We start from the raw sequence: 57,671 nt of genomic DNA, 5'->3' as shown, positions 1-57,671 counted from the left end.
AATAAACACAGAGGTACAGACAAATGGATGAAAAATACATGAAACGGGCATTGGAATTAGCCCAAAAAGGTATCGGATATACCAGACCAAATCCTCTGGTAGGAGCAGTCATAGTAAAAGACGGGAGGATCATCGGAGAAGGATATCATGAATTTTTTGGCGGTCCTCATGCAGAGATAAATGCATTTAATCAGGGGACAGAAGATGTAACAGGGGCCAAGATGTATGTTACCCTGGAACCCTGCTCCCATTACGGTAAGACACCTCCCTGCGCGGAGGCGATAATAAAAAAAGGAATCAAAAAAGTTGTGGTAGCATTAAAAGATCCCAATCCCAAAGTCTCAGGAAGGGGAATACAACTGTTACGGGAGGCAGGAATCGAAGTAATCACCGGAGTGCTGGAGGAAGAAAGCAGAAAGCTGAATGAAATATTTATTAAGTACATCACTACTAATACGCCTTTTTGCATTCTAAAAGCTGCCATGACCCTGGATGGAAAAACAGCAGCAGTGACGGGAGATTCCAAATGGATTACCGGGGAAGCCTCCAGGCAGTATGTCCACGGTTTAAGACACCGGGTTTCCGGGATTATGGCTGGAATTGGTACGGTATTAAAAGACGACCCTTATCTGACCACACGTTTAAAGGACAGAGAAGGCAGGGACCCTCACCGTATTATCGTAGACAGCAGTGCCAGACTCCCTCTTACTGCTAATGTGATAAAGGTAGCCTCCAAAGCAGAAACCATCCTGGCAGTAACAGAAAAGGCCAAAGAGGACAAATTAAATAAGCTCAGGGAAAAAGGAGTCAGAATTATAAAGACTCCCACCAAAGACGGCAGAGTCGATCTTACATTTCTTATGAAAGCCCTTGGAGAAATGGAGATTGACAGCATTTTGTTAGAGGGCGGCAGTGAGCTGAATTATTCAGCCCTTGAAGCAGGACTTGTAGATAAAGTAAATATCTTTATAGCACCCAAGCTAATTGGAGGCAGCCAGGCAAAAACCCCTGTAGGCGGAGCCGGCTGGCAGCTTATGAAGGAGGCAGTTGTTTTAAAAGATATAATGACGTATTCCTTTGGTGAAGACCTCATGATAGAAGGATATATAGATAAGGAGGGGTAGGAATGTTTACCGGTCTGATCGAAGAAATCGGTGAAATACAAAACATAGTAAAGTCGGTTAAATCAGCTAAAATTATAATCAAAGCACAGGGAATACTAGGTGAGGTAAAATTGGGTGACAGTATCAGCACCAATGGGGTATGCCTTACGGTTACCGGATATACGACCGGAAGCTTTACGGTGGATGCCATGGCAGAAACCTTAAGAAGAAGCAATCTAGGGCATTTAACTGCCGGAGATAAGGTCAATTTAGAAAGAGCTTTGCGGGTTGGAGACCGGTTAGGTGGTCATATGGTAAGCGGTCATATCGACGGAACGGGTATCATTACCGGATATGAACGGGAAGACAATGCGGTCTGGATTACCATCTCGGCAGAGCCTGGAATATTAAAATACATTGTCCATAAAGGATCCATTGCCATAGATGGTGTCAGCTTAACGGTAGCCTATATCGATGAACAGGTATTGAAAGTCTCCATCATTCCCCACACCAGGGACTTAACCACACTGCTTAAAAAGAAAGCAGGAGATGAGGTTAATTTAGAATGTGATATGATTGGGAAATATATAGAAAAATTACTAGCCGTAAAGGAACCGGATAAAAAATCAGGAATAGATACAGAGTTTTTAAGCCGGAATGGTTTTCTTTAGGAGCTGCTGAAGGAAAATAAAATAAGAAAGGAATGCCACACTTAACTCTTTCAGTACGAATCGTGGCAGTGGAGCTGTTAAATAATTTCATCACATAGATAACTTGGGAATTTTAACTAAGGATTATGTTTTATAACAGCCATACAGGAATTAAATTATGTATATCTTTAACACCATAGAAGAAGCAATCAGTGACATAAAAGCAGGAAAGATGATTATAGTAGTAGATGATGAAGACAGGGAAAATGAAGGGGACCTCTTAATGGCGGCTGAAAAAGTAACCCCAGAGGATATTAACTTTATGGCTAAGTACGGCAGAGGACTGATTTGCATGCCGGTGGTGGAAGAACGGTTAAAGGAACTTAACTTACAGCTTATGGTTTCAAAGAACACGGAATCCCACCAGACCGCCTTTACCGTATCCGTAGATGCCAAAGAAACCACCACAGGAATTTCCGCTAAAGAAAGAGCCGAAACCATTCAAAAATTCTTAGACCCATCCGCGAAGGAAGATGACTTTAAACGGCCCGGTCACGTCTTTCCGTTAGAAGCCAAAAAAGGCGGTGTATTAAAGCGAGCAGGCCATACGGAGGCAGCAGTAGACTTAGCAGTGTTGTCCGGGCTTTATCCGGCAGGTGTCATCTGTGAGATTATGAGTGAAGACGGAACCATGGCAAGAGTCCCCGAACTTATGGAATATGCAAAAGAACATAATTTAAAAATCATAACCATAGCCGATTTAATTCAATACCGCCGGAACACGGAAATCTATATAAAACGGGCCGCAGAGGCAAAACTTCCTACCAAATACGGAGAGTTTAAAATGGTGGGCTATGAAAATATCTTAAACGGAGAACACCATGTTGCACTGGTAAAGGGAAACGTAGAAGACGGTGAGCCGGTACTGGTAAGAGTACATTCAGAATGCCTGACCGGAGATGCTTTCGGCTCTATGCGCTGCGACTGCGGAGAACAGCTGGCAGAGGCTTTAAAGGAAATCAATGAAGAAGGCAGGGGAATACTCCTATATATGAGACAGGAAGGCAGAGGAATCGGCCTCATTAATAAAATCAGAGCTTATGCCCTTCAGGATCAGGGCATGGATACGGTGGAAGCCAATCTTGCCTTAGGGTTTCCGGAGGATATGAGGGATTATGGCATCGGAGCCCAGATACTGGCGGACCTTGGAGCAAAAAAGGTAAAACTGCTGACCAATAATCCCAGAAAGATCAAAGGATTATCCGGTTACGGCATAGAAATCATAGAACGGAAACCAATCCAGATGAATCACAATGAAAGAAATGAATACTATTTGCGTACGAAAAAAATAAAAATGGGACACATGTTAAATTTTAAGGAGGAACAATAAGATGAGAACAATGGAAGGAAATTTAATCGGACAGGGCTTGAAATTTGGAATAATAGCAGGAAGGTTTAACGAGTTTATCAGTGGGAAACTGGTAAGCGGTGCCCTGGATGCCTTAAAGCGTCACGGTGTGGAGGAAAAAGAAATTGACATAACCTGGGTGCCGGGAGCTTTTGAGATACCCTTGATTGCGAAAAAGATGGCGAAGTCTAACAAGTATGACGGAGTCATCTGCCTTGGCGCTGTAATCCGCGGAGCAACCCCCCATTTTGACTATGTATCCAACGAAGTAACAAAAGGAATTGCACATGTTTCCCTGGAAACCGAAGTACCCGTCATATTCGGCGTCCTCACAACAGATAATATTGAACAGGCCATAGAGCGGGCAGGCACCAAAGCAGGCAATAAAGGCTATGATGCAGCCGTTACTGCCATTGAAATGGCTAATTTAATCAGGCAGTTATAAGTTATATGGAATACTATAATACCATACCCATTGCACAAATCAGAACCATTTTTTTAGATTATGACGGGACGCTCCATGACAGTTTGAAAATATATGCCCATGCCTTTAAAAAAGCCTACGGTTATCTTGTAAAAGAAGGCCTGGCCGAAGACCGGGAATGGACAGATAAAGAAATCAGCTACTGGCTGGGGTTTAATGCAAAAGATATGTGGAGGAAGTTTAAACCGGATCTGGGTCCGGAACTCCAGCAGTATTGCAGTAATTTAATCGGAATTGAAATGAGACGGTTAATCGAGGAGGGGAAACCGGTTTTATATGAAGATGCCCTAAAAACCCTGAACTATTTAAAGGAAAAGAGCTATCATCTGGTTTTTATCAGCAACTGTAATATCTATTACCTGGAGAATCATCGGAAATTATTCCGGTTAGACCGGTACTTTGATGATTTTATCTGCTCGGAAGAATATAATTTTCTGCCAAAACATGAAATTCTAAAATCGATAAAGCACCGCTATGAAGAGAAAATGGTCATAATCGGTGACAGGAAGCAGGATATGGAAGCCGGTCAGTACAACGGAATCTATACCATTGGATGTAAATATGGGTTTGCTTTAAAAGATGAATTAAAGGATGCCGATATTTTAATTGACCGGATCAGTGATCTGATTAATATATTTTAATGATTCAAGTGTCAAAAGATCAATTTAGTGTTTGGAATGAATACATGTTGAGAGATCTTTTGACACTCAAATCTTTTAATTGGATTACTATATTTTAATTTTTCATAATTATTCATAAATTCCCTCTTTTTATTTAAAATTCGTACGGTAAGATGTATGATAGAAAGAATGAAAAGAGGGATTTTTTTATGTGGATGAAAAAGTTAAGACAGAGAAAATTACAGTCGGCAATTATCTTTATTATCGTCTTTGTCTGTTCCATATTAATGACTAGTTCCATGGTGATTATGACTTCCTTACAAAAACCATATAAAGAATTAAGTAAGGCCTGTGACGCTCCAAAGGTGAAGGTATATCCCTTTGAAATGCCGCAAACGGAACTGGAACAGGTAAGGGAACGCTTTAAAGCACTGGATTTGTGTGAAAAAGCATCGATTGTAACGTATCATTACCTGACAGAAAAGGTTATAAGTAACACGAAATTAGTAAGCGGATTTTCTGATCTGGTGGAATACCAGGAAGATCTACACGGGCATTACCGGGTGATAAGCGGGGAGTTAAGAAAGCCTGGGGATAAGGAATGCATTATATCCGCGGTCTTTGCCAATGAAAATAATCTTAAAACAGGTGACTATCTTGATATTACCGGTACAAACCTGCATATGAAATATAAAGTAATCGGTATCTATACGGATCCCTATAATATGAGTCTGGCCTATAATAATGAAATTCTTACCGGCAGTCTGCCAGAGGAATTTCCGGTAGAACAATACATTGCTGTCTATGGCGGCGACGATGTCAGGGGCAGCAGCATTATAGACGAATACCGGGAAAAGTATGCCGGAGTGTTAGAAGGCAGAGGGATAACCTTAGAAGATAGGACAAATAACAATGCCATTATGGAAAAAATACTGGGAGGCATCCTCCTTGGAATCAGTATTCTAATCCTCCTGGTAAGCTGTATCATGATTCGTTATATGATAAGGAATGCTCTGCTATATGATAAGAAAACCATAGCCATCTATAAAGCCATAGGTTACAGTAATAAGGAGTTAACCGGAATCTATTTAAAGCTCTATCTGTTTATTGTGGCAGTCGGTAGTATAGCCGGTGCGGCGGCTTCCTTTCTCATATCGGACAGTTTTATGGTTCAGGCGTTTAAAAATCTGGGGGAGGTAAAATCAAACGGTACATTAATTCCCGGCATAACCTGCGTCTTAGTTATCTTAGGATTTGTACTCCTTCAGGTTTATAGTGTCCTGAGAAAGTTAAAGAGTATGAAGCCGGTGGTGATTTTAAACGGCAAAGAAGCCGAGCTGGGGAAAAAGAAACATAAGCACTATTTATTTTCCGATAAGCTAAACTTTTCCGCAGCCGGAATCGGAATAAGGATGCTGCAGCGTGACAGGAAGAATACCGGCTATATTATTTTAACCTGTATCGTATCAATATACTGTTTTAATTTTGCCTTATCCAGTTTTAACATTATTAAAGATATGAAAACCAACAATTATTACTGGATCGGTTTTGATAAACATGATGTAGCGGTTAGTTCCCTGTCCCCGAAGCAGTTCCTGCCTGTAATGGAGGAACTGAAAAAAGAACCGGAAACAGACCGGGCGATCCTGACTGCAAATGATGTTAATGTCATGGTGCCCTGGAAGAAAGGCATGGGGGAACCTATTATTATGGCAATGGTTTATGAGACCTATGAAAATATTGATATGCCCTTAATTGAAGGCCGGAATCCCAGATACAGCAATGAAATCGTCATATCCAGCCTGGCTGCCAAAGAATTTAAGAAAGAAATCGGTGATTACCTCGAGGTATATCTGGATGTAGATAAGAAAGTCAGCCTGTTAATTACCGGAATCTATCAAAGCTATTATAACATGGGAAGAGGCTGCAGGCTGCTCGGCGCAACCTTTGAGGAAAACGGTGTGGCATTTCAATATACCGAAGCTTCCGTGTACTTAAAGCCAGATACCGATATAAATCAATATATTAAAAAGTATGGCAGCAAATATAAGGACAGTCTGGATATCTTACCGCGGAAAGACAAATATAGCAGTATTATGGCCACGATTTGTGATCCTCAGATTAAGGCTATCACACCGTTTATGATTCTGTCCCTATTGCTTGGAGCCCTTAATATAACAGCCATTGTATATTTAAAAAACAATGATAACAGAAAAGTAAACAGTATTTATAAATGTATCGGCTATTCGTCTTCCCACCTGATTAAAGCTAACTTATACTACACAGGAATTATAGCTGTAATATCCATGATAATTACCATACCATCCTTCATTTTGCTTTACCCGAAAATCATGGTGCTATGCTTATCCTTCTTCGGCTTTAAAAAGTACCTGGTGAATTATAGCCTGCCCTATATGCTAATTGGCAATCTACTGATATTGCTTATGTTTATGTCAAGTACAGTACTTTCTTCCTGGACCTTAAACGGTAATCATATGGATGAACTGAACCAGGAATAATGAAATTTTGTATTTAATCCGGGAGGAAATGAATATGGAATTACCAAGAAATAGGCTTTGAAATAACATGAAATAAGCATAAAAAAGCGTGAAATAAACTTGTGATAAACCCGAAATAATTATGAAAAAACATGAAATGAGCATAACTAAATGAGAATAAAACAAACCTGAAAAAAACAGGAATAGCTTAGAATACCATGAAATAGCTTGAAATACCTTATATAAGCCTGTAAAAAGCAAAAAGTGCAACGAAATATGGATTGATTAAATTAGAATTTTAAAAGAAATAAAAGAAATAATTTAAAGTCATAACTTAAAAGATGAGGTAAATAAATATGAATCATGTTATAATAAAAACAAATTTAGTATGTAAAAGTTACCTGACCGATGGAGAAGTCAATAATGTAATTAAAAATATGAACCTGGAACTCTATAAGGAGGATTTTACCGTTATTATGGGAAGTTCGGGTTCCGGCAAATCCACTCTTTTGTATCTCCTAAGCGGAATGGATCAGGTAACCAGCGGTGAAGTCTGTTTAGGTGAAAAAAATATAACAAACAGCCGGGAAAAGGAACTGGCAGCCATCCGAAAAGATAAAATCGGCTTTGTATTCCAGGGAATTAACTTAATACCTGATCTGACCATACGGGAGAATATTAAAAGTCCCTCCTATAAAGCGAATAGGGATAAACAAAACTTAAATTCTGCTGACCGTAAAATCAGCTTGGAAAGGCGGATCGATCGTTTGTTAGAACAAATGGAGCTTACAAAACACCAGAAGAAATATCCGGGACAGTTATCCGGGGGACAAAGGCAGAGAGCGGCGATCTGCCGGGCCTTAATGAATGAACCGGAAATTCTGTTTGCAGATGAACCCACCGGGGCGCTTAATTCCCAGGCAGGAGAAGAGGTTCTTAATATCTTTACTGAAATCCACAGTAAGAATCAGGCGGTGGTTATGGTTACCCATGACCTGAAAGCCGCTGTACGGGGAAACCGTATCATATACTTACGGGACGGCAGGGTAGACGGTGAACTAAGGCTGGATGAATATGATAAAAAGACAGAACCCCAAAGAGAAGCCGTTCTGTATGATTTTTTAAAAAATCGCGGCTGGTAGGAAAGAGGTTTGGTATGATGCAGACGGTGTTAATAATCGAGGATGAAGTGGAACTGGCGGAAATTCTGGGAGATTATCTGGAAGTGGAAGGTTACGCCGTACAAATCGCATTTGACGGAGAAAAGGGTTTGGAACTTTTTGAAATCTGCAAGCCGGATATGGTTCTTCTTGATATTATGCTTCCAAAACTGGACGGAATGGCGGTATGCAAAAAGATACGTGCAACATCGGAGATTCCCATATTAATGCTGTCTGCAAAAAGCGGGGAGATGGATAAAGTCATATCCTTAGGAATCGGTGCCGACGATTACGTAACCAAGCCTTTTAGCCCATTGGAACTGGTGGCAAGAGTGAAAGCCCATTTAAGACGGTATCATAAGTCAGCTCCTGTTATAAAGGAAGATGGGCTTACGGTGGGGAAGCTGATTTTACATAAGGAAAGTTATACGGCTAAAGTCGGTGAAGAAGAACTGGAACTGACTACGAAAGAGTATGAGGTATTATATTTCTTTGCCAGCCACTTAAACCAGGTATTTACCAAAGAACAGATTTATGAAAATGTGTGGGGAATGAATGAGTATGGCGACATCAGCAGTGTGGCTGTTTACATAAAGCGGATACGGGAAAAGTTAAATCTTTACCGGCTGGATTATATTAAAACAGTATGGGGTGTGGGATATAAGCTGTCGGTTACTTAATAGTAATAGTTAATTTGGGAGTTTGAAATTCAATTCTGCACATCGTTTGGATTTCCAGCCCAGCGATGCATTTCGGTGCGGCTTGCTTCAGGTCTGTTTGAAATATGCTGGTGTTAAGGTATATTTAGTTTAGTGTATGATTCGAGAGTCAAAAGCCCAATTTAGTGTTATGAATGAATACAGATTATAGTTTAACCTTATGACTTTGAGTTTAACTATAAATGGAGAAGGTATGAAGAACCGGACGATTTTAAGAAAAGAAATAGTAATTCATGCTGTTGTCATATTTTCGCTGATTATCTCTGTCTTTATAAGCATAAAACGCTTTTATGCTTATAAAGAATTATCCTTTTATAATCAGGCTAGAATTCTGGCAGCAGATGAATTAAGGGTTATAGAAGAAGAGGTTAATATATCGGCTGGGAATTTTGGAGCCAATAAGGCATCGGAGAAACTCAATAACAGTAAAGAGCAGTCAGCAGATTCAACAGGTTTGACTGCAATAAAATTTTATCCCTATGTTATTCTGGATTTAGAAGGAAAAGTCTTAACGGATTCCAAAGAATTTAAGTTAAAGAAGGGTGATTATGTTAACTTAAAAGAAGTAGTTCAATTTGATAATAGCTTTTACCAGCAGAATAAAAAAGATATCCGTGCAGCCTTTTTACTGGAAGGCGATAAAAAAGGGATAAGCCAAGGTTCCTTAGAGGGAAGGCGGGTTTCAGGGTTTGTCCTGTTTTTAATTCCAAGAGATGATATAATCGGGAAAAGCGAAGCAGATTTACTTATTTCAATCTATCTACCGGTACTGACTGCAGTCTTTTTGGCTGTTCTTTTATTCCTTTACCATGCGGTTTATATGAAGAAACATATAGTAACCCCCATGAAGGAAATCAGCGACTCTGCCCAGGCGATTCTTTTAGGAAATTATGATATTCCCGTTGTTAACATCCATGGAAATAACTTAAATCATAATGAAGTGGATGAATTGACCTATGGCTTTGAATTAATGAGGGATAAATTAAAAGAGAATAAAGAGAAGGAAGATCAGCTAAAACGTTCTCAAAAAGAGCTTATTTCCTGCATCTCCCACGATTTAAAAACTCCAATTTCAACAATAAAAGCGTATACCGAGGGGTTAAGGGACGGTTTGGCAGATACACCCGATAAGAAAAAGAAGTATTATGATATTCTGATCAAAAAAGCGGAACTTTTAAATCATATGATAAGTGATTTACTGGAACACTCCAATGCGGAACTAAACGAATTAAAGATAACAAAAACGGAGCATTACTTTCTGGAATATATTGGTAAGCTTGAAAAAGACGTAAAAGAGCTGGTGGAACAAAGAGGTTTTATCTTTGACTGGGAAAACAAGGTGCCGGATATATTAGTATCCATGGATGAAAACCGTATTACCCAGGTTATCACCAACCTGATTGATAACAGTATGAAATACACAAAGCCCAAGGGTGGATTTATACGGATTAAGACGGAATATGACAGTGCAAATCATGAGGTTATCATCTCGGTGAAAGATAACGGAAACGGTATCAGTACCGAGGATGCCCCTTATGTATTTGATTTGTTTTACCGTGCTGAAAAATCAAGGACTATGAGTATTCCAGGCTCCGGTCTTGGACTATCCATCTGCAAATATATTATTGAACAGCATGGCGGAACCATAAGTTTAAACAGCAAGTCAGGTGAAGGAACGGAATTTGTATTTTGTATAAAAGAATAAAAGTTAAAGGGTTTAATACTATTTCAAATTCTTAATTTTTCCTATATAATTAAGTTGTGTTTAGATAGTTAAGGTTAAAGGGTGTAACATTCATTTATAATATATTAAGAATAACTTGTATACTTATGATAATCGACCGACGTATTGATAATCGACCGGCATATTGATGATTGGTATACGAATTATATTGATATAAGTAGGATAATTGGTCTACATATTGATAATTGGTACACGAATCATAAGTGATATACATAGGATAATTAGTCTGTATATTGATAATTGGTATACAAATTATAATTGATATACATAGGATAATTAGTCTACATATTGATAATTGGTATACGAATTATAATTGATAAGTAGGATAATTGGTCTACATATTGATAATTGATATACGAATTATAATTGATAAGTGAGAGAATCGGTATACTTAGGAAAATTGAAAGGAAGCAGATTCATGAAATTAGAAAAATACCTTATGCCCTTTGGCATGATAGGAACAGTTACTTATTTTATACATACAACGCTGGGCAGAATCCTTTGGAAGGAATATAATCCGATTACAACGGATATCAGTTCCCTTACGGCAGATGGAGCACCGAATGCAGAACTGCTGCGGGTATTTACTTTTATATATGGAATCTGCTCCCTGCTTTTTGTATTGGGAATGGTCATAAAAGCATTCCGCCGTTATAACCGATTATTAAAAATTGGTTTTATCATTATGCTTATTATGCAGTTTACCTCTGTTATAGGCTACAGCAGTTTTCCATTGACCAAAGATAAGACCGTTATGAACTTTCAGAATAGGATGCATATTATTATAACAGTAATTGTTATATTTACAACAATTGCTTCCGCCTTCTTCCTTGCATTCGGCTATCTGAAAGAAGAGGGAATGAAAAAGTTTGGAACCTTCACTCTTGTTACAGCTATACTCATAACCTTATTCGGAAGCCTGAATCCCATAACCATGTCGATGAAATTAAATGTTTTGGGATTAACAGAAAGACTGGTTATCTATACCTTGCAGATATTCATATTTACCCTGTCTTATCTTAATACCTTAATTTACCCAACAGATAACTACTACTAGTAAATAATTTCATCAGTAAGAGCTAAGGCACAACGAAACATCTGTAATTGTTAGTAAATAAACAAAATCTTGGGTTTTATAAAGCTTTAAAGATAATAATTATTAATTAGCCGGATGTCGAAACGAGGCAGAATTTAAAGTGGGTACGATATTTGCTATTTACTTCAAAGAAAAATGGGTGTATAATTGGAATAGAAAGTTGTTAATAAAATAACAAAGCCTGCTGAGTAGTAATGAAAAATTATCAATAGATAATAGTTAAGAATAGATAGCTGATAATTAATTATTAAAAACTACCAGCCAATAACTAATAACAAAGCATATAATAACAAAACATATAACAACAAAATAACTAATAACAAACAACAAAGAAACCACTAACAATTATTAAAAATTAATACATTAAATAATGTCGTGCTGAGCACAAGGGTACGTCCCGAGTGAAAAGGCGAGAGAATAGTATGATAGACCAGATATGATTTATATTATGGTTTGTTTTTCTGTCCTTGTACCTTTAACCGGGTGCAGGGATTTTTTTATTTCACAGGTAGTGTAATGAATCACCTATGTAAGTTCAACATCAGACCGGCCCCTTGTTAAGCCCATAAGAAAGTGAGTAATCCAGATGCCAAACATGAAATCATTGATTGACACCTTAGAAATCAAAGGAACCCTATCCAAAGAAGAATTTGTAGAACTGTTATCCGGGTATACAGAGGAAGATACAGAATATGCCAGGGAAAAAGCAGCGAAAACAGCAAACCAATATTTTGATAATAAAGTCTATACCAGAGGCTTAATCGAATTCACAAATTACTGTAAAAATGACTGTTACTACTGCGGAATCCGCCGCAGCAATACCAATGTAGTGCGATACAGACTATCAGATGAAGATATCCTATCCTGCTGTGAACAGGGTTATGAATTGGGGTTCCGGACCTTTGTCTTACAGGGAGGGGAAGACCTGCGCTATTCCGATGAGGATATGATTCGTATTATTTCTTCTATAAAGAAGAATTATCCGGATTGTGCCCTGACCTTATCCATCGGTGAAAAAAGCTATGATTCCTATCTTGCCTTTTATAAGGCAGGGGCAGACCGTTATCTGCTGCGCCATGAAACTGCTAATGAAGAGCATTACAGAAAACTTCATCCGGCAAGTCTAAGCTTACAGGTAAGGAAGCAGTGCCTAAGAGACTTAAAAGCCATTGGCTATCAGGTAGGTACCGGGTTTATGGTGGGGTCACCTTATCAGACGGCAGATAATCTGGCAGAGGATCTTTTATTTATTAAGGAATTATCACCGGCAATGGTAGGAATCGGACCATATCTGCCCCATCACGACACACCTTTTGCAGAGGAAAAGCAAGGTTCTATGGAACTGACGCTATTTTTAATCAGCATTTTACGGCTAATGATACCCAATGCCTTGATTCCGGCAACAACCGCCCTCGGAACAATTCATCCACTTGGAAGGGAAAAAGGTATTATGTCCGGTGCCAACGTAGTAATGCCCAATTTATCCCCTGTATCGGTTAGAAAACAGTATGAACTCTACGACAATAAAATCTGTACCGGAGAAGAAGCCGCCGAATGCCGGTTTTGCCTCCAGAACAGAATGCATCAAATCGGCTATGAAATCGTAACCGCCAGAGGAGATTTTGTACCTCTGCAATAGGAATAAACACACTAATTATGAGACGAATACCGGTTGAGAACGAAATCCGCGTTGCCTCGATTTTTCAATAGAAAGGATAAGAAAAATGTATAATATATTATCAAAGAAAGCAGAAGAATTTATTGACGATGGAGAAATACTGGAAACCATAAACTATGCCAGGGAAAATAAAAGCAATCGTACCCTGATCTCTGAAATTATCGAAAAAGCAAGGGCTATGAAAGGTATTACCCACCGTGAAGCAGCAGTTTTGCTGGAATGTGATTTGGATGAAGAGAATCAGAAGTTATACCAGCTCGCCAAAGAAATCAAGGATAAATTTTATGGTAACCGTATTGTTATGTTTGCGCCTTTATATCTCTCCAATCATTGTGTAAACGGCTGTGTATACTGTCCATACCATTATAAAAATAAACATATATCCAGAAAGAAATTAACCCAGGAGGAGATTCAGGAAGAGGTAATCGCACTGCAGGATATGGGTCATAAGCGGCTGGCCTTAGAAACAGGGGAAGACCCGGTCAACAATCCCATTGAGTATGTTCTGGAGAGTATTAAGACCATCTACTCTATTAAACATAAAAACGGTGCGATCCGCCGTGTCAATGTCAACATAGCCGCTACAACGGTGGAAAATTACAGAAAGTTAAAAGAAGCGGGTATCGGTACTTATATTTTATTCCAGGAGACTTATCACAAGGAAAATTATGAGAAGCTCCATCCCACCGGACCGAAGCACAACTATGCTTATCATACAGAAGCCATGGACCGTGCCATGGAGGGTGGAATTGATGATGTAGGAATCGGTGTATTATTTGGTCTGAATCTGTACCGTTATGATTTTGTAGGCCTTTTAATGCACGCAGAGCATTTAGAAGCAGCCATGGGTGTGGGTCCCCATACCGTAAGTGTTCCAAGAATCCGTCCGGCAGATGATATTGATACCGATGATTTTAAGAATGCCATTTCTGATGATATATTTGCTAAAATAGTAACAGTTCTTCGAATTGCGGTACCCTATACCGGAATGATTATATCTACCCGTGAATCCCAGAAAACCAGAGAAAGGGTGCTGGAACTTGGAGTTACCCAGCTAAGCGGAGGTTCCAGAACCAGTGTAGGCGGGTATGCCGAGGAGGAAACAGAAGATGATAACTCCAAGCAATTTGACGTAGAAGATAAACGAACCCTTGATCAAGTGGTTAATTGGTTATTGAATTTGGGCTTTATTCCTAGTTTTTGTACGGCCTGTTACCGTGAAGGCAGAACGGGCGACCGTTTTATGACCCTAGTAAAATCCGGGCAGATAGCTAATTGTTGTCAACCTAATGCGTTAATGACCTTAAAGGAATATCTCGAAGATTATGCAAAACCTGATACAAAACAAAAAGGAGAAGCAGTAATCCAAAAAGAAATGGAACATATAACGAATGAAAAAGTCCGTGGCATTGCCAAGGGATATCTTACCCAGGTAGAGGAAGGAAAACGGGATTTCAGGTTCTAAGTACTTGCCGCTAAGGTTCTTTAAAGTATTTGATTTTATGAACGAAGTTAGTTGCCTGATTTTTATTATTTGGGATTGGGATAGTAAAACTGCACTATCAACGATTTGGATATAGTCTTTATAAATATAGATAATGGAGTTATGAAAGCGGATATGGAGCTTTTGTAACTCCGTTTTCTTTTTTTTATTTAATTGCATTCTAGTTTTTCAAATAATAAATGACTCGGGTAATGGCAGAAGCAGTGAAAGATGTCTTAATTGAAAAAGGATCCTAAAGAACTATGATACATTAACTCAAAAAAGAGTTTGGTAATAAAAAAATAAAACATTTTAAGATTGCAAGAAAGTATGTTAAAATAATTAATGTGACAATTGGATACGTGAATAACATAATTGGAATCCTGTTGATTTATCATCAAAAGACGATAAATATTTATTTTTTACAATACATATTATTACGTGGCGGTGGATGGGGACGGTCCCGTCCGCCATGGAGGTTATGAATCAGGGAATTAATAAAAACTAAGGGGAGGTAAAAAAATTGAATATTAAGAAACTCCTGGTCTTTGGAACCATAGCGGGTCTGTTTCTGACCGGCTGCACAGCAGAAAAAATGAAAGAAGATGAAAAGTTGAAAGGGAAAGATAAGCAGGTAAATTCACAGCAAACAGCAGAAAAAGGACCCTTAGCAACAAAAGACTTTATAAGAAAGACATTTCAACTTACGGAGGAAGAGGTTGATAACTATGAGGTGGAGGATCTGATCTCTTATTATCAACTGACAGAAGAATATTTCCTGGAAGAAAAACATAATCTAAAGAATTTATCAAGTATAACCATCGTGTTAAAGTTTTTACAGAAACAAATGCGGAAAGCGAAGGAAGAGAATGAGTATGACTTTACTTATTTATTAAAAGGGGAAGAAGTTAAGGGAGATTTACCAGATATGGAAACAATACAGTATTTAACAGTTTCTGATCAGACTGGTACCGGAGGAACCTCTTTTTTAATCGACTTTGATGAAAATATGATTTATGACTCCTACTATAGTGCCAATTTGTACAGCGATATACGAAAAGCAGATAAGGAAACTGCGTTATCAGAGAAACAAAAAGCTGATATTATTAAGGCTTTGCAGGATGCCAAAATCTGGAAATGGAAATCTATGTATTCAGCTAAAAGTGATGTTGGGTTAGAAAGCTGGTGGCACCTGGGAGTAGAGTTTAAAGACGGTACAATTGCATCTTTTAGCGGTGCCGGAAAAGTACCGGACAATTATGATACGTTGGAGGAAGTTTTGTATAAGCGTTAAATTTTTTATTAAACTGTGTTTTGAAGAGGCTGTAAGCTAAGTTTTAGTAGTAACAGCCTCTACTTTTATGTAAAAAATATTTTCTTCACGTAAAAATATTTATTTCATGTAAAAATAGTTACTGTTTCACCTTATGGAGAGAATTGTTATTCTTATCCTTATTTTCTGATATTCCTACCCATTTAATAATAATTATCATTAGAATAAAAAAAGCTTGCCTAAAAATCCAGGTATGTGGTATTCTATAATCAATAAATGAGAATGAAAGTCAATCGCAATAAGAAAGAGGTGAAATATGAGTATTGTTATAGTCGGAGGACATGACAGAATGGTCTGTACATATAAGGAGATATGCAAACAGCATAAGTGTAAGGCAAAAGTATTTACACATATGCCCGCCAACTTTAAGACCATGGTAGGAAAACCGGATTTGCTGATTTTATTTACGAATACAGTATCCCATAAAATGGTCGTATCCGCCCTGCAAGCAGTGGAAAAGGAAAATACAATTATTGAAAGATGCCATACCAGCAGTGCGTGTGCCTTGAAAGATATACTATGTGAATATTGTAAAGCAGTTTGACTTTCATTTAACAACTGACAGTAATAGATTAAATTTTTAAGGAGGTTTCATATGAGCAAGATAATGATTGTATACTGGAGTGGTACCGGTAATACCAAAATGATGGCAGAACAAATCGGGAAAGGTGTCCTTTCAGAAGGCGGAGAAGCTGAGGTTTTAGAGGTATCAGGAGTTAAAGCAGAAGCACTAAAAGAGGTACCGGTATTTGCCTTAGGCTGCCCTTCCATGGGAGATGAAGTATTAGAAGAAGGAGATATGGAACCATTTGTAGAAGAACTGGAGAGGTTTGTGTCCGGTAAAAAGATTGGTTTGTTTGGTTCCTATGGCTGGGGTAATTGTGAATGGATGAGAGACTGGGAAGAGCGTCTTAAGAAAGCAGGTGCACAAATAGTAAATGGTGAAGGGATTACCGTACTTGGTGAACCGGATGCTGAGACACTAGAGAACTGCATGATACTTGGGAAAAGCCTGGCAATGTCCTGAATTGATAAGGTCTAACGGCAGATAAGCTGATCGCATTGGGACTGCCATAGTCTGAAGGATTCGAAGTGAGGGTTTACATATAATATACCATATAGCAGAGGCTGGTTGGGAAATCTTGATTGAGATAGCAATAACATGTCAGCCAAGCTAAAGTATATAGATTAGCCGGCAGAACCAAAGGGGGTTCGCTGTCTGAGGGAAAACAGGGATTACCAGAATGAATTGGTAATCCCTGTTTTCAGTCTATTTATCTGCATATTGCCTTCTCGTAGTAACAGTAAATAAATAGTACTACCCAGTTATTTCACCTGGATTAAAAATCGGGTTTCCTATCTGAGTGCCTGAAATGATTGAAGCGAATAAAAATGTGATTTGAATCATAGTTTAGAAAACCCTAAATTGGTATACTATAAGCAAATAAAGTTTGGAGGTAATCAGTATGGCAAAGAAATTAACGGATAAAGTAACCTGGGTAGGTAAGGTAGATTGGGAATTAAAAAAATTTCATGGTGAAGAATATTCGACCCAAAAGGGATCGTCTTATAATTCTTATCTGATCAGAGATAAAAAAACAGTATTAATCGACACAGTATGGCAGCCTTTTGATAAGGAATTTGTATCCAGGCTGAAACAGGAAATAGACTTAAAAGAAATCGATTATATTATAGCAAACCATGGAGAAATTGACCACAGCGGAGCACTTACAGAACTCTTAAGGGAAATACCAAATACTCCGGTGTATTGTACTGTCAAAGGCGCTCAGATATTAAAAGGACATTACCATGAAGACTGGAATTTTGTAACGGTAAAAACCGGGGATACCTTAGACATCGGAGAAAATAAACTTATTTTCATAGAAGCTCCTATGCTTCACTGGCCTGACAGTATGTTTACTTATATGACCGGCGAAAATATCTTATTCAGCAACGATGCCTTCGGTCAGCACTTTGCCACCGAATCCCTATACAATGACAAAATAGATAATGGTGAGCTTTATGCAGAAGCCCTGAAATACTATGCTAATATCCTAACCCCTTTTAGTGCTCTGGTAATTAAGAAAATACAGGAGATCCTAAAATTTAACCTGCCGGTAGACTTAATCTGTCCCAGTCACGGTATTATATGGAAGGACAATCCGCTCCAAATCGTTGAACAGTATATGAAATGGGCAGATGCTTACCAGGAGAATCAGATAACTATCATTTATGATACCATGTGGAATGCTACAAGAAAAATGGCGGAAGCCATTGCAGCAGGAATCAGGGAAGCGGATAAATCTATAACAGTTAAAATTTTTAATTCCTCAAAGGAAGATAAAAATGATGTTATAACCGAGATATTTTGTTCCAAAGCAATCCTTATAGGTTCCCCTACTGTAAATAATGGCTATCTGCACTCCTTAGGCGGTCTTCTAGAAATGGTAAAAGGACTTAAGTTTAAGAAGAAAAGCGCGGCAGCCTTTGGCAGCTATGGCTGGAGTGGTGAGGCAGTAAAACAGCTTAACGAAGAACTTAATAAATGCGGATTTCAGGTTATAGATGAAGGACACCGTGCTCTTTGGGTACCGGACGAGGAAGAACTGACACAATGCAGGGAATATGGGAAAAAATTTGTTGAGAGTTTATAGACGGTTAAATGAACGATTTGCAATATGTTATTTCAATTGATTTCTTATAGAGTGTGAATGAACTTCATAGGTATTCCCTAAGAAAATATATTTCCGTATAAAAGACTTATATGGCGGGGAATACCTTTTTACAGGATATGCAAAGAGAAAGATATATCAAACCAGAAAATTGGAGTTTTTATACGTGAATTCTGTTTTTGCTTGTATTAATGTTCTATTGGGGGTACAAACAGTAACAATAAACTTAATAATTCAAAATATAAGAACAATATATATTACAAAATATAAGAACAATATATTTGACAGGTTATTATGGAAATAATAAAATGTAAATAAAAAAGGAGCTTCCACTTTTATGACAGAAACAAGCCAATGTATCCATTGTTCCAATAAGTTATGCATTCATAAAGTCCCAATATTCTCAGGCTTGAACCATGAGGATATGGTTAATATATCGAAATGGATTGAACATGTGGAATTTAAAAAGGGAGAAGCAGTCTTTCAGATTGGTGATAAACTGGATTCCATCATTATTATCAATGAGGGAAGTGTGAAGGCTTATAAGTATACGGCAGAGGGACGTGAACAGATCTTGTATGTATTTTCGGAAGGGGACTTTTTCGGGGAACAGTATTTATTAAGCAGCCAGACAGCGGCGTATACGGTGGAAGCCCTATCTAAAGTTAAGGTATGCATGCTTACAAAATCACGTTTTACCCAACTGCTTCATCACGATCCGGACATTGCTATAAAACTCATTGAGGAACTTGGAACCCGGATGGCTAGACTGGAAAATACCATGCAAAGCATGGGAGTTCGAAGTGTGGATGCAAGGATTAGTACACTTTTACTGGATTTCTCTGCAAAATACGGAAAAGCTGTGCCCGAAGGAATCCTGGTACGCCTGCCCTTAAGCCGTGAGGGCATGGCAAATTATCTTGGAATAGCAAGAGAAACCGTAAGCCGCAAGCTAGGACAGATGGAGAGCGATGGTATTATCCGTTCCGTCACGAATAAGGCACTTTTGATTTTAAAGGAACCAGCTTTGCAAGAAATGGCTGATTGATGGTATTGACCTGACATAAACCTAGTATAAGTCATATAAATAAATGGAAACGTAAAACCAGAGAGGGGAGTACAGGTAGATATGAATGATTATAAAGTACATACAATAACAGACTTAGAACAGTTGGAGGAATGCGAGAAGTTCTGTATCGACCAATACCAGTGGGTAGATGGGGAAAAACCAGAAGCTTATGGAAGAATGGGACTGTTAGAGGGCTATGGTCTGGTCATCTTAATGACTGCGGCAGAGAGTAACCCTTTAAGAACCTTCACTAAGGATAATGACCCTGTTTATGAGGACAGTGCGATGGAAGCATTTATTAACCTTTCTGCGGATGGTACAGGACAAAGTTACTTGAATTTTGAGATGAACGCAAATGGAGCCATGTTAAGCCAGTTTGGCACATCAAAAGATCGGGAATTTATTACTTATAATAAGGAACTAAAAGCTGTATGTGAAGTAAACCTAAAAGAAAATTCCTGGAGTGTCCTGCTTAAGATTCCTATGGGATTGATTGTAGGATTCTTTGGCAGAGGACCCTTAAAAGCCGGTGACAGCTTTACCTGTAATTTCTATAAGGTATGCCAAAAACCGGGGTTTGAGCATTATGGCAGCTTTGCTCCAATTGACAGCGAAAAGCCGAATTTTCATCTGCCGGAGTTCTTTCAAAGGGCAGTAATTATATAATCCTGTATCAGTTCGGGGAAATGTTATTGGTTTAGGGGAGGTATCAGGCATAAGGCATTGATACCGATCCGCCAACGTTCTTGCATAATGTCCATTATTCAAGTTCGAAGAAAAAACGAATTGAAAAGCCAACCTTACTTTAGAAAACAAATAGTTGGCAAAAGTGATTTAGTTATTTTCCTCTTCACATCTTTGATGTCTTCAAGTATATAGTTGTCTTCAAGTATATTATTGTCTTCAAGTATATTATTCTCTTTTACTGATGTTAGCATATCTATTATTTTTTATAACTATATTTAATTCTGGATTTTGAAATAAGTATAGATAACTCTGTTTATCCACGATACCTATTCTTAATATTCTTCTACATTTTTCGTTATATTACTCTCGAATAGTTTTAATAAAATTTCAACAGCCGCAGATTTAACCCGAAAGCTCTCTGGCTCTTTCAAACAAAAGTTTGACGAACATCGTTTATATATAAATTTTGTCCCCCTCATTCGAAAAACAAAATTAATCTTTTAGTACTTGAATCCTGTCATTCAAAAAACCATATTTTTACTTTGGACTAGATATAGGTCTCCAATAATTTGATTTGAATCACAGAAATCTCATTCGTTTAAAGTTATACTGATTATAACAAAAACAAATGCAAAAACAAAATCAAATAACATCAACCAGGGAGGAATTAATATGAATTTATTGGATAAAAATATAAGTATTGGTCAAGTGGTAACGGCAGTTCCAAAAGCGGCACAGATATTTCAAGAATTTGGAATTGATTATTGCTGCGGTGGTCACAGACCTCTTATAGAAGTAGTAGTAAATCATAAAATAAATAAATCAGAACTTTTTGAATGTCTGGATCAGGCAATAGCCGACAGACAATCAGAATATGAAGTTTATAATAACCATTTTGATAAAATGAGTCCTGCAGTCCTATCAACTTATATTGAGGACACCCACCACAGCTATTTGAGAAGAGAATTACCGGAGATAGCGGACTTATTAAGTACCATTGTCAGGGTCCATGGCAGGAACCACAGGGAACTGTATGAAGTGAATCAATTATTTGGCAGATTGAAAACGGAGTTAGAACAGCATTTATTAAAAGAAGAGACACTTCTATTTCCCATATTGGATACCACTAAGGACAATATGGAGGAAATCAAATCCTTAACGTCCGAAATTATTACAGAACATGAAGCAGCAGGTGAAATTTTACGCAGCTTAAGAGAAGTTTCAGGAGATTATACCTTACCGGAGGATGCCTGCAATACTTTTAAGAAGGCTTATTCCTCCCTGGTGGAATTAGAACAGGACCTCCATCAGCATATTCATCTTGAAAATAATATTCTGCTTAAAAGTTATTCTGATCGGGGAACAATTTAAGTAGCTGGCAAAAAGTTAACCCTGAACCCAAAGTGGCAGGAAAGGAAGGATTATTATGCAGGAGAAAGTAATCAATCTGAAACAATCCGTGTATGAAATATGCAGTACCAATTCCGAGGCAGCAGAAATACTATCAGAAATAGGTTTTGTAGACATTACAAAGCCAGGGATGCTTAAAACTGCAGGAAGGTTTATGACCATTCCAAAGGGTGCGGAAATGAAAAAAATTGATATGGATACTGTCAGGCAGGCATTTCTAAGGAGAGGATATAAAATAACAGAGTAATTTCATAAAAGTGGCAATGAAACGTTGTAATACCAAATGGATAGCATCAAACCAGAAATAGTCCAAACCAGAAAAATACAAAAACGAATTAGTAAACAACAAAGCAATATAAAAAAGAATGCAAGACAAAGCAATAATCCTTAATAGAATAAATTCAGGAGGAATTAGTGTGAAATAAAACATTTCACACTTCTTATTTGGGCAGTATCGCAAGCAAGCTTGCGATATGCATGGGAATTAGGTTGAAAAATAAATTTTTCAACCGCAAGTTTGTGCTTGCGCACCACAAACTTGGTATGCGCAAAGAGCGTGCGCAAGAAAAGAGGTTACTATGAGTGAAAGTATCAATAACAGGGAATATCGCCAAAAGGTAATTAAGCAGGTAATAGCCAAACTTCATGAAGGAAAAACCGTAGATGAAGTAAAACAGGAATTTGAAGAAGCCTTTAACGGAGTTTCTGCTTCTGAAATATCCGAAGCAGAAGCAGCATTAATTTCAGAAGGGTTACCCGTGGAAGAAATCCAGCGTCTTTGTGATGTCCATGCGGCTGTGTTTAAAGGCTCCATCGAAGAGATTCACCAGCCCACAGATCAAACCCAGATACCGGGACATCCGGCCAATACCTTAATACGGGAAAACAGAGCCATTGAAAGAATCATAGAAAAACAGGTAAAACCCTATGTGGAAAAGATGAAAGACACAGAAGATCTTTTAGCACTTAAGGAGGGACTTAATAAGTTATCTCAGATTGATTTGCATTATCTTAAAAAAGAAAACCTGCTGTTTCCCTATATGGAGCAGTATGGTATTACTGCTCCCCCTAAAGTAATGTGGGGGGTGGATGATGAAATCAGAGATGCACTAAAAGAAGTTAAGACTGCCTTAATTAAGTTAGAACAAGCTAAGGACTCAGGAAAACAAGACAGGGAGGCTTTAAAGGAAAACCTCGAAGCTTTACTGGAAAAAGTAAAAGAAATGATTTTTAAAGAAGAAAATATACTGCTCCCAATGTTACTCGAAACCCTTACCCAGGATGAATGGAAAAGGATTGCACAGGAGGGCGGGGAAATCGGATTTCTGGTTGAAAAAGTACCGGAATGGAATCCGACCGCTGAGTACCAGGAAGAAATAAAAGAAGAAAAAAAGGAACCTGGGATTATTACGTTCCCTACGGGGGTATTAAGAACCGAGGAACTTATCCGGTTACTCGATACCCTGCCCTTTGATATTACCTTTGTCGATAAAGATGACGTGGTAAAATATTTCTCCCAAAGTGCGGAGAGAATCTTCCCCCGGACCAAAGCAGTAATCGGACGGAATGTTTCCAACTGTCATCCACCGGCAAGTGTCCATATCGTAGAACAGATTGTAGCAGATTTTAAGAGCGGCAAGAAAGACCATGAAGATTTTTGGATCAGAATGGGAGATAAATTTATCCTCATCAGGTATTATGCCGTACGAAGTGAAGCGGGTGAGTACCTGGGAGTATTGGAAGTAACCCAGGATATTAAGCCAATTCAAGAGATAACTGGGGAGAAGAGACTGGTATCACAGGAATAGTATATTAATAGTATTCATACCTTGGTTAAAATATCCAGTAAGTTAATGTAAGCATGTACAAAATTCAAAAAACAGAGTATAATCATCGTTAGAAAGTATATAAATAACATCATGAAAATGCCTTATGAAAGTACCTTATAAAAATCCTATGCAAATACCTTATGAAAATACCTTATGAAAATACCTTATGATATATTTACAGATACAATAAATCAGTAAGTTTATAGGATTGATATAACCTTAGATTTTTAGTAAGGAAAAATAATTACTTTCAAGGAATTTAAAAGATAGTTCAAAGAATTTAAAAGATAGTACAAAGAATTTGTGATATGGTAAGTATTTATCTTAAAGAGTTTTTGCTGTAACTAAAATTTACGCAACACTTATTTTATCTGCCATAAGGAAAAGGTATAACGATGATATCACTTGAATTTGATTATGTTCATTTTTTGTGCATGAATCTTATTGCAACCAATGAGAGATTCGCTAAGGCATATAGCTTGAAATTACAGAATATATCTCAAAAGCGTGAGATTGAGTTTTATTACGAGGAAGAGCTTGTTAGTTTTATGATTAAGGCACTTAGGCAAGGAAATAAAATTAATTATTTGGACTACAATAAATTTGATAAACTATATGCTTATATAAGTGATATATTTTATCTGCAGGACAAATATATGCTATTAATCAGAAAAGCCAGAAATAAAAGGATATCTCTTTATGAAGATAAGAACGAACCTCCGGAACTATCGGATTATGTTTTTGAAGATAGTTACTTCCTAAAATTTGAAGTAAATCATAAAAAAGAAATCTGTAGATGTTTTTTTCATAATGTTTTACTGTATGGAGACAGGTGGAAAAAAGGGATTTACGATGTTGAAGCAGTTGACCTTGTTTTAAACTTCACAGGCGTAAAGCATATTGAATTAAAAGGTTCCTTTGATTTCGAATTTCTTAGAGGTAATAGAGTTTACTCCAGTAACAGGGTTAGACTAGCTGATAACAGCTACAGCTTAGCTTTATTATGTATTGCCTATTATGAACATTTTATCATAGAAATAACTTTCTCAAGGGTTAATGCAGAAGAATTCAGTTACGATTCCTGTAAAATTATCCAATAAATTAAAAATTAAATGAATAGGCAGAACATTAAGTTAACTCTGCTATATCATAATAAAAAAAAGATTTGAGGCACTGATTGTTAAAGGTCAATTCGTGCCTCGAATCTTTTTCCAAGCCCGGACATATCATAAGCTAGCCACATACAGTATGACCTCCAAGCCTGTTTAATCTGTAAAATCAATAAAAATAACATGTCTCCTAAAAAAATAAAAGATTTTTTTATAAATATGTGGTAAAATAGATTAGATTACCAAATAATATAAGAAAGTAGTTTTAAATTAATTACTTTTAGGAGGATTTATTAATGAAAGGAATTATCCTGGCCGGGGGCTCCGGAACAAGGCTTTATCCGGTTACCAAGGCGGTATCAAAACAAATACTTCCGATTTATGATAAACCAATGATTTATTATCCGCTTTCAATCCTTATGTTAGCAGGCATCAGAGAAGTTCTTATTATCTCCACACCGAGGGATTTACCGGTATTTGAAGAATTATTAGGAGACGGAAGCAGACTAGGAATGTCTTTTACTTATGAAGTTCAGGCCAAACCAAAGGGACTTGCAGAAGCCTTTCTTATCGGTGAGAAGTTTATTGGCAAGGACAGGGTTGCTTTAATTTTAGGAGATAATATATTTTACGGAAGAAGCTTTACGGCAACGTTGCAAAAAGCTACAGAGAGAGAGCATGGAGCGACTATCTTCGGATATTATGTAAGAGATCCGGCAGCCTATGGTGTTGTTGAATTTGATGAAGCAGGCAAGGCAATATCCATTGAAGAGAAACCGGTAAAACCAAAGTCAAACTTTGCCGTACCAGGTCTCTATTTTTATGATAACCAGGTAATTGAAATTGCCAAGAGTATAAAACCATCGGCACGCGGTGAACTTGAGATTACGGCCGTAAATAATGCATATCTGGAAGCCGGTAACTTAAACGTTGAAACCTTAGGCAGGGGTATGGCATGGCTTGATACGGGAAACCATGATTCCCTTTTAGATGCCTCCAATTATGTGGCTTCCATTCAAAAAAGACAGGGACTTTATATATCCTGTATTGAAGAAATTGCCTTCAAAAAAGGATATATTAATAAAGAACAATTGTTAGAACTTGCAGAACCTATGTTAAAAACCGAGTACGGAAAATATATGGCAGATGTTGCTAATGGCCTGTAAACCTTGACCCTGGCCATCACGCGACATAAAAAGATACACCCTGGATAATCGTAGTGGTAGATTTTTAATATACAACAGGAGAAATTATGGGACAATTCAATTTTATAAAATGTGATATCGAAGGTTTATATATTATTGAACCGAAGTGTTTTGGGGACGATCGGGGATATTTTATGGAAACCTATAATTATGAGGATTTTAAATCAGCAGGTCTTGATCAGATATTCGTACAGGATAATCAGTCCAAGTCAAGAAAAGGTGTATTAAGGGGACTTCATTTTCAAAAGAATAATCCTCAGGGAAAACTGGTCCGGGTAATAAGTGGTCAGGTTTTTGACGTTGCGGTAGATTTGCGTATGGATTCTAAGACTTACGGAAAGTGGCAAGGGGTTGTCCTATCGGATGAAAATAAGAAACAATTTTATATTCCGGTAGGATTTGCCCATGGCTTTTTGGTATTGTCCGAAGAAGCTGAGTTTGCATATAAATGTACGGATTTTTATCATCCGGAGGATGAAGGCGGAATTCTGTGGAATGATCCGGATATAGATATAAAATGGCCCTTAGAAGAAGACATGGAGTTAATGTTGTCAGAAAAAGATAAGAAGCAACTCAGATTTTGTGAATTAAACGACTAAAGGCTGCATATGATTAGGAATATTTCATATAGGGGCGGGGATAAAAGAGAAGGAACCCTTATTGTGCAGAAAAGAGGTTAAGATGGATCGAAGAATAGTAATTACAGGTGCTTGCGGCCAGTTGGGGCGGGCCTTAAATCAAGTGCTGAAAGACAGGACGGATCTGACAATTATTAATACTACTACAAGAGAACCAACCGCATATTGTCCGATTATATTAGACATCACCAATTCTGTGGCGGTAATGAATTTAATTCAGGAGTTAAAACCAGAGGTAATAATTAACTGCGCAGCTCATACTGGAGTAGATTTATGTGAAAGCGATCAGGAAAGGGCATACCGGATTAATGCCATAGGACCTAAGAATCTGGCAGTGGCAGCGGAAGCCTTAGAAGCTAAATTAATCCATGTTTCAACGGATTATGTATTTGACGGTGAGTCAGAGGTACCCTACAGGGAAGAGGATAAAACAAATCCCCAAAGTGTATATGGGTCAACTAAACTTGCCGGAGAAGAATTCGTTCGGACATTGTGTGAAAATTATAACATTATACGTACTGCCTGGCTGTATGGTGAAGGTAAGAATTTTGTAAAGACCATGCTTGCCCTGTCAGAAAAGAACAATGAAATCAGAGTGGTGAACGATCAGTATGGTTCCCCTACCAGTGCGCTCTCGCTCGCCCGGGCGATTACATTTTTAATGGATACGGACGGACCTGGTATCTATCATGGAACCTGCGAAGGCAGCGCCACCTGGTATGAATTTGCGGTGGAGATTTTTCGTCTGGCAGGCAAAGAAGTTACCGTATTGCCAATAACGACGGAAGAATATAAAACCCCGGCGAAACGCCCGAAATACTCAGTCCTTAAGAATAATAACTTAAAAGAAGCAGGGTATACTTTGCCGTTTTGGAAAGATGCCCTTAAGGAATATATGGAGCAATATAATATTGGAGGTAAATGATTTGAAGACCTATTTAGTAACCGGAGGAGCCGGCTTTATTGGTTCCAATTATATACAGTATATGTTTGAGAAGTATAAAGATTCTATTCGTATCATTAATTTAGACAGTTTAACTTATGCCGGAAATCTGGAGAACTTAGTTTCTATAAAAGATTATACGAATTATATTTTTATTAAGGAAGACATATGCAATAAAGAAGCAATTCATAAAATTTTTAAGGATTATGATATAGACCGGGTAGTACATTTTGCAGCGGAAAGTCATGTGGACCGTAGTATAAGAGATCCTCAGATTTTTGTTAATACCAATGTAATGGGAACTTTAAATCTGCTGGATGCCGCCAAATGTGCCTGGGAAACAGAAGACGGTTATAAAGCGGACAAAAAGTATCTTCAGGTTTCCACTGATGAAGTGTATGGATCCTTAGAAGAAGAATCCGGTTATTTTTATGAGACTACGCCCATTGATCCTCACAGCCCTTATTCTGCAAGTAAAGCATCAGCGGATATGTTAGTGAAAGCTTACATAGATACCTTTCATTTCCCTGCCAATATTACCAGATGCAGTAACAATTACGGACCTTACCAATTCCCTGAAAAATTAATTCCCCTCATGATAAATAATGCATTAACCGGCAAAAAGCTTCCTGTATATGGTGATGGTAAGAATGTCAGAGACTGGCTTTATGTAAGAGATCATGCCAAAGCCATCGATATGGTTATGGAAATGGGAAAACTTGGTCAGGTGTATAATGTAGGCGGACACAATGAAAAGCAGAATATCGAAATTATTCATTTAATCATAGATACGCTGTCAGAGCTGCTTCCGTCAGGTGATGAGGCAAAAGCCCATCTGAATAAGGATCTGATTCATTATGTGGAAGACAGAAAAGGTCATGACAGAAGATATGCCATTGCGCCGGATAAAATAAAAGCTGAAATTGGCTGGGAACCGGAGACAATGTTTGCAGAGGGAATCCGCTTAACAATAGAATGGTATCTGAACAACAAAGAGTGGATGACCCACGTTACCAGCGGGGATTACCAGAAATATTATCAGGAGATGTACCGGTAAATAAATTAAAACTTCAATAGTAATTAGTTTATCATCTAGGAAGCTAAGATGAAACATTTAAATAGCAGATAAGTAAAAGGGAAGCAGACAGGTTAAGTGCCACTGCTTCCCTTTATCATAACTACTAGTTATTGTAACTACTAGTCCATTATAACCTTCATAATAATGATGGAGTTACATTTCATTATTAAATCTTATCGTATAAAAGACCTGTATGCTAAAGCCAAGAAGATAGATACCTATAACCGAAAATATCATCCATAAAGGAGATTTAAAGAATATAAGTAAAAATGGAAAAACAATTAATAGCCTTATCGTCCAATCAAAAGCCTTTGCTTTAGCTCTATTGGTAATTGTGGTATTACGTTCATCTTTTGAATTAATCTCATTTTGTCTTTTGAGTACAGGACGCTTTTGATAATAGTTGTTGATTACCAGATTTGAAAAACTCATAGCCATCAGCCCGATACCGATTCCTATGCACAGCCCGGATATATTACTATAGTCTTCTGAGATTATAAGAAACCCGGAAACTAGTAAAATTACACCTAGTACAAATAGAGTAATATAAAGATTCTTTTGTTGTTTCTTCATGTCAATGCCTCCCTTAATAAAATATTTTATTTATAGATAGTAATGAATGGATCTTAGGATTATTAGTATGAAAGTAATTATTGATTAGATGAAACAAATGGAAAGCTAGCTTTCCGTTCAAGAATAGCACATACCATTAATATTGTCAAGCGAACTTTCCGTTTTTAAATATATTTCTTAATTTCTGTAATATATTTAAAAAGAATTGCAATTTTTTTAATTTTGTTATACCCATTTTTTTATACTTATTACCCCTGTTTTGGTGAAGTTTGTCTGTTTTTAGGCTGATTTATCAAATTTTTTATGGATAATTTATGCTGGAATGGGTTTTAATAGCTTGCTTTTTGGTTTAGACTATGTTATAATTGTTACATAATTATTAAATGATTATTACCTTATCTTAATACATGTTCGTAATTTGTAATAATTAAGTAGTTATAATTAGGAATGACTTATAAGTTATTAAGCCGTTAAAAGGAGACTATTATGAAATTCAGAAAGTTACTATTGTGTTTACTAATGGGAATTGCGTTAACAGGTTTCGCGAATGTATACACATATGCAGCAGAAGAAGATAATATTGTTACAGAAGATGCTACAGTTAGCGCAGAGGGTGCAGTTGTTAATGATAACAATGGAGTTACAGATAATACAACCAATTTAGATTCTTCTATAGGAACTAACGAGGATACTAATGCTGTATCAGAGGATGACACAGCAGTTCCGGCAGAAGAAGTTAAGAATAATGATGCTACGGAAGAAAAAGCTGTAGCTGATAAAAAGGCAGCAGAGAAGAAGGCAGCGGAAGAAAAGAAAGCAGCCGCAGAAAAGAAGGCGGCAGCAGAGAAAAAAGCGGCAGCAGAGAAAAAAGCGGCAGCGGAGAAAAAAGCAGCCGAAGCCAAGAAAGCAGAAGAAGACAGCTATTCCAAAGCAGATTTAAGATTATTATCCGCATTAATCTATTGTGAAGCCAATGGGGAATCTTATAACGGCAAACTTGCTGTGGCTATCGTAGTAATGAACCGAGTAAGATCGGGAGCCTATCCTGATTCCGTAAAAGGAGTTATATACCAGAGGTATCAGTTTGGACCTGTAACGAACGGCTCGTTAAATAATGCATTGAGTCAGTATGATAATGGTAAATTCAATTCAGATTCTGAGCAGGAATGCGTTAAAGCTGCGAAAGAAGCTTTAAGTGGAACTACTGATATCACCGTAAGTGGTGATAAGAAAAACTTCAGTAAGTATCTATACTTCAGCGGTAGTTTAAGAGGTAAAACATTTAGTTTAGGAAATCATGAATTTAAATAAGAGATATAAAGCTGTTGATGCAAGTTTTCAACAGCTTTTTTATTGCATAGGAAACTTCTTCGAACTTACCTGTGCAATAAAAAAGCCTTCCAGGCAGGAGGCGCATGACGCACTTAAGGAAGATTGTCACTGTCGTGACAGTGCGTCAGCGCTAGAGTCTGGCGAGCCAGACTCTTTGTTCTTTTAAAGGAAAATTCTCTGAATTATCCACAAAATACATTTGGGAATTCAGAAATATTTGGGAATTCAGGAATTTCTAATTGACTATTTAATAATGCTATGTTAGTATAGACATAGATTTTAAAAGATTTTCGGATATAGTTGATTATATATACCGGTAGGAAAAGAGGCGGATAAAATGATGATTTTAAAGAATAAAAACAACAAGTTAAATACTTCATTTAAAATAGAAAGCTTTATTCGCATAAACAGTACGGATGGAAATCTTCTTTGCAGGGTATTAAGATAATCAGAATAACTTTGTCATATGACTTCTTTCGTAAAATTTTATTTATTTAGGGTAAGTAATGATCTGCTTAACAGATCCCCTACATTAATTGGTTTATCAGGATAACACTTTCTTAGGGAAGTGTTTTTTTATTGCATAGGAAACTTCTTCGAACTTACCTATGCAATAAAAAAGCCTTCCAGGCAGGATGCGCATGACGCACTTAAGAAGATTGTCACTGTCGTGACAGTGCGTCAGCGCTAGAGTCTGGCGAGCCAGACTCTTTGTTCTGCCACGAGAATATTTTTACTTAACTGGAGGTGGGAGAATGGATACAAAGATATTAAATTAGCGGATATAATTGAAAAGAGAAAGAAGGAATCTAATGTTAGATATTAAGAATGTGACTATATCAAAAAAAGAAGATAGCCGTTTATTAATAAAGGACTTTAATTTTACACTGAATCAAGGAGACAAGGCTGTAATTATAGGGGAAGAAGGAAACGGCAAGAGTACGCTGCTTAAATTTATTTATAGTAAAGAATTATTAGAAAACTATTGTGATTATTCAGGGCAGATACTGGGTCATAATAAAATGGGTTATCTGGAACAGGAAATGGAGGAAAAGTGGTTAAACTGTACTGTCCAGGAGTTTTTGGCAGAGGTGGATCTATACAGTTGTTCCGATCCTGGTATCTGGACTATGAATCTCGAACCGTCAATCTTTAACAGCAGCCAGTTAATAAAAACACTATCCGGCGGGGAAAAGGTAAAACTTCGGCTAATTAAATTGCTGGCGGAGGAACCAGATGTTCTTTTAATGGATGAACCGACCAATGATTTGGATATCAGTACCCTGTTATGGCTAGAGGAATTTATCAATAACACAAAATGCCCCATTATATATGTATCCCATGATGAAGCCATGATTGAAAATACTGCTAATATCATTATTCATCTGGAACAGGTAAAGCGGAAAACAGAGCCCCACTATACCGTTGCCTATATGAGTTATGAGGAATATGCGCAGAAACGATTAAGCGGTCTGAAAAAACAGGAGATGGTTGCCAGAAAGCAAAGAGAAGATTATAAAAGCAAGATGCAGCGCTGGCAGCAGATTTACAACAAAGTGGACAGTCAGCAGGATAATATTTCAAGAGGTAATCCGGCCGGTGGCAGGTTGTTAAAAAAGAAGATGAAGAACCTATTATCTCAGGAGAAACGTATCGAGAAAAAGGCTGAGGAGTTTTTGGAGATACCCGATGTGGAGGAAGCAATACTCTTTGATTTTCCCGAAGGAACTCAGATACCCAATGGTAAAAAAATCCTGGAGTATTCCTTGGAGGTCTTAAAGGTCAGGAATGAAGGGGAAGATAGGGTATTAGCTGAAAATCTCTTCCTTCGGGTTATTGGACCTGAACATGTTGCCATAATTGGAGATAACGGCACTGGTAAAACGACCTTCCTTCATGGAATTGTAAAGGAATTATTAAGCCGAAGAGATATAAAAGCGGGTTACATGCCTCAAAATTATGAGGAGATTCTTGATTATACCATGAACCCGGTGGATTTTTTAGTTAGCAGCGGCAGGAAAGAAGATATAACAAAAGCATTTACTTTTATGGGCGGAATGAAGTTTACCAGGGAAGAGATGGAGCATAAAATCGGTGAATTAAGCGGTGGTCAGAAAGCAAAACTAATATTGCTGAAACTGATTCTGGATGGCTGTAATGTACTGATATTAGACGAACCAACAAGAAATTTAAGCCCGTTATCCAATCCGGTCATCCGGGGTGTTTTATCGGAGTACAAAGGTACTATTATTAGTATTACTCATGATAGAAAGTATATTGAAGAGGTGGCAACCACTGTATATGAATTAACCAGGCAGGGGTTAAAACGGATAGATTTCGATTAATAACAGCGGTTTTGTATTTAGATAAAACAGCATTGGACATTATGCAGAAAGTAGCTTTTCTCATAAAGCCCAATGCTGTTTTTGTCAAAAGCCTGATTCGATTATTTGTTGAAATATTTATTAGAAAAGGTATTGCGATATTGCGTTGGAGTTATCCCTTCGATTTTTTTAAATACCTTCATAAATAGTTTTTCATCCCCGTAACCGCATAATTTTCCTATGGTGCCTATCTTCAGTGTTATATCATTGGTCAGAAGGTTCTTGGAGATGGCTATTCTGGTATGGTTTATATAGCTGATTAAGGGATAGCCGGTGTATTTTTTGAAGAGGCTGGAAAGATAAGTAGGATTATAACCAAAGAGTTCGGACAGACCCTGTACAGACAGGGATTCATTATAATTAAGGCGGATCCATTCGATTATGTTTACAATGGCAGCCGGAATGTTATGCATGGTGAGATCCGGTATAAAAAGAGCTTCTGTACTTAATTCCAACAGTAAAAAGCTAAGAATATAGTGACAGCGGTATGTTGGAGCGTAATTTTCCCTTTTTGCAGTATCTAGTAACTGTACGAAATAAAGGGAGGAACGGTTATTCTCTGCAAGAGAACCATATTCTGGCAGGATATATTTTGTCATGGCTAACGGAGTCTGGGCTGGACCGGCATTCCAAATTTCCAGGTCCCTTTTTAAGCTGGAGGGACTGTAATAGTTAAAATCCGGGTCCTGTATCGAAAAATGAGTCCAATAATATGACAGAGGACCATTACTGGGTTTATATCCATAGTGGTGTTTGCCTGCAAACAGGACAATAAACTGGTTTGGTCCCACCTCGTAATTGTTACCGTCCTGATGGATATGCAGAATGCCTTTACGAACGATAATTAAGACATGGGAATCCAGGATTCGGTCAGGATGAACAAAATGATTATTGTTTGTAAGATTACCGCTGGTATGATATTGAATGGGATATTTTACATTGCTTACTAAGTACAACATATGGGATATGACCACCTTTTTAATAATATGGGGAGTTGTATCGATATAATAATTATTATATTATTTATCTATAACAAAGGAATATCAGCGTTTCTATAGTCTTCTTATTCATCTGTTACAGCACTCTCTCAATTACTGTAGCATGGAAGTAGAGAGAGGTCAATATTTTTTAAAAGCACTAAAAGAATTATAGTAAAATTGAGTCTATATGGGAAATGGAAACTTTGTATTTCTAAAATGGGTGGTGTTATTTCAGCAGCATTGCAAACAAATAGGTTAAATGCCTGAATATGGCAGAGTACAAAGATAGGAGTTGGGTTGAAAGAAAATATTATGAATGAGAGGATGCCACTTATTGATTCTTGCAACCTTTTATATGTGGCAGTAACACATCTGCTCGCCGATGTGTTATGCAATGGGAGTTAGGTTAAAAAATAAATTTTTCAACTGCAAGTTTATGCTTGTGAACCACAAACATAGTATGCGCAAAGAGCGTGCGCAAGAATAGAGGTTAATATGAAATTATTATCTATGAAAGAAATAGAAATAAAAGACAGGTTTTTCAGCGGCTATATGGATTTGATACGGGATTATGTGATACCTTATCAGTGGGAAGCCTTAAATGACCGTATAGAAGGAGCCGAGCCCAGTTATTGTATGCAGAACTTTAGGATTGCGGCTGGTAAAATTACAGGTGACTTTAAGGGCTATGTATTCCAGGACAGTGATGTATACAAATGGCTGGAGGCGGTAGGTTATTCCCTGATGTGGCATCCCGACTCAGAGCTTGAAAAAACTGCGGATGGTGCTATAGACGATATTTGTGGGGCTCAACAAACCGACGGATATTTAAATACCTACTATATTATCAATGGGTTGGATAAACGGTTTACTAATTTAAAAGATAATCATGAATTATATTGCCTTGGACACATGACAGAAGCAGCAGTCGTGTATTACCAGGCAACGGGCAAGACAAAACTGCTAGAGGCAGCAATCCGCTACATAGACTGTGTTGACCGGATATTTGGAACTGAACAGGGCAAGTTAAGAGGCTATCCGGGACATGAAGTAATTGAGATGGCTTTAGTAAGGCTTTATGAAGTGACAAAGGATGAAAAACATCTGGCTTTGGCAAAATATTTTATTGAAGAACGCGGCAAAGAACCGCTTTACTTTGAGATAGAAAATCAAAAGAATCAAAATAATTTCTATTGGAAAGACAGTAATGTAAAGTATCAGTATTACCAGGCCGGCAAAGAAGTAAGATTTCAGGATAAAGCCGAAGGTCACGCGGTAAGAGCGGTGTATCTCTATAGTGGTATGGCAGCGGTGGCAAAGGAAACAAATGATCAGGAACTGATGCAGGTATGTGAACGTCTGTGGAATAATATTACCGCAAAGCAAATGTACGTGACCGGTGCCATTGGTGCTACGTATTACGGAGAGGCCTTTACCTTTGATTATGATCTGCCGAATGATACGGTATATGGGGAAACCTGTGCGTCAATCGGTCTCATTTTCTTTGCCAGAAGAATGTTTGAATTGACGAAAGACAGTAAATATACCAACGTGATGGAAAGGGTTTTATTTAACGGAGCCATCAGCGGAATGTCGTTGGATGGAACAAAATTTTTCTATGTCAATCCTTTAGAAGTTCTGCCGGAAGCCTCGGAGAAAGATCAGAATAAGAAACACGTAAAAGTGGAACGTCAGAAATGGTTTGGCTGTGCCTGCTGCCCGCCTAATATAGCCAGGTTATTATCTTCAATTGGAAGTTATGCCTATACTCTTACAGACGATATATTTTTCATGAATCTGTATATAGGAGGTGAAATCAATACAGCTATCCATGGAAATAAGTTGTCGGTTAATGTGGAAACGGAATATCCGTGGAAGGGTACCGTTAAAATCACATTTAATACAGATACGGAATCGGCCTTTGACTTTGCCGTCCGGATTCCCGACTGGTGCAGAGACTATGAAATTTCGGTTAATGGCGAAAGAATTCATAAGGCACCGATAAAAGGATATCTCTATCTGAACCGAAAGTGGAGCAGGGCAGACGAAATCATCTGCAAGTTTAAGATGGAGACATTACTGATTCAGGCTAACCCCAAAGTACGTGAAGACCTGGGTAAAACAGCAGTATCCAGAGGTCCTGTCATCTACTGTCTGGAAGAAGCTGATAACGGGAATGAATTACACCGGATTCACATAAGCAAAGATACGGTATTTAAAGAACAATATGAGCCGGAGTTATTAAAAGGTATTATCACCTTAACCTGTGAAGGGAAAAAGCTTACAGATACCGGCTGGAATGAGGATACCTTATATCAACCTTATTCGGAGCCGGTTTACGAAAAGAAGATATTAAAATGGATTCCATACTATGCCTGGGCAAACAGAAAGCCTGGAGAAATGATGGTATGGGTAAAGCTGGAAGGAACTAATATAGAATAAACTGTGCCTTGTCATTGATAACATATACTAAGCTAAGTTTAAACTTCAGAAAATCGGTAACAAGGATTTTCTGAAGTTTTTTTTATTGCATAGGAAACATCTTCGAACTTACCTATGCAATAAAAAAGCCTTCCAGGCAGGATGCGCATGACGCACTTAAGGAAGATTGTCACTGTCGTGACAGTGCGTCAGCGCTAGAGTCTGGCGAGCCAGACTCTTTGTTCTTTTACAGAAAGTTCTCAGAACTACCCTGTAAAATAAAAGCACTCCCTGCAGGTTAAGCACGATGATTAAAAGGAAGGTATCATCGCTGATATATAAAGATGAGACTTGATTGAGTTTGCCGCTAATGTTATAATCCTTATAGTGGTCCGAATTGCATTGATATCTCCTACAACTTATGAAATAGATAAGTCAATAGGTGTTAAGAGGAAGTTAGGATCATATGCCTTGAAATGAACTTATTTGCATTATAAGAATTACATTAAAAATAAAATAGAGAGAAGCATATATATAAGAATAACAAAAAATTACATAGTAAGAACCATAGAAAGAAATTAACATAGAAAGAACCATAGAAAAAAATTTATAGAAAGAAATTAACATAGTAGAGCCATAGAAAGAAATTACATAGAAAGAGTCATAGAAAAGAAATACATAGAAAGAAATTAACATAGAAAGAACAGAACCATAGAAAAAAATTATAGAAAGAAATTACATAGAAATAATCTAGAAAGAGTCATAGGAAGAAATTACATAATGAGAATATTATCGACATTAATTATATATTAGGAGGATGCTATGATAAAAACAATAGTACTTGATATCGGTCAGGTGTTAGCCAATTTTGATTGGAAGGGTTACCTGAATGGATGCGGATATGATGAAGAAACATTACGCCGGTTAAGCAATGCCACTGTTCTTAGTAAGACCTGGAATGAGTTTGACAGAGGGGCATTAAGTGATGAGGAAATAACTAAAATATGCTGTGGATATGACCCTGAACTGACCGAAGAGATAACTTCTTTTTTTAAAAACAGTTACAAGACAGTTACAGAATACTCTTATTCAGAAGAGTTTGTAAAGAATCTAAAGAAAAACGGATATAACGTTTATCTGTTATCAAACTACGGAAGAACCAATTTCGAATATGCCAAAGAACACTTTAAATTCATTCCACATGCAGACGGCGGTGTAATTTCATATGAAGTCAATTATATAAAACCTGAACCGGAAATCTATCAGGCATTGATTGATAAATACGGTATAAACCCGAAAGAAGCCGTATTCTTAGATGACAATGGGAATAATTTAGAAGCTGCAAAGGTTTTTGGTTTTCATACAATTCAGGTTACGGAATTTAACAAGGCAGTGGAGGATTTAAGAGCTTTAGGTGTAACCATATAAGAGAGAACGGCGCTAGACCTTAGGATTAAATATATAACGAAACAGTTTTCTTTAGAATTGGAGAGATTATGATTAAAAAACGAATGATAATAACCTGTATTTGCTTACTGGCTGTCTGCATGCTTTTTACAGCCTGCCGGAAAAAAGAGGAAGATAAAACGGATAATACAACCGAAGCAACAGTAACCCCTACCATAACCCCGGTTCAGCCGACTGAGGATACAAAGGATACCATAACTGATGGTGAAACAACAGATCAGACGGATACCACCTCCGATAATGATTTTCTAAGTGAAAACGAAGCCATAAATAAAATTCAGGACATTATAGGAGAACGGGGATATTACTTTGAACTGGTTAAAGATGATATAAAGATTGATAATACCGATTATTATGAATATCAGATCAGTGACAGTGATGGTCCCATAAAGCCTGACGTACTTGTCAGCAAAGGAAGCGGTGAGTTATTGTGTCTGAATACAGACGGAAGTACGGCGCCTTTCTCTGACCACCCGCTTTATACGGAACCAAAATCAGAAGAGGAAAACCAAAATACGGCAGACATGGGTTTTAGTAAAGAAGATGCACTGGCTCAGTTGAGTAAAGTATCTTCAAAAGACTTAGGGCTTTCTGCAGATTTAATAGAGTATAAAATAATATATGATGATTGGAATACAAATATAAAGGGTAAGGATTGTTATGGTATTAATGTTTATACAGACGACGGAGAAAAATCAAGAAGCGTAGGGCTGTTTTATGTAGCCATTGACGGAAGTGCTATGTATAAATTCGATGCTCTGCTGGATGATTTTGTGGAACTTAAGAGTAAATAAAAAAGATGCCGCCAAAATATACTGTTGTTGAACTTGTGCATTCCTCACAAGTAATTTACAGTTAATATTTAGGCGGCACTTTTTTAGAAGGTATTATAAAAAGCTGGTAAATGGCTGGTTAATTAATTAATGCCTTATTACGACTTGATCCTGATTTACTATTTAGTCAGAGCCTGATTTAAATCATAGATAATATCATCGATATGCTCAATGCCAATTGATAAACGGATGGTATTCGGTTTAATACCAGAAGCAAGTAATTCTTCTGTGGTCATCTGGGAATGGGTAGTACTTGCAGGATGTATTACTAAAGATTTCACATCGGCAACATTAGCAAGTAAGGAGAAAATCTCTAATTTATCAATGAATTCCTGGGCCTCTTTTGCGCCTCCCTTAATTTCGAAGGTGAAGATAGAGCTGCCGCCATTAGGAAAATATCTGTTATACAAATCGTGATATGGATTATCCGGTAAGGAGGGATGATTTACACTTTCAACCTGAGGATGGGATTTTAAGAATTCTACTACTTTTATGGTGTTTTCTACATGGCGTTCCACACGAAGAGATAAAGTCTCCAAACCTTGTAAAAATAAGAAAGAATTAAACGGGCTTAAAGTAGCTCCGGTATCTCTTAATAAAGTAACCCGGGCTTTTACAATATAAGCGGCAGCACCGATGGCACTGGTAAAACTGATGCCGTGATAGCTGGGATTAGGTTCGGTAAGGTAAGGGAATTTGCCGGAAGCAGCCCAGTCAAATTTACCGGAGTCGATAATAACACCGCCGATGGAAGTTCCATGTCCGCCAATAAACTTGGTAGCAGAATGAACAATAATATCGGCACCGTATTCAATCGGACGAAGCAGATAAGGGGTTGCAAAGGTATTGTCTACAATAAGAGGAATACCGTTCTTATGTGCAATATCAGCTACTGCTGCAATGTCAATAATACTAGAGTTGGGATTTCCGAGGCTTTCAATAAAAATAGCTTTTGTATTAGGTTTGATGGCACTCTCAAAACTGCCTTCTTCATCTGCATTCACAAAAGTGGTGGTGATTCCATATTCTTTAAAAGTATGAGCAAATAAATTATAAGTTCCGCCATAAATCGTATTGGCAGAAACAATGTGGTCCCCGGCATGTGCAATGTTTTGAATGGCATAAGTAATGGCAGCAGAACCAGAAGCGGTAGCCAAAGCAGCCACACCGCCTTCTAAAGCAGCAATACGCTGTTCAAAAACATCCGTGGTTGGATTCATAATGCGCGTATATATATTTCCGCCTTCCGATAAACCAAAACGAGCAGCTGCCTGGGCAGAATTTGCAAATACATAGGAGGAAGTCTGGTAAATAGGCACACAGCGTGCGTCCGTAGCCGAATCAGGCTGTTCCTGACCTACATGAAGTTGAAGAGTTTCAAATTTTAGAGTATGTTTCTCCATAAAATGATACCACCTTTCTAATGAAATGAATAACCTACTAAATGACTATGAATACTATGAAATGAGTATATTAGAAAAAATTACAAATGTCAAGAAAAATTTACCAATAATAAATTTCCCTGACATTTGTAATTGCTCCGACATAATAACTATTAAAAAAGATTATATCACATAATCATTACCGGTAATACTGTTTTGTTTATCCACCAGATCTGCCAGGGTAATATTATCTACAACATTGTTGATAGCATCGTTAAGCTGCTGCCATACATCAAGAGTTGCACATTGGCTGCTTCGGTGACATTGGTTCGTTTCGTCTTCCAGGCAGGCAACAGGTGCAAGACTGCCTTCAATTAAACGCAGAATCATACCAACAGTATATTCCTCAGGGGCTTTTGCAAGACGATAACCTCCCTGAGCACCGCGGATACTTTTGACATATCCGGCTTTGCTAAGCTGAGTGATGATCTGTTCCAAATATTTATCGGATATTTCCTGTCTGGCTGAAATACTTTTAATGGTTATATATTCACCGGTATTATGAAGCGCCAGATCCAGCATTAAACGCAGTGCATAACGTCCTTTGGTTGAAATCTTCATAGAGACCTCCTTATTGTTTCGTATAATAATTTTTATATTACCATAGGAATACTATGTTTACAAGTCCTAAAGCTTGATTATATGAATTATATGAATATTATTATAGAACTTTTTTATGAGAAAATATATGCATGGTTTATTGTAACTTGCCTTTTTGTATGGTAAAATAGTCCCATGCTAATTAGAACGTAGCAGGGAATAATGATAAAGATAGATTATTATTGGTTGTAATGGGGGTAGGTATGAAAGAACTAATAAAGAGCATTCTGATTCTATTATGTGTATTTTCCCTTCAGGGCTGCAGCAATAAAGAGATGGAACCGGCGAAAAGTGAGACTGTGTCCGTTGATGATATAGAGAATTCGAAAGAGAACATACAAAGTCAGGATGAAAATGCCCCCCAAAGTACAGAAGAAGTGGAAAGTTATGAGCCGGTTACCGGTGATAATCTTTTTGTGGCACAGGAGTTTGCAGGTGACTTATTGGAGGAGAACTTTACAAAGCTTAGCCAGGCTTACCAGTATGACGAAGTGATGAAAGCAGAAATTGCTTCTGAGGACACAATAAAGACTATATTATTCTATAATGCCGAATATGGTAAATTAGAAAAGTATCATGAACCGTATGCATATACCATCGGAGCTTACCAGTATGTTATAATACCCATAGAATGCTCCTTAAACAATTATAATCTCCAGATAGCTTTTGACGGAAATCATAATATAACAGGTTTTACCTATAGTGAATATCTGACCAGGACCACAGCGAAACTGGGTACTATACCGGAGGGAGTCACAGAAACGGAATACACCTTTACCAGTGATGGCTATGTAATACCAGGTACTTTTACGGCGCCGAAAGCAGGAAGTAACGTTCCGGTTGTAATCTTGGTTCAAGGGTTTGGTGCCTCGGACAGGGATGAGAGTATATATGAGAATAAACCTTTTCGAGATATTGCCTGGGCACTTGCTAAAGAGGGAATAGCTTCTTACCGGTATGACAAACGGAATTATCTCTATGAGTTCCAGATGAAAAATGATACGTCACTAACAATTAAGGATGAAACGACAGATGATATCCTTGCCGCCGCAGGCATGGTCAAAAACCTTGAGGGTATCGATTCAGCAAGGATCTATATACTCGGACACAGTCTGGGAGGCTATGTGTTGCCAGGAATTGACAAAGAGCTGTCAGGAATAGCGGGTTACATTATGATGTCTGCTCCGGCACAGCATATGAAGAAGTATATTTATCAGGAATATGAGTATATAGCAGGTGTAGATGAAACGGTTACAAAAGAGGAACAGAGTCAGCTTGAGGCACTTAAGAATCAGCTAAAACAGTTGGAAGAGCCTGAGAAAATCCCGGATAACGTCACTATCTTAGGAGCGTATAGGGATTACTGGGTCGACCTGGATTCCTATTATCCGGTAAAACAGGCTAAAAATATAAAGAAACCGGTACTGGTACTACAAGGTGAAAGAGATTATCAGGTCACTATGAAGCAGTTTGCTATATGGAAGAAGAATTTTAACAAATCAGAGAACTGGACCTTTATATCATACCCTTCCCTGAATCATTTCATGATGGCGGGATATGGGAACCCTACCTTAGGGGAATACAAAACCAGGTCACATGTTGATAATAAAGTAACACAGGATATTATTCAATTCATTATGGGTACCAGCCAGTAATTACAACTAAATAAGCATGTCCGAAATAACATAATATGGGGTTTTTAAATTCATATATGTACTCTGTTCTCCTACAAACGCAGTAAATAATCTATTTTATACCGCATATGTTAAAAGTTTTAGGCAGGCTTTTTTAGCATATACTATTTATTATTGAAAAAGCTGCTGCAATAACGTAACCTTGGTTATTGCAGCAGCTTTTTCATAAAAAATCTCATTATGAGATGTTTTTACACTGCAGAGCTTAATGGAAAAACTTCTTGCAGGTTAAAGACGAATTCTAGTCCATTTTCCATTGCAAAACCGCAGGAAATTAAGGCTAAAACGTAAAAACTGATCACCGCATAAAGCAATCCATGCACCATATAAGCCAAAGGCAAGAGGAAAACATAAAAACCAGGTCAGTGCCGGACGGATAACGGCTACACTAATCAGAGAGGTGATTGCTACAAAAACAGTGTCACCGGCACCCCGCAGGCATCCGGATATGACAACCTGTGAAGTTTGAGCATGGGTAGTAAAAGCAAGAATAATCATTATGCCTGCACCTAAGGCGGTAACAGTAGGATCATCTTTGAAGATGGATACTAAAAATCTTCCCTGAGTCATAAATAATATAAACAGCATAGTGGAGACCAAAAAGGCCAGACGCTGTCCCACTTTTCCATATAGGATAGCCATATCCGGACGCTTTGCTCCCAGGCTCTGTCCAACCAAAGCAGAGGCAGCTACGGAAAAACCATCTCCGAAGCAAAAAGAAAGATTCAGAATGTTCATGCAAATCAGATGGGTTTCATAGGCGGTAGTTCCTAACCTTGCAACGATAATGGCATAAGCAAAAAAGCCAATCCGCATAAATACCTGTTCTATAAAAGCACTGCCGCTGACTCTGGTAATAGGATCCAGAACAGAACGTCCCAGCTTCCAGCTGGCTTTAAAACGCAGACTTAAGAAAGCATCTTTTCTGAGTAAAGTAGTGACCGATATAATACAGGCAATAATGGCACCGATACAGGTGGCAGTAGCAGAGCCCTTTACGCCTAGCTTTGGAAAAAAACCGATACCATTAATTAACAGTATATTAAAGATGATATTGATAACATTGGAAACGATGTTGGTACGCATAGAGATCCTGGAATTACCGCAGCCTCTCTGGGCTGCATTAATGGTTAAATTAAGGGAAGTAAAGAATATACTTATCATCAGAATCCGGAAGTAACTAAGGGCCTGATCGATGTAACCGGCTTCTGCCCCGGCAAATTTTAAGATAGGTACAGCAAAAATATACCCCAGTACCGACATACTGACAGAAATCAGTGTAGTTAAGATAATACCTGCCCTTAAGGTGTGATTTGCCCCTTCCCTGTCCTTTTGTCCTTTTCTCCTGGCAACGATGGCAGTGATTCCTACATTCAGAGAAAATATCATGGACAACAAAATGAATTTTGGCTGGCTGGTAATACCGACGGCGGCAATGGCACCATCCCCAAGGGTTCCAACCATGAACGTATCAACGAAGCCGATTAAGGCAACTAATAAAGACTCAACTGCCGACGGCCAGGCCACATTAATGAAATTCCGATATACGTCTTTGGTAGGAGGTAATTCGCCGGTGACTAAACCCGGATTAAGCATACCTCTTACTGTGAAAAAATGAATGGTTCGATTCATAAGCCTCATAATAAACCTTCTGTCCTATGTAGTAATATAATATAAAACGCATAAATACCAGTATACCATTATTTACCTGATAAACAATGTATTTACTTATACTCTTCAAATTTATAGCTTTTTGTGATAAAATAATGATGTGAAACCATAATAAGGTGTAACAAATAATAATTAAGGAGTTGAGTATATGAAGCAGGAGAATGATCATGTAGAAACTAGTGAGCTGGTTTGCAGAGAGCAGGGAGAGTTAATTCAGAATACTGGCGGTGATAAACCAATACAGGCTCTGAAAAAGGATACTTGCAGGCAGTTGATACGAGAAGCGATTCATAGTCTTAAGTATTCTTATTCTCCTTACTCCGGTTTTAAGGTAGGTGCGGCACTGCTAACGAAAGATATGAAAATATATACAGGGTGTAATATTGAAAATGCAACATTTACACCGACTAACTGCGCAGAACGTACGGCATTCTTTAAAGCAGTAAGTGAAGGAAAAAAAGATTTTCAGGCTATTGCAATTGTCGGAGGGAGGGATGGAGTATTGGCAGACTATTGCCCGCCCTGCGGAGTATGCCGCCAGGTTATGATGGAATTTTGCAGTCCATCTGATTTCTTCGTCATATTAGCCAGATCAGAAGACGATTATTGGATATATACGTTAGAGGATTTATTGCCAATGGGATTTGTGCCGGTTAATATAAAACATAATAAATAAAAAATAATTACTAACGAATAAATACGGCCTGTCGGTCAATTTCGTAAGAACAGCATCAAAGGCGATCTGTCTGTTTTGATTCTGTATTGCGGGAATTGGATCTGACAGGCTTTTCTATTGCCGGACAAGAACTAATAAAATCATACAATTTTTGACTTGACTTATAAATAATCATATCTTACAATGAGCAATGTTAAGGGCAGCAAAATCATTTAGTACATAGCAGAAAGCGGGATTTTATGAAAAGGGACAAAACAAAGGATAAAGGAAGCGTACGGAAAAGAAGCATTAAAGCAAAATTAATATTGATAGTAATACCTATTAGTATTCTTTCAATTATAGCGTTACTGACAGTAACATTTCAGGCTTCAAGAAATATTATTTTAAACTATGGAAATCAAATTGTAGAATCTATATCAGTTTCCAATGCAAATGAAATAGAAACCTGGTCACAAGATATTATATCTTCCTTGAATCAGGTTCAAAATACCCTGGAACAGGTTGATTTTACAGATGTAGAGTTATTGAAATACTTAGGTTCCACAATGGATAAGAACGTTAGTTATCCTTATGGTGTATATATTGGTACAAATCAGGGAGCTGTTATTAACGCATTTGATTTTGTACCTCCGGCAGATTACGTCGTGACGGACAGGGATTGGTATAAGGAAGGTTTAAACCGTGACAGTTTCGGTTTCGGAGCAGCTTACATAGATGCCAATACCGGAGAGAGTGTATTAAGCGCCTCTGTTAAATTACATAAAAGCAGTACTGTGACAGAAGTAGCTTCAGCGGATATTTTTCTGAATGAAATATCCACTATGGTAGCAGATATGAAACTGATGAATACCGGAACGGTATTTTTAATCGATAAAACCAATAAAACGATAATTGCTCATAAAAATAAGGATTTGATAGCCAAAAAGCTGGAAGAAGTTACGGATGATCCATTAATAAATGGGATAACCAGGCAGCTTAATTCGGATAATAAGGAAGTTTTTAAATTACAGGGTGAATCCGGTGCTTATTTGGCTTATCTGGATAACATCGATAATACCAGCTGGGTACTGGCCTCATATGTACCGGAAAAGGAAGTTTTAAAGAAGTTAAGTAATCTGCAGGTATTTATTATTATAGCTGCAATTATCTGTAGTATCCTCCTGACAGTAATTATGGAAAGAATTATCCATATACTTATCCATCCAATTAAGAAACTTACCGGTGCCATTGAGCAAATCACAAAAGGTGATTTTACCATTAATGTGGAAACGACAGGCAATGACGAAGTCGGAGCGATGAGTAACAGTATGCAGACATTTATAGAAACCATGCGTGGAATTATGTCTGAAGTAGGCACAACAGCAAGACAATTAACCGATCAGGCAGAGAAAAGCAGCAAAGTCTCCGAAACGTTATATGGTTCTGCCGAAGTCCAGTCCGCTTCTATGCAGGAGTTAAATACCACAGTAGATGAGCTTGCCAAATCAGTTAATGAAGTGGCAGAGAATGCAACAACCCTGGCAGTCTTTGTTTCGGAGGCAGATGCCCTGGGACAAAAGGCAAGTATAAAGATGCAGGATACTGTTCAGATTTCGGAAAAAGGTCGCAAGGATATGGTACAGGTCAATGCTGCCATGAATACGGTGGAAGAAGCAATTCATTCCCTGGAAACAGTAGTTGGTGAAGTCGGAGAATCTACGATAAAGATTAATGAAATTATTACCTTAATCGGAGAAATAGCTTCTGAAACGAACCTATTGTCCCTAAATGCTGCAATTGAAGCAGCCCGGGCAGGAGAATCCGGAAGAGGTTTTGCGGTTGTTGCAGATGAGATAAGAAAACTTGCGGAAACCAGTGCCGGTGCAGTTCAAAATATATCAGGTCTGATAAACAATATTAGCAGCCTGGTTGAAAGTACAGCAGTTAAAACAAAAGAAAGTGTGGAGAGCATAAAGACCAGTACAAGCCTGGTCGCTACCACGAGTGAAACCTTTGACACAATCTATTCTTCCGTTAGCGAAACCAATGAAATAGTCCATGACATGATTGTTAAAGTGAAAAATGTTGATGAGGTTGCTGCTTCGGTTGCTGCCATAACAGAAGAACAGTCCGCAGGAGCCCAGGAAATACTTGCTACTTCGGAAGGACTCCTAGAACATGCAAAACAGGTAACGGCAAATAGTGAAATTGTCGGAAAAGATGCCCTGGAGCTGGCGGTGACGGCGGAAAATCTAGATAAAAAGATAGAATTATTTAAAATTTAGTATTTCGGTGATAAATACCTGATTTAAAGCTTATCGGTTTAAAATAATATTTTTGAGATTGATTTTTGAACCGATAAGCTTTTTATTGACTATTTGCAGCTTTATAATAGATTATTTGCAGCTGAAGAAGGATTTGAGTGTAATATTGTGCCTTTTCGATAACTAAAAAAACTCTTGTCAATGATTTTATTTAATTATTTAAATTATTTTAGGAATTATCATAAAATTTTTGGGATTAACATAAAAAGTACTTGACAAAGATGGGCTTCGTAAATATAATAATAAAGTACCTGTTGAAAAGCAGGACAAACATGGGATCTTAGCTCAGCTGGGAGAGCATCTGCCTTACAAGCAGAGGGTCATAGGTTCGAGCCCTATAGGTCCCATTTTTACGGCAAAAATAGATAGCCTTTTGGCTGTTTATCATATATGGCGAAGTAGCTCAGTTGGCTAGAGCATGCGGTTCATACCCGCAGTGTCGGCGGTTCAAATCCGTCCTTCGCTATTCAAAAGAGATTGTCTTTTGACAATCTCTTTTGCTTTATACTTAAGATTAATAATTTCCAGTATAAAAAGTACCTTGACTGGCTTAAAAACCTATCTTAAAGGGTAGTCTATTGAAAAAAATTATTAATAATTAAGTAGATTATAATAGGTTATTTAGTATATAATAGGCTTAACCCATTACAATGGTTTGCCATTTAATGAGTTTTATCTGATAATAATAATTAAGAACTATCAAGGTTTAAAGGAGTGGTAGTTCTAAAATCTTTCGCAAGATAGGAGCAGAAGATGAGAATAGGATCTGGATATGATGTGCACCGCCTGGTAGAAGGTCGTGCTTTAATAGTAGGCGGGGTGACAATCCCGTATGATAAAGGGTTATTAGGGCACTCCGATGCGGATGTGCTTCTCCATGCAATAATGGATGGACTGTTAGGTGCAGCGGGACTGGGCGATATTGGAAAGCATTTTCCGGATACGGAGGAAGCTTATAAAGGTATTTCAAGTATTGAACTACTAAAGAAGGTCAGAGCATTAATTGAGGATAAACTATATGTAATTGAGAATATAGATGCCACCATTATAGCCCAAAAACCAAAGATGGCACCACACATACCCTTCATGGTGAAAAATATAGCCAGCGCTTTGTGTATTGAGGAAGATCAGGTTAATATCAAAGCCACGACAGAAGAGGGTCTGGGATTTACCGGAGAGGGTTTGGGTATATCCTCAAATGCGGTGTGCTTACTGACTTCTGTAACGAATTACCGATATGATAACGGAATAGAAGAAAATGGACAAAGCTGCGGAGGTTGTTCAGGCTGCACCGGATGCCCTAAAATCTAAAGCTTTAGAATGGAGGCAGTATGGAATATAAATTATATAATACCATTGATGAGATACAGTCTGCCGGAAAAAGTGACAGTGAAGCAAGGGAAGATATTTATGAATTGTGGCAGGAATGCTTTGGGGATACAGATTCCTACACAGACTTTTATTTTGAATGGAAAGTAAAAGACAACCGGATTTTAACCATTTACAAACAGAACCAGCTAAGTGCAATGCTGCATTTAAATCCGTATTCCGTAATGATTCGGGGAAAGAAGCAAACCCTTAATTATATAGTCGGAGTTGCCACCAGATTAGAAGACAGACATCAGGGCCTGATGAAGCAGCTTTTAGAGACAGCCTTAAAGCAGATGTATGAAGAACATATGCCTTTCACTTATCTTATGCCTGCTGCCGAGGCAATATACGTACCCTTTGGGTTTCGTATCGTATATGAGCAGGAACTCTGGAAGCAGAAGATAATGGCAGCTGGTAGGAATAGTAAGGAAACTGACTTTTACAAGGACAGACCAGAGCAGCTAAATCTAATAACCGTGGCAGCAGCCGATGAAGAGGCAATAGAAGAATTAACTGACTTTACTAATAGGTATTTACAGGAATATTATGATATCTATACCCTGCGTTCGCCTTATTATTATAAACGCTTAATCCATGAAATGGAAAGCGGTATGGGAGGAGTTCTGCTTTGCACACTGGGAGATAAAACGATGGGCTATGCCGCTTATATGACAGATGGCGGGCTTGGGATTGCAGAATGCCTCTGCAGGGCAGATGCAAAAGAAGCATTTATGAAGGCTGTAGCAGAGCAAATCCTGGACAGTAATGTAATACATGCCACCGAACAGCAGCATTCCATTCCTTCCATCATGGCAAGAATTGTTAATCTGAATGAGTTTTTAAAAGACCTGACTGCACGGGAGGATGTTACTTTAAGGATAAAAGCAGAGGATTCTATTGTAAAGCAAAATAACGGAACCTACCGGCTCACATTTACCAAAACTGGCTGTGTGGCAGAAAAGACACAGGAGGAACCGGAACTTGCAGCAGATATATCTGATTTAACCAGATTGTTTTTTGGCAGGCTGACTCATGAGGAAATTACAAAACTGATCTGTAATGGCAAGAAAGAGGATATCTTGCAGAAAATCAGCAAACTTAACTGTTATAGCAAATTATTTATAAATGATGTGGTGTAAAAGTTACAGGGTCATAGTTGTGGGATGATTATACTGAAAACTTCATTTTTAACATCAAGGAGATTTCATAGTTGCAGGCATCATCATAGCTTAAGATATTTAAAGAATAATTTTGATCAATTAAAACAGAAATTTTACATCAGTTAGTACAGGAATATTGACATTTTCGCGTTTGTTGCATAGAATAGATATAGTATTATACCAATAAGTAAAAAGCGTTGAACAAAAAAGTAGTTAATAGGAAGGCAGCAGAGATAGAATGTCACCGGCTGAAAGCATTCTTTGCCAGATTATGAACGAAGTGCATTTGGGAGCTGATTAGGTGAGGTCTTTGACTTAGCTTGATCCGGTAGCAGCCGTTATGTGTCATAAAAAGGTAGCTGGTATTCCTGACGGGAATACGTTACAAAATAGAGTGGAACCACGGAAAACTTCGTCTCTTACTATGAGAGACGAAGTTTTTTTGTGCTTTTATAGGATGCATGTAACATAAGAAATTTGCTGTAACTTAAGAAGTTAGCTTTTAATTTTATAAAATTATGTAACTTCTAAGATAAATTACCATATAGATGATAAATCTCTGTTTCGATATTCAAGCAATAAAATGCAAAACAGGAGACATACTTTAAGAGTAAAGAAAATGTACTTATTATACAGTTAAATAAACATCTTTTCTTATGTTACGATAAGAGATTAGTATTATGCTTTAATGTTTGACTATAATTCTAGGAGGTAGAATATATGGGCTTTATCGGATATATTAAAGAAGAAATGCGAATTATAAAGGAAAGAGATCCGGCAATAAAAACACCTTTTGAAGTATTTCTATATCCAAGCTTTCATGCTATAATCAGATATAGAATTGCACATAAATTATATGTAGGAAAACATTATTTCCTTGCCCGGTGGTATTCCCAGCGAACCGCAAGAAAAACCGGAATAGAAATCCATCCGGGAGCAACGATTGGTAAAGGGCTGTTTATTGACCATGGTCATGGAGTAGTAATCGGAGAAACAGCAATAGTCGGGGATAATGTAACCTTATATCAGGGTGTTACCCTGGGTGGTACCGGCAAGGAAACCGGTAAAAGACATCCAACCATAGGAAATAACGTAATGATCAGTGCAGGTGCTAAAATCCTAGGTTCCTTTACGGTAGGCGAAAATTCCAAAATTGGTGCCGGTTCAGTGGTTTTATCAGAAATACCGCCGAATTCTACGGTAGTAGGTGTACCGGGGCGGGTTGTTAAGCGGGATAATGTGAAGATACCAAGGGAAGATATGGATCAGGTACATCTTCCAGATCCGGTTTATAATGATTTAATTGAGCTCCAGAAAGAAAACGATAGGCTAAAAGATGAATTACAGGAGCTTAGTAGCAGGCTTAATCATCTGGAAATTCATTAACAGTCCATTAAGTTAAAAAATAAAATAGTTAGCAGATAGGAGTTTAGGTTGAAAAATAAATTTTTCAACCGCAAGTTTGTGCTTGCGCACCACAAACTTGGTATGTGCAAGGAGCGTGCGCAAGAATAGAGGTTAAAATGAAACTATACAATACTTTAACGAAGAAAAAGGAAGAATTTATTCCCATAGAGGAGGGTAAGGTCCGCATGTATGTGTGCGGACCTACGGTATATAATTATATTCACATCGGGAATGCAAGACCTGTAATTGTATTTGATACCGTCAGAAGATATCTGGAATATAAAGGATATGAAGTGAATTTTGTATCGAATTTTACAGATGTTGATGACAAAATTATTAAGAAGGCCATTGAAGAAGGTGTAACCGCTACCACAATTTCGGAACGATACATTGAGGAATGCCATAAGGATATGGAGGGACTTAATATAAAACCGGCAACCACCAATCCAAAAGCAACAGAGGAAATCGACGGCATGATTGAAATGATTTCAACCCTAATTAAGAAGGGTCATGCCTATGAGAAAAACGGTACGGTTTATTTCAGAACGAGAAGCTTTAAAGACTATGGTAAACTATCCAAAAAGAATATCGATGATCTGGAGGCGGGAATTCGTATTGCTGTTGTCGATGAAAAGGAAGATCCCATGGATTTTGTTCTCTGGAAACCCAAAAAGGAAGGAGAACCTTACTGGACGTCTCCCTGGAGTGACGGAAGACCCGGCTGGCATATTGAATGCTCGGTTATGAGTAAAAAATACCTGGGTGAACAGATTGATATCCATGCAGGCGGAGAAGATCTAGTATTCCCCCACCATGAAAATGAAATAGCCCAGAGTGAAGCCTGCAACGGTAAAGAATTTGCTAAATACTGGATGCATAATGCGTTTTTAAATATCGACAATAAAAAGATGTCCAAATCAGATGGTAACTTCTTTACGGTAAGGGAAATCAGCGAAGAATATCCTCTTCAGGTCCTGCGTTTCTTTATGCTAAGTGCCCATTACAGAAGTCCTCTTAATTTTAGCAGGGATTTAATGGAGGCTTCCCAAAACGGCTTGGAACGTATCCTTACGGCGGTTTACAATCTGGAACATCTTTTGGATTCGGCAGCTTCCAAAGAACTAAGCGAAGCTGAGAAAAATCTGATTGGTGAAATTGAGAGTTTAAATGCAAAGTTTGATGCTGCCATGGAGGATGATTTTAATACGGCAGATGCCATTGCTGCTATCTTTGAAATTGTAAAAGCCGCCAACTCTAACCTGACTTCTGATAATTCCAAAGAAGTGATTCAGACCCTGCTGGATAAAGTCCTTAAGTTAACCGATATATTAGGAATTCAGGCAAAGAAGGAAGAAGAACTGTTAGCAGAAGAAGTTGAACAGCTGATAGAGGATAGGCAGAATGCAAGAAAGAGCAAAGACTTTGCCAAAGCAGATGAAATTAGAAATCTTCTATTAGAAAAGGGAATTATATTGGAAGACACGAGAGAAGGTGTTCGATGGAAAAGAGCATAGAAGAAAATGCAGAGTTAAATCTGATCCAATACATTAAAACAAAACTGCATCTCCCGGATACGGATTTAAAGACCTATTCCCCCCTTACCCTGGCATTTATCGGTGACGTGGTTTATGACCTGATTATACGTACCCTGGTAGTAGAAAAAGGAAATGCACCTGTTAATAAACTGCACAGACAGGTCAGCAGTTTAGTTAAAGCTCCTGCACAAATGGAGCTGTTCCACAAAATAGAGGACAAGCTGACAGAGGAAGAACTAGCTATTTATAAAAGGGGACGTAATGCCAAGTCCTTTACCTCTGCTAAAAATGCAAGTATAACAGAATACCGGTCGGCAACCGGTTTTGAAGCTTTAATCGGGTATCTGTACCTGAATAATGAATTTGCAAGAATTCTTAACATTATAAAAGCAGGATTAAATATAGAGGACTAATGGAGGTTAATTAGAAATGAGATATGAAGAATTTACAATTGAAGGCCGTAATGCGGTACTGGAGGCCTTCCGTTCGGGTAAGACCATTGACAGGCTCTTTATACTGGATGGCTGCCAGGATGGGCCCATTAAGTCCATTATTAGAGAAGCTAAAAAAGGCGATACCATCTTAACTTTTGTGAAAAAAGAAAGACTGGATCAGCTATCTGAAGCCGGCAAGCATCAAGGGGTTATTGCTTATGCTGCTGCATATGAATATGCGGAAGTGGAAGATATGTTAAAAGCCGCCGAGGAAAAGGGAGAACCACCGTTCCTTATTTTACTGGACAGTATCGAAGATCCACATAATCTGGGCGCTATTATCAGAACTGCCAACCAGGCCGGTGCACACGGTGTTATTATTCCCAAAAGGCGTGCGGTAGGTTTAACAGCCACCGTAGCTAAAACATCTGCGGGAGCAATTAACTATACTCCTGTAGCTAAAGTCACTAATTTAGCTGCTACCATTGAAGAACTAAAAGAAAAAGGACTTTGGTTTGTCTGTGCAGACATGGACGGAGAAGTTATGTACAGACAGAATCTGAAGGGACCCATCGGACTGGTAATTGGAAGTGAAGGAGAAGGGGTTGGAAGGCTGATTAAAGAGAAGTGCGATTATATAGCTAAAATTCCCATGTTTGGCAATATAGATTCTCTCAATGCCTCTGTGGCTATGGGCGTATTAGCGTATGAAATAGTTAGACAAAGAATGAATTAAGACTTATACAAAGCTGCCAGATTAATAGAACGGTTCTATACACCGCTATTGACCTGGCAGTTTATTAGATTGAGAAACTTTAAAGTTAACAGCATATAACTATTAGTTATACAATTGACGATCATCTATTAACGCCAAATAATTTTACACCCATATTCAGTATTTAAACTAGCTGCTTAACAAAATTCATGCTTTATCGCTGAATTTCTTTCAGAGATATTTCATGCTTTATCGCTGAATTTCTTTCAGAGATATTTCATGCTTTATCGCTGAATTTCTTTCAGAGATATTTCATGCTTTATCGCTGAATCTCTTTCAGAGATATTTCATGCTTTATCACTGAATTTCTTTCATAGATATCTCATGCTTTATCACTGAATTTCTTTAAAAGATACCTTTTCTTATATTTGAGCTTACTATAACGTCCCACTTTTTGAATTACATTGAAATTAACAACACTTCCTACAGCGCCTACCAGCGGAATGCCCTGAATAAATTTAGCGGTTAGCAGGGCATCAGAGAGAACCTTTGAAGTCTGTTTCATTTCTTCGTCTAAATTGATGTTAGAACAAATCTGATGGTCGATTTTTTCAGATAAGGCATCGAGTACAGAGTTCACTTCTTTTTGCTTTTCTTCCTTTGTTAAAGCCCCCTGTATCAACCGCAGGATATAGGCCTTTTCTTCTATTGTATTGTAGTCAAAACCGTAGCTTAAAGCAACTTCGTTAATTGTCTTTAAAATAAGAGAAATAAAGATAGGTATATCCGGAAGCCCAATACCAAGTATACCCAGTACGCCGCCCTCCACCACAGAAAAAGAAGTATTGAGTGCAGTGGAAATGTTGGATGGCTTATCTAACCTTTTAATAGATTTGGTGTTAAATTTTTTCTCAACAGCATAGTCATTTATTTCGAAATCAAATTGTCTGTCTTCTTTATTATAAGTTTTCTCAATGTATTTATTTCCCTTTTCGAAAAATAACCGAAAGCTTTTCTCAAAAGCAGCCTCCAGACCAGAACTTAATTTCTCCGGTATCTTTTCTTGTACTTTATCCATTAAGGGTGTGATTTTATTTTTCACGAGAGGATTCACTCTGGTATTTAAAAAAGCTTCTTCTTTTTGATTAATTTTCCTGATTTGTTTTGTAAAAGCGCGATCCATATCGAAGTCCTTTCCCAATCAGATGATGTATATTACTGAGATTGAAGATAAATTATTCTTTATGTTATTATATACCGAAGATAACTTTTTGTATAACAGATAATAATTATTTAACGTTATTTTTATATTACTGTATGGAAGTGCAGGTATGAGGCAATTCTAAGGCTTTCTGTGATGTTACATCAGCAAAATACACATCGTGAATTCGTTTGTGAGCACTGGAAGTATTCTGATATAATGGTACTATTTTCATTAAATTGACAATTCCTTAACGATAATTTAAAATAATAAAGTAAAAGGAGTATTGAAGTGTGGAAAAAGGATATTCATCCTTTTATTCACACAATCCTGTAAGCTGGTTTTGTGGTATACAATGCGGTATGCAGAGCGGTATGCAATGCGGTATGCAATGCAGTATGCAAAGGCAATTTGCGATGCGGTTTGCATAGGCATTAGCAAAACAGGAGTAGTTTTTTTCAATAGCTGATTAGTAGGTGTGCATAGGCGCACAGATTGGAGTTATAATGTTAAAAGACAATACCGGCAAAATAATAAGAATAACGGCTTTGATACTATTTATTATATGTTTCTTGATCGGTATTACCGCATTAATTGGATATACCATCATTTATCTCAAAAATTATGAAATGATACCTTTTTCCTCTTATTATGGCGGTTCAGGTGGCGATGACCTGCTTTTGACAGCCGGAAACCGAGCTTATTATGCCAGGACTAACATGTTGATATCAATACTCTTTCTGATCGGAAGTTATATCGTATCGCTGATCATGTACGGGTTTGGTAAACTTGTAGAAAACAGTGAGCGGTCTTTGGAAATATTAATGGAAATAAAGGAATGTAATAGCAATAATAAAGAATAGAAATGACAAAGATAATTAAAGCCCCGTGTAGCATGGTGGGCTCACGGGGCTGATAAGGGATGTTATACTGGGGAATATAACAAGTAACATAGTAACAGATTGTGTCAAGTGAGACAATGAAAATAATTACCATATCTGGATATAAATGTAATGATATAAATATATAAATTTGGGTAGGCTGTTGTAAAAGTTAAGTTAATGGGCTAGAATGAAGAAGCCATATAGAAGAATTATGTCCAGGCTAATTCAATATATAAACTTTCCAACAACTTTTTCAAACTGTAAAATTTTAGTTGACATAAATTATAAGGTGTGCTATCATCTAAAAGTAATCAAAAATTATCAGAGTTGGCCTATTATACAAGTCGTTCTTTTAACTGATTTGTGTTTGCGCCAGCTTTTTTTATATGAATTTTGATACAAATATTATAATGGAGGTATCGTAAATGAATAACGGTACAGTAAAATGGTTTAATGCTCAAAAAGGTTATGGTTTTATAACCAATGAAAATGGTGGAGAAGATGTATTTGTACATTATTCTGCAATTTCTTCTAATGGATTCAAAAGCCTCGAAGAAGGTCAATCAGTAACTTTTGATATCCAAAAAGATTCAAGAAGCGGTAAGATAAGTGCAGCCAACGTTTGCATAGCATAAACCAAAAATAAAACAGATTATTTAGATGTACGCTAGTTTTTATCCATATAAAATTTGTATCTATAATAGTAAGTTTTACAGGACCGAATGTTCGGTCCTGATTTTTTTTATTAGAAATATATTTCTTTTATTGCTTACAAATTAGTAACATTAACTTAGTACGCAAAAAAGCCACGGTGGATTTTTTGGTGTTGTTTTTATTGCTTAAAAATTATATGTATATTACGATTTAAAGATTTTTTGATAATTCCTCTGAATTAATAATGAAATCTTAAAAGCTACATTTTCATATTAATAAATATAGTATGGGATATTTATACCATTAAGTAAATATATGTTCTACATAATTATAATTTAACCTACTAGTAACTAACATATTTTTTCTTGGGTATGGATTCAGGCATGATTCTTTTTCACAAGTAAGTTATGTCCAGAATTCCAAAAGGCTGACGCTGAGTCACCAGCAGGGAAAATTTGGTCTCCCCCAATAATCCCCAAACATACAAAAACCACTCATTTCTGAGTGGCCAAATTTTTATTAAAATCGCTCTAATCCTTGTTTCACTAGAGTTAAAAAGAAGCTCCCGACGAGACTTGAACTCGAGACCTTTACCTTACCAAGCGTAATAAGGTATAAACCAGCCCATGACAACAGGTGTCAAACCCTGATAAACACTGCGTTTGTAAATTTAATACATAAGCCAAAATCGGGTATTTTTATATAATTTGATTGAACCATTGATTGAACCGCTTTTTAACCAATCTTATTATTATACCGTTTTATCGCATTTTTATACATTTCTTTATCAACGTGTGAATAATTATCCAGAGTCGTTTTGACGGTGGTATGTCTAAGAATTTCTGCGACTACTTTAGGATTTTCTCCATCACGCATCATATTGGTTCCAAGACTATGACGTGCGTCATATAACCTTATTTCAGGAAGTCCATGCTTACTTACAATCTTATCGAAACGTTGATGCAGGTAGTTAACAGTCATAGGTCGGAAATCTGGCATTAAGCAGTTTATGAAGTTATCCTCCGGGAGATCTACCAAGTCGTTATTCATATACTGCCTATAAAGAGCTGTTTGGGCTATCCTTAACTTTTTGAGATGAATTTCCAGATCAGTATCAATATAAACTTCGCTGTGTGCTTTCTCATTCTTTAAATCAGTGGTCTCTCTTTCTGAATCAATACCTACGGTAGGAATAAAATAATCACCATACCAATCACACCAACGAAGACCACATACTTCCCCTGGTCGCATACCTGTAACAAAAAGGATCCATAGAGCAGTATAACAACTGGATTCTTTAACGTCTGCCAGTATTAAA

General features: G+C 37.6%; 49 protein-coding genes, 2 tRNA genes and 1 other annotated feature (1 of these 52 running past the window's edge). Of the genes, 44 read left to right on the top strand and 7 right to left on the bottom strand.

Annotated elements, in window-relative coordinates; translation table 11 throughout:
• Positions 1-23 precede the first annotated feature (23 nt).
• The 26 genes from ribD to rfbB all read left to right on the top strand — a co-directional run bounded on the left by ribD (position 24) and on the right by rfbB (position 28,595).
• Complete coding sequence (gene ribD, locus QA584_RS23120; RefSeq protein WP_278271461.1) at positions 24-1,124, top strand: bifunctional diaminohydroxyphosphoribosylaminopyrimidine deaminase/5-amino-6-(5-phosphoribosylamino)uracil reductase RibD; 1,101 nt, start codon at positions 24-26, stop codon at positions 1,122-1,124.
• A gap of 2 nt (positions 1,125-1,126) precedes the next feature.
• The gene (locus tag QA584_RS23115) at positions 1,127-1,774 is read left to right on the top strand and encodes a riboflavin synthase (protein WP_278271460.1); all 648 of its coding nucleotides are present in this window, start codon (positions 1,127-1,129) and stop codon (positions 1,772-1,774) included.
• Positions 1,775-1,931: 157 nt separating this feature from the next.
• Positions 1,932-3,143 carry a bifunctional 3,4-dihydroxy-2-butanone-4-phosphate synthase/GTP cyclohydrolase II gene (locus QA584_RS23110; RefSeq protein ID WP_278271459.1) on the top strand — a complete coding sequence of 404 codons (1,212 nt, stop codon included), beginning with the start codon at positions 1,932-1,934 and terminating at the stop codon, positions 3,141-3,143.
• Position 3,144: 1 nt separating this feature from the next.
• Positions 3,145-3,606 (top strand): 6,7-dimethyl-8-ribityllumazine synthase, encoded by a 462-nt coding sequence (gene ribH, locus QA584_RS23105; RefSeq protein ID WP_278271458.1) that lies wholly within the window; start codon positions 3,145-3,147, stop codon positions 3,604-3,606.
• A 5-nt stretch (positions 3,607-3,611) separates the two neighbouring features.
• Positions 3,612-4,286 carry an HAD family hydrolase gene (locus QA584_RS23100; RefSeq protein WP_278271457.1) on the top strand — a complete coding sequence of 225 codons (675 nt, stop codon included), beginning with the start codon at positions 3,612-3,614 and terminating at the stop codon, positions 4,284-4,286.
• Between the two features lie 188 nt (positions 4,287-4,474).
• Entirely contained in the window at positions 4,475-6,784 is a 2,310-nt protein-coding gene (locus QA584_RS23095) for an ABC transporter permease (protein WP_278271456.1), read from the top strand.
• Positions 6,785-7,119: 335 nt separating this feature from the next.
• The gene (locus tag QA584_RS23090) at positions 7,120-7,905 is read left to right on the top strand and encodes an ABC transporter ATP-binding protein (RefSeq protein WP_278271455.1); all 786 of its coding nucleotides are present in this window, start codon (positions 7,120-7,122) and stop codon (positions 7,903-7,905) included.
• 14 nt (positions 7,906-7,919) lie between these two features.
• Positions 7,920-8,603, top strand: coding sequence for a response regulator transcription factor (locus QA584_RS23085; RefSeq protein ID WP_331487729.1), 684 nt, complete (start codon positions 7,920-7,922; stop codon positions 8,601-8,603).
• A gap of 232 nt (positions 8,604-8,835) precedes the next feature.
• On the top strand, positions 8,836-10,347 hold the full coding sequence (locus tag QA584_RS23080; RefSeq protein WP_278271454.1) for a sensor histidine kinase: 1,512 nt from the start codon (positions 8,836-8,838) through the stop codon (positions 10,345-10,347).
• Positions 10,348-10,804: 457 nt separating this feature from the next.
• The gene (locus QA584_RS23075; protein ID WP_278271453.1) at positions 10,805-11,443 is read left to right on the top strand and encodes a DUF998 domain-containing protein; all 639 of its coding nucleotides are present in this window, start codon (positions 10,805-10,807) and stop codon (positions 11,441-11,443) included.
• A gap of 634 nt (positions 11,444-12,077) precedes the next feature.
• Complete coding sequence (hydE, locus tag QA584_RS23070; RefSeq protein WP_278275227.1) at positions 12,078-13,121, top strand: [FeFe] hydrogenase H-cluster radical SAM maturase HydE; 1,044 nt, start codon at positions 12,078-12,080, stop codon at positions 13,119-13,121.
• An 85-nt stretch (positions 13,122-13,206) separates the two neighbouring features.
• Positions 13,207-14,625 carry a [FeFe] hydrogenase H-cluster radical SAM maturase HydG gene (gene hydG / locus QA584_RS23065; RefSeq protein ID WP_278271452.1) on the top strand — a complete coding sequence of 473 codons (1,419 nt, stop codon included), beginning with the start codon at positions 13,207-13,209 and terminating at the stop codon, positions 14,623-14,625.
• 541 nt (positions 14,626-15,166) lie between these two features.
• The gene (locus tag QA584_RS23060; RefSeq protein WP_278271451.1) at positions 15,167-15,937 is read left to right on the top strand and encodes a hypothetical protein; all 771 of its coding nucleotides are present in this window, start codon (positions 15,167-15,169) and stop codon (positions 15,935-15,937) included.
• A 295-nt stretch (positions 15,938-16,232) separates the two neighbouring features.
• A complete protein-coding gene (locus tag QA584_RS23055) occupies positions 16,233-16,520 on the top strand; it encodes a DUF2325 domain-containing protein (RefSeq protein ID WP_278271450.1) in 288 nt (95 codons plus the stop codon).
• Between the two features lie 51 nt (positions 16,521-16,571).
• Positions 16,572-17,003 (top strand): flavodoxin, encoded by a 432-nt coding sequence (locus QA584_RS23050; protein ID WP_278271449.1) that lies wholly within the window; start codon positions 16,572-16,574, stop codon positions 17,001-17,003.
• A gap of 439 nt (positions 17,004-17,442) precedes the next feature.
• On the top strand, positions 17,443-18,630 hold the full coding sequence (locus QA584_RS23045) for an anaerobic nitric oxide reductase flavorubredoxin (protein ID WP_278271448.1): 1,188 nt from the start codon (positions 17,443-17,445) through the stop codon (positions 18,628-18,630).
• A 355-nt stretch (positions 18,631-18,985) separates the two neighbouring features.
• Positions 18,986-19,696: a Crp/Fnr family transcriptional regulator gene (locus tag QA584_RS23040; protein WP_278271447.1), complete on the top strand. Its 711-nt coding sequence runs from the start codon at positions 18,986-18,988 to the stop codon at positions 19,694-19,696.
• Between the two features lie 81 nt (positions 19,697-19,777).
• Positions 19,778-20,383, top strand: coding sequence for a carbohydrate-binding family 9-like protein (locus QA584_RS23035; RefSeq protein ID WP_278271446.1), 606 nt, complete (start codon positions 19,778-19,780; stop codon positions 20,381-20,383).
• Positions 20,384-21,076: 693 nt separating this feature from the next.
• Entirely contained in the window at positions 21,077-21,775 is a 699-nt protein-coding gene (gene ric, locus QA584_RS23030; RefSeq protein WP_278271445.1) for an iron-sulfur cluster repair di-iron protein, read from the top strand.
• A 55-nt stretch (positions 21,776-21,830) separates the two neighbouring features.
• A complete protein-coding gene (locus QA584_RS23025) occupies positions 21,831-22,061 on the top strand; it encodes a DUF1858 domain-containing protein (protein ID WP_278271444.1) in 231 nt (76 codons plus the stop codon).
• Positions 22,062-22,392: 331 nt separating this feature from the next.
• Positions 22,393-23,622, top strand: coding sequence for a DUF438 domain-containing protein (locus QA584_RS23020; protein WP_278271443.1), 1,230 nt, complete (start codon positions 22,393-22,395; stop codon positions 23,620-23,622).
• Between the two features lie 569 nt (positions 23,623-24,191).
• Complete coding sequence (locus tag QA584_RS23015; protein ID WP_278271442.1) at positions 24,192-24,743, top strand: hypothetical protein; 552 nt, start codon at positions 24,192-24,194, stop codon at positions 24,741-24,743.
• Between the two features lie 305 nt (positions 24,744-25,048).
• Entirely contained in the window at positions 25,049-25,918 is an 870-nt protein-coding gene (gene rfbA, locus QA584_RS23010; protein WP_278271441.1) for a glucose-1-phosphate thymidylyltransferase RfbA, read from the top strand.
• Positions 25,919-26,004: 86 nt separating this feature from the next.
• Positions 26,005-26,556: a dTDP-4-dehydrorhamnose 3,5-epimerase gene (gene rfbC / locus QA584_RS23005; RefSeq protein WP_278271440.1), complete on the top strand. Its 552-nt coding sequence runs from the start codon at positions 26,005-26,007 to the stop codon at positions 26,554-26,556.
• Positions 26,557-26,638: 82 nt separating this feature from the next.
• A complete protein-coding gene (rfbD, locus tag QA584_RS23000) occupies positions 26,639-27,520 on the top strand; it encodes a dTDP-4-dehydrorhamnose reductase (RefSeq protein ID WP_278271439.1) in 882 nt (293 codons plus the stop codon).
• A 1-nt stretch (position 27,521) separates the two neighbouring features.
• The gene (gene rfbB / locus QA584_RS22995) at positions 27,522-28,595 is read left to right on the top strand and encodes a dTDP-glucose 4,6-dehydratase (RefSeq protein WP_278271438.1); all 1,074 of its coding nucleotides are present in this window, start codon (positions 27,522-27,524) and stop codon (positions 28,593-28,595) included.
• Between the two features lie 174 nt (positions 28,596-28,769).
• On the opposite strand, the gene QA584_RS22990 is transcribed toward rfbB, so the two are convergent.
• Positions 28,770-29,189, bottom strand: coding sequence for a hypothetical protein (locus QA584_RS22990; protein ID WP_278271437.1), 420 nt, complete (start codon positions 29,187-29,189; stop codon positions 28,770-28,772).
• Positions 29,190-29,675: 486 nt separating this feature from the next.
• Between QA584_RS22990 and QA584_RS22985 the strand changes: the two genes are divergently transcribed.
• Entirely contained in the window at positions 29,676-30,500 is an 825-nt protein-coding gene (locus QA584_RS22985) for a cell wall hydrolase (RefSeq protein ID WP_278271436.1), read from the top strand.
• An 833-nt stretch (positions 30,501-31,333) separates the two neighbouring features.
• Positions 31,334-32,866 (top strand): ATP-binding cassette domain-containing protein, encoded by a 1,533-nt coding sequence (locus QA584_RS22980; protein WP_278271435.1) that lies wholly within the window; start codon positions 31,334-31,336, stop codon positions 32,864-32,866.
• A gap of 101 nt (positions 32,867-32,967) precedes the next feature.
• On the opposite strand, the gene QA584_RS22975 is transcribed toward QA584_RS22980, so the two are convergent.
• Positions 32,968-33,864 carry a helix-turn-helix domain-containing protein gene (locus QA584_RS22975; protein ID WP_278271434.1) on the bottom strand — a complete coding sequence of 299 codons (897 nt, stop codon included), beginning with the start codon at positions 33,862-33,864 and terminating at the stop codon, positions 32,968-32,970.
• A 516-nt stretch (positions 33,865-34,380) separates the two neighbouring features.
• On the opposite strand from QA584_RS22975, the gene QA584_RS22970 reads away from it, so the two are divergent.
• The 3 genes from QA584_RS22970 to QA584_RS22960 all read left to right on the top strand — a co-directional run bounded on the left by QA584_RS22970 (position 34,381) and on the right by QA584_RS22960 (position 38,567).
• Positions 34,381-36,327: a glycoside hydrolase family 127 protein gene (locus QA584_RS22970; protein WP_278271433.1), complete on the top strand. Its 1,947-nt coding sequence runs from the start codon at positions 34,381-34,383 to the stop codon at positions 36,325-36,327.
• Positions 36,328-37,128: 801 nt separating this feature from the next.
• The gene (locus QA584_RS22965) at positions 37,129-37,734 is read left to right on the top strand and encodes an HAD family hydrolase (RefSeq protein WP_278271432.1); all 606 of its coding nucleotides are present in this window, start codon (positions 37,129-37,131) and stop codon (positions 37,732-37,734) included.
• 68 nt (positions 37,735-37,802) lie between these two features.
• Positions 37,803-38,567 carry a hypothetical protein gene (locus tag QA584_RS22960; RefSeq protein ID WP_278271431.1) on the top strand — a complete coding sequence of 255 codons (765 nt, stop codon included), beginning with the start codon at positions 37,803-37,805 and terminating at the stop codon, positions 38,565-38,567.
• Positions 38,568-38,725: 158 nt separating this feature from the next.
• On the opposite strand, the gene QA584_RS22955 is transcribed toward QA584_RS22960, so the two are convergent.
• Both QA584_RS22955 and QA584_RS22950 read right to left on the bottom strand, forming a co-directional pair.
• Positions 38,726-40,009 (bottom strand): O-acetylhomoserine aminocarboxypropyltransferase/cysteine synthase family protein, encoded by a 1,284-nt coding sequence (locus QA584_RS22955; protein ID WP_278271430.1) that lies wholly within the window; start codon positions 40,007-40,009, stop codon positions 38,726-38,728.
• Positions 40,010-40,171: 162 nt separating this feature from the next.
• Complete coding sequence (locus QA584_RS22950) at positions 40,172-40,609, bottom strand: RrF2 family transcriptional regulator (protein WP_278271429.1); 438 nt, start codon at positions 40,607-40,609, stop codon at positions 40,172-40,174.
• A 242-nt stretch (positions 40,610-40,851) separates the two neighbouring features.
• Between QA584_RS22950 and QA584_RS22945 the strand changes: the two genes are divergently transcribed.
• Positions 40,852-42,303: a prolyl oligopeptidase family serine peptidase gene (locus QA584_RS22945; RefSeq protein ID WP_278271428.1), complete on the top strand. Its 1,452-nt coding sequence runs from the start codon at positions 40,852-40,854 to the stop codon at positions 42,301-42,303.
• A gap of 267 nt (positions 42,304-42,570) precedes the next feature.
• On the opposite strand, the gene QA584_RS22940 is transcribed toward QA584_RS22945, so the two are convergent.
• Entirely contained in the window at positions 42,571-43,974 is a 1,404-nt protein-coding gene (locus QA584_RS22940) for an MATE family efflux transporter (protein ID WP_278271427.1), read from the bottom strand.
• A 187-nt stretch (positions 43,975-44,161) separates the two neighbouring features.
• On the opposite strand from QA584_RS22940, the gene QA584_RS22935 reads away from it, so the two are divergent.
• The 10 genes from QA584_RS22935 (at position 44,162) to rlmB (ending at position 53,635) form a co-directional block, all read left to right on the top strand.
• Positions 44,162-44,689: a cytidine deaminase gene (locus QA584_RS22935; protein ID WP_278271426.1), complete on the top strand. Its 528-nt coding sequence runs from the start codon at positions 44,162-44,164 to the stop codon at positions 44,687-44,689.
• Positions 44,690-44,928: 239 nt separating this feature from the next.
• A complete protein-coding gene (locus QA584_RS22930) occupies positions 44,929-46,953 on the top strand; it encodes a methyl-accepting chemotaxis protein (RefSeq protein WP_278271425.1) in 2,025 nt (674 codons plus the stop codon).
• Between the two features lie 313 nt (positions 46,954-47,266).
• Positions 47,267-47,339, top strand: a tRNA-Val gene (locus tag QA584_RS22925).
• A 45-nt stretch (positions 47,340-47,384) separates the two neighbouring features.
• Positions 47,385-47,458: transfer RNA gene (locus QA584_RS22920), tRNA-Met, on the top strand.
• A 287-nt stretch (positions 47,459-47,745) separates the two neighbouring features.
• On the top strand, positions 47,746-48,303 hold the full coding sequence (gene ispF, locus QA584_RS22915) for a 2-C-methyl-D-erythritol 2,4-cyclodiphosphate synthase (protein ID WP_278271424.1): 558 nt from the start codon (positions 47,746-47,748) through the stop codon (positions 48,301-48,303).
• A gap of 20 nt (positions 48,304-48,323) precedes the next feature.
• Positions 48,324-49,502 (top strand): GNAT family N-acetyltransferase, encoded by a 1,179-nt coding sequence (locus QA584_RS22910; RefSeq protein WP_278271423.1) that lies wholly within the window; start codon positions 48,324-48,326, stop codon positions 49,500-49,502.
• Positions 49,503-49,711: 209 nt separating this feature from the next.
• Positions 49,712-49,946, top strand: a binding site (T-box leader).
• A 297-nt stretch (positions 49,947-50,243) separates the two neighbouring features.
• Positions 50,244-50,909 carry a serine O-acetyltransferase EpsC gene (gene epsC / locus QA584_RS22905; RefSeq protein WP_278271422.1) on the top strand — a complete coding sequence of 222 codons (666 nt, stop codon included), beginning with the start codon at positions 50,244-50,246 and terminating at the stop codon, positions 50,907-50,909.
• A gap of 137 nt (positions 50,910-51,046) precedes the next feature.
• Positions 51,047-52,444, top strand: coding sequence for a cysteine--tRNA ligase (cysS, locus tag QA584_RS22900; protein WP_278271421.1), 1,398 nt, complete (start codon positions 51,047-51,049; stop codon positions 52,442-52,444).
• Positions 52,429-52,878, top strand: coding sequence for a Mini-ribonuclease 3 (locus tag QA584_RS22895; protein ID WP_278271420.1), 450 nt, complete (start codon positions 52,429-52,431; stop codon positions 52,876-52,878). The genes cysS and QA584_RS22895 overlap by 16 nt, the downstream gene beginning before the upstream one ends.
• Before the next feature lie 16 nt (positions 52,879-52,894).
• Positions 52,895-53,635 (top strand): 23S rRNA (guanosine(2251)-2'-O)-methyltransferase RlmB, encoded by a 741-nt coding sequence (rlmB, locus tag QA584_RS22890; protein ID WP_278271419.1) that lies wholly within the window; start codon positions 52,895-52,897, stop codon positions 53,633-53,635.
• A 361-nt stretch (positions 53,636-53,996) separates the two neighbouring features.
• Here the strand turns inward: rlmB and QA584_RS22885 are convergent, their stop codons facing one another.
• Complete coding sequence (locus tag QA584_RS22885) at positions 53,997-54,797, bottom strand: EcsC family protein (RefSeq protein WP_278271418.1); 801 nt, start codon at positions 54,795-54,797, stop codon at positions 53,997-53,999.
• Between the two features lie 524 nt (positions 54,798-55,321).
• Between QA584_RS22885 and QA584_RS22880 the strand changes: the two genes are divergently transcribed.
• Both QA584_RS22880 and QA584_RS22875 read left to right on the top strand, forming a co-directional pair.
• Complete coding sequence (locus QA584_RS22880; RefSeq protein ID WP_278271417.1) at positions 55,322-55,678, top strand: hypothetical protein; 357 nt, start codon at positions 55,322-55,324, stop codon at positions 55,676-55,678.
• Between the two features lie 446 nt (positions 55,679-56,124).
• On the top strand, positions 56,125-56,334 hold the full coding sequence (locus QA584_RS22875) for a cold-shock protein (RefSeq protein ID WP_278271416.1): 210 nt from the start codon (positions 56,125-56,127) through the stop codon (positions 56,332-56,334).
• 754 nt (positions 56,335-57,088) lie between these two features.
• Here the strand turns inward: QA584_RS22875 and QA584_RS22870 are convergent.
• Positions 57,089-57,671 carry the 3' portion of a tyrosine-type recombinase/integrase gene (locus QA584_RS22870; protein ID WP_278271415.1) on the bottom strand. The gene runs 464 nt beyond the window's last position, so only the last 583 of its 1,047 coding nucleotides appear in the window; its start codon lies off the right edge, out of view — the gene reads right to left on this strand; its stop codon occupies positions 57,089-57,091.

The sequence above is a fragment of the Anaerocolumna sp. AGMB13025 genome, from assembly GCF_029689925.1.
Taxonomy (GTDB): Bacteria; Bacillota; Clostridia; order Lachnospirales; family Lachnospiraceae; genus Anaerocolumna.
This window is presented reverse-complemented; position numbering and strand designations above follow the sequence as displayed.

What these genes read in the sequence shown, in the direction of transcription:
- ribD (WP_278271461.1), top strand. Translation starts at nt 24, where the DNA reads ATGGATGAAAAATACATGAAACGGGCATTGGAATTAGCCCAAAAAGGT.
- QA584_RS23115 (WP_278271460.1), top strand. Translation starts at nt 1,127, where the DNA reads ATGTTTACCGGTCTGATCGAAGAAATCGGTGAAATACAAAACATAGTA.
- QA584_RS23110 (WP_278271459.1), top strand. Translation starts at nt 1,932, where the DNA reads ATGTATATCTTTAACACCATAGAAGAAGCAATCAGTGACATAAAAGCA.
- ribH (WP_278271458.1), top strand. Translation starts at nt 3,145, where the DNA reads ATGAGAACAATGGAAGGAAATTTAATCGGACAGGGCTTGAAATTTGGA.
- QA584_RS23100 (WP_278271457.1), top strand. Translation starts at nt 3,612, where the DNA reads ATGGAATACTATAATACCATACCCATTGCACAAATCAGAACCATTTTT.
- QA584_RS23095 (WP_278271456.1), top strand. Translation starts at nt 4,475, where the DNA reads ATGTGGATGAAAAAGTTAAGACAGAGAAAATTACAGTCGGCAATTATC.
- QA584_RS23090 (WP_278271455.1), top strand. Translation starts at nt 7,120, where the DNA reads ATGAATCATGTTATAATAAAAACAAATTTAGTATGTAAAAGTTACCTG.
- QA584_RS23085 (WP_331487729.1), top strand. Translation starts at nt 7,920, where the DNA reads ATGATGCAGACGGTGTTAATAATCGAGGATGAAGTGGAACTGGCGGAA.
- QA584_RS23080 (WP_278271454.1), top strand. Translation starts at nt 8,836, where the DNA reads ATGAAGAACCGGACGATTTTAAGAAAAGAAATAGTAATTCATGCTGTT.
- QA584_RS23075 (WP_278271453.1), top strand. Translation starts at nt 10,805, where the DNA reads ATGAAATTAGAAAAATACCTTATGCCCTTTGGCATGATAGGAACAGTT.
- hydE (WP_278275227.1), top strand. Translation starts at nt 12,078, where the DNA reads ATGAAATCATTGATTGACACCTTAGAAATCAAAGGAACCCTATCCAAA.
- hydG (WP_278271452.1), top strand. Translation starts at nt 13,207, where the DNA reads ATGTATAATATATTATCAAAGAAAGCAGAAGAATTTATTGACGATGGA.
- QA584_RS23055 (WP_278271450.1), top strand. Translation starts at nt 16,233, where the DNA reads ATGAGTATTGTTATAGTCGGAGGACATGACAGAATGGTCTGTACATAT.
- QA584_RS23050 (WP_278271449.1), top strand. Translation starts at nt 16,572, where the DNA reads ATGAGCAAGATAATGATTGTATACTGGAGTGGTACCGGTAATACCAAA.
- QA584_RS23045 (WP_278271448.1), top strand. Translation starts at nt 17,443, where the DNA reads ATGGCAAAGAAATTAACGGATAAAGTAACCTGGGTAGGTAAGGTAGAT.
- QA584_RS23040 (WP_278271447.1), top strand. Translation starts at nt 18,986, where the DNA reads ATGACAGAAACAAGCCAATGTATCCATTGTTCCAATAAGTTATGCATT.
- QA584_RS23035 (WP_278271446.1), top strand. Translation starts at nt 19,778, where the DNA reads ATGAATGATTATAAAGTACATACAATAACAGACTTAGAACAGTTGGAG.
- ric (WP_278271445.1), top strand. Translation starts at nt 21,077, where the DNA reads ATGAATTTATTGGATAAAAATATAAGTATTGGTCAAGTGGTAACGGCA.
- QA584_RS23025 (WP_278271444.1), top strand. Translation starts at nt 21,831, where the DNA reads ATGCAGGAGAAAGTAATCAATCTGAAACAATCCGTGTATGAAATATGC.
- QA584_RS23020 (WP_278271443.1), top strand. Translation starts at nt 22,393, where the DNA reads ATGAGTGAAAGTATCAATAACAGGGAATATCGCCAAAAGGTAATTAAG.
- QA584_RS23015 (WP_278271442.1), top strand. Translation starts at nt 24,192, where the DNA reads ATGATTAAGGCACTTAGGCAAGGAAATAAAATTAATTATTTGGACTAC.
- rfbA (WP_278271441.1), top strand. Translation starts at nt 25,049, where the DNA reads ATGAAAGGAATTATCCTGGCCGGGGGCTCCGGAACAAGGCTTTATCCG.
- rfbC (WP_278271440.1), top strand. Translation starts at nt 26,005, where the DNA reads ATGGGACAATTCAATTTTATAAAATGTGATATCGAAGGTTTATATATT.
- rfbD (WP_278271439.1), top strand. Translation starts at nt 26,639, where the DNA reads ATGGATCGAAGAATAGTAATTACAGGTGCTTGCGGCCAGTTGGGGCGG.
- QA584_RS22990 (WP_278271437.1), bottom strand. Translation starts at nt 29,189, where the DNA reads ATGAAGAAACAACAAAAGAATCTTTATATTACTCTATTTGTACTAGGT.
- QA584_RS22985 (WP_278271436.1), top strand. Translation starts at nt 29,676, where the DNA reads ATGAAATTCAGAAAGTTACTATTGTGTTTACTAATGGGAATTGCGTTA.
- QA584_RS22980 (WP_278271435.1), top strand. Translation starts at nt 31,334, where the DNA reads ATGTTAGATATTAAGAATGTGACTATATCAAAAAAAGAAGATAGCCGT.
- QA584_RS22975 (WP_278271434.1), bottom strand. Translation starts at nt 33,864, where the DNA reads ATGTTGTACTTAGTAAGCAATGTAAAATATCCCATTCAATATCATACC.
- QA584_RS22970 (WP_278271433.1), top strand. Translation starts at nt 34,381, where the DNA reads ATGAAATTATTATCTATGAAAGAAATAGAAATAAAAGACAGGTTTTTC.
- QA584_RS22965 (WP_278271432.1), top strand. Translation starts at nt 37,129, where the DNA reads ATGATAAAAACAATAGTACTTGATATCGGTCAGGTGTTAGCCAATTTT.
- QA584_RS22960 (WP_278271431.1), top strand. Translation starts at nt 37,803, where the DNA reads ATGATTAAAAAACGAATGATAATAACCTGTATTTGCTTACTGGCTGTC.
- QA584_RS22955 (WP_278271430.1), bottom strand. Translation starts at nt 40,009, where the DNA reads ATGGAGAAACATACTCTAAAATTTGAAACTCTTCAACTTCATGTAGGT.
- QA584_RS22950 (WP_278271429.1), bottom strand. Translation starts at nt 40,609, where the DNA reads ATGAAGATTTCAACCAAAGGACGTTATGCACTGCGTTTAATGCTGGAT.
- QA584_RS22945 (WP_278271428.1), top strand. Translation starts at nt 40,852, where the DNA reads ATGAAAGAACTAATAAAGAGCATTCTGATTCTATTATGTGTATTTTCC.
- QA584_RS22940 (WP_278271427.1), bottom strand. Translation starts at nt 43,974, where the DNA reads ATGAATCGAACCATTCATTTTTTCACAGTAAGAGGTATGCTTAATCCG.
- QA584_RS22935 (WP_278271426.1), top strand. Translation starts at nt 44,162, where the DNA reads ATGAAGCAGGAGAATGATCATGTAGAAACTAGTGAGCTGGTTTGCAGA.
- QA584_RS22930 (WP_278271425.1), top strand. Translation starts at nt 44,929, where the DNA reads ATGAAAAGGGACAAAACAAAGGATAAAGGAAGCGTACGGAAAAGAAGC.
- ispF (WP_278271424.1), top strand. Translation starts at nt 47,746, where the DNA reads ATGAGAATAGGATCTGGATATGATGTGCACCGCCTGGTAGAAGGTCGT.
- QA584_RS22910 (WP_278271423.1), top strand. Translation starts at nt 48,324, where the DNA reads ATGGAATATAAATTATATAATACCATTGATGAGATACAGTCTGCCGGA.
- epsC (WP_278271422.1), top strand. Translation starts at nt 50,244, where the DNA reads ATGGGCTTTATCGGATATATTAAAGAAGAAATGCGAATTATAAAGGAA.
- cysS (WP_278271421.1), top strand. Translation starts at nt 51,047, where the DNA reads ATGAAACTATACAATACTTTAACGAAGAAAAAGGAAGAATTTATTCCC.
- QA584_RS22895 (WP_278271420.1), top strand. Translation starts at nt 52,429, where the DNA reads ATGGAAAAGAGCATAGAAGAAAATGCAGAGTTAAATCTGATCCAATAC.
- rlmB (WP_278271419.1), top strand. Translation starts at nt 52,895, where the DNA reads ATGAGATATGAAGAATTTACAATTGAAGGCCGTAATGCGGTACTGGAG.
- QA584_RS22885 (WP_278271418.1), bottom strand. Translation starts at nt 54,797, where the DNA reads ATGGATCGCGCTTTTACAAAACAAATCAGGAAAATTAATCAAAAAGAA.
- QA584_RS22880 (WP_278271417.1), top strand. Translation starts at nt 55,322, where the DNA reads ATGTTAAAAGACAATACCGGCAAAATAATAAGAATAACGGCTTTGATA.
- QA584_RS22875 (WP_278271416.1), top strand. Translation starts at nt 56,125, where the DNA reads ATGAATAACGGTACAGTAAAATGGTTTAATGCTCAAAAAGGTTATGGT.